This window comes from Bifidobacterium ramosum, from assembly GCF_009299505.1.
Classification (GTDB): Bacteria; Actinomycetota; Actinomycetes; order Actinomycetales; family Bifidobacteriaceae; genus Bifidobacterium; species Bifidobacterium ramosum.
Genome location: NZ_WBSM01000003.1, coordinates 230,687 through 288,357 on the forward strand (window position 1 = coordinate 230,687; position 57,671 = coordinate 288,357).

37 protein-coding genes (2 of these 37 running past the window's edge) are annotated in these 57,671 nt (G+C 63.6%); 13 read left to right on the top strand and 24 right to left on the bottom strand.

Annotation, left to right across the window (positions count from 1 at the left end; genetic code table 11):
• The 5 genes from DSM100688_RS05050 to DSM100688_RS05070 all read right to left on the bottom strand — a co-directional run.
• On the bottom strand, positions 1-514 hold the 5' portion of the coding sequence (locus DSM100688_RS05050; RefSeq protein ID WP_152358053.1) for a carbohydrate ABC transporter permease. Its footprint begins 446 nt before the window's first position; 514 of the gene's 960 nt are visible here — the first part of the coding sequence; it begins with the start codon at positions 512-514; its stop codon lies beyond the left edge, outside the window.
• The gene (locus DSM100688_RS05055; protein ID WP_152358054.1) at positions 511-1,452 is read right to left on the bottom strand and encodes a carbohydrate ABC transporter permease; all 942 of its coding nucleotides are present in this window, start codon (positions 1,450-1,452) and stop codon (positions 511-513) included. The genes DSM100688_RS05050 and DSM100688_RS05055 overlap by 4 nt, the downstream gene beginning before the upstream one ends.
• Before the next feature lie 406 nt (positions 1,453-1,858).
• On the bottom strand, positions 1,859-2,887 hold the full coding sequence (locus DSM100688_RS05060) for a glycerophosphodiester phosphodiesterase family protein (protein WP_152358055.1): 1,029 nt from the start codon (positions 2,885-2,887) through the stop codon (positions 1,859-1,861).
• A 560-nt stretch (positions 2,888-3,447) separates the two neighbouring features.
• On the bottom strand, positions 3,448-4,863 hold the full coding sequence (locus DSM100688_RS05065) for an MFS transporter (protein ID WP_152358056.1): 1,416 nt from the start codon (positions 4,861-4,863) through the stop codon (positions 3,448-3,450).
• Positions 4,864-4,998: 135 nt separating this feature from the next.
• Positions 4,999-7,002 (bottom strand): glycoside hydrolase family 127 protein, encoded by a 2,004-nt coding sequence (locus DSM100688_RS05070; RefSeq protein ID WP_152358057.1) that lies wholly within the window; start codon positions 7,000-7,002, stop codon positions 4,999-5,001.
• Between the two features lie 178 nt (positions 7,003-7,180).
• Between DSM100688_RS05070 and DSM100688_RS05075 the strand changes: the two genes are divergently transcribed.
• From DSM100688_RS05075 to DSM100688_RS05085, 3 genes are all read left to right on the top strand, one after another.
• The gene (locus DSM100688_RS05075) at positions 7,181-8,380 is read left to right on the top strand and encodes a LacI family DNA-binding transcriptional regulator (protein WP_240811838.1); all 1,200 of its coding nucleotides are present in this window, start codon (positions 7,181-7,183) and stop codon (positions 8,378-8,380) included.
• Between the two features lie 345 nt (positions 8,381-8,725).
• The gene (locus DSM100688_RS05080) at positions 8,726-9,682 is read left to right on the top strand and encodes a drug/metabolite transporter permease (protein WP_152358104.1); all 957 of its coding nucleotides are present in this window, start codon (positions 8,726-8,728) and stop codon (positions 9,680-9,682) included.
• 273 nt (positions 9,683-9,955) lie between these two features.
• Positions 9,956-11,320, top strand: a complete 1,365-nt coding sequence (locus tag DSM100688_RS05085; RefSeq protein WP_152358059.1) for an ATP-binding protein — start codon at positions 9,956-9,958, stop codon at positions 11,318-11,320.
• 41 nt (positions 11,321-11,361) lie between these two features.
• Here DSM100688_RS05085 and DSM100688_RS05090 read toward each other — a convergent pair whose 3' ends face one another.
• The 3 genes from DSM100688_RS05090 to DSM100688_RS05100 form a co-directional block, all read right to left on the bottom strand.
• Complete coding sequence (locus DSM100688_RS05090) at positions 11,362-13,050, bottom strand: ABC1 kinase family protein (protein ID WP_152358060.1); 1,689 nt, start codon at positions 13,048-13,050, stop codon at positions 11,362-11,364.
• 4 nt (positions 13,051-13,054) lie between these two features.
• Positions 13,055-13,285 (bottom strand): phasin family protein, encoded by a 231-nt coding sequence (locus DSM100688_RS05095; protein ID WP_152358061.1) that lies wholly within the window; start codon positions 13,283-13,285, stop codon positions 13,055-13,057.
• A gap of 395 nt (positions 13,286-13,680) precedes the next feature.
• Positions 13,681-14,355, bottom strand: a complete 675-nt coding sequence (locus tag DSM100688_RS05100; RefSeq protein ID WP_152358062.1) for an HAD family hydrolase — start codon at positions 14,353-14,355, stop codon at positions 13,681-13,683.
• A 668-nt stretch (positions 14,356-15,023) separates the two neighbouring features.
• Between DSM100688_RS05100 and dnaK the strand changes: the two genes are divergently transcribed.
• From dnaK to DSM100688_RS05120, 4 genes are all read left to right on the top strand, one after another.
• Positions 15,024-16,913: a molecular chaperone DnaK gene (dnaK, locus tag DSM100688_RS05105; RefSeq protein ID WP_152358063.1), complete on the top strand. Its 1,890-nt coding sequence runs from the start codon at positions 15,024-15,026 to the stop codon at positions 16,911-16,913.
• 11 nt (positions 16,914-16,924) lie between these two features.
• On the top strand, positions 16,925-17,647 hold the full coding sequence (gene grpE, locus DSM100688_RS05110; protein WP_152358064.1) for a nucleotide exchange factor GrpE: 723 nt from the start codon (positions 16,925-16,927) through the stop codon (positions 17,645-17,647).
• Between the two features lie 213 nt (positions 17,648-17,860).
• Positions 17,861-18,892, top strand: a complete 1,032-nt coding sequence (locus DSM100688_RS05115; RefSeq protein ID WP_152358065.1) for a DnaJ C-terminal domain-containing protein — start codon at positions 17,861-17,863, stop codon at positions 18,890-18,892.
• 116 nt (positions 18,893-19,008) lie between these two features.
• On the top strand, positions 19,009-19,575 hold the full coding sequence (locus DSM100688_RS05120; protein WP_152358066.1) for a heat shock protein transcriptional repressor HspR: 567 nt from the start codon (positions 19,009-19,011) through the stop codon (positions 19,573-19,575).
• Positions 19,576-19,729: 154 nt separating this feature from the next.
• Here the strand turns inward: DSM100688_RS05120 and phoA are convergent, their stop codons facing one another.
• From phoA to DSM100688_RS05145, 5 genes are all read right to left on the bottom strand, one after another.
• Positions 19,730-21,928, bottom strand: coding sequence for an alkaline phosphatase (gene phoA / locus DSM100688_RS05125; protein WP_152358067.1), 2,199 nt, complete (start codon positions 21,926-21,928; stop codon positions 19,730-19,732).
• A 581-nt stretch (positions 21,929-22,509) separates the two neighbouring features.
• On the bottom strand, positions 22,510-25,056 hold the full coding sequence (locus tag DSM100688_RS05130; RefSeq protein ID WP_152358068.1) for a glycoside hydrolase family 31 protein: 2,547 nt from the start codon (positions 25,054-25,056) through the stop codon (positions 22,510-22,512).
• 109 nt (positions 25,057-25,165) lie between these two features.
• The gene (locus DSM100688_RS05135; RefSeq protein WP_152358069.1) at positions 25,166-25,990 is read right to left on the bottom strand and encodes a carbohydrate ABC transporter permease; all 825 of its coding nucleotides are present in this window, start codon (positions 25,988-25,990) and stop codon (positions 25,166-25,168) included.
• Complete coding sequence (locus DSM100688_RS05140) at positions 25,987-26,874, bottom strand: carbohydrate ABC transporter permease (protein ID WP_152358070.1); 888 nt, start codon at positions 26,872-26,874, stop codon at positions 25,987-25,989. The genes DSM100688_RS05135 and DSM100688_RS05140 overlap by 4 nt, the downstream gene beginning before the upstream one ends.
• Before the next feature lie 195 nt (positions 26,875-27,069).
• A complete protein-coding gene (locus tag DSM100688_RS05145) occupies positions 27,070-28,458 on the bottom strand; it encodes an extracellular solute-binding protein (RefSeq protein ID WP_152358071.1) in 1,389 nt (462 codons plus the stop codon).
• 360 nt (positions 28,459-28,818) lie between these two features.
• Between DSM100688_RS05145 and DSM100688_RS05150 the strand changes: the two genes are divergently transcribed.
• Positions 28,819-29,823, top strand: coding sequence for a LacI family DNA-binding transcriptional regulator (locus tag DSM100688_RS05150; protein ID WP_152358072.1), 1,005 nt, complete (start codon positions 28,819-28,821; stop codon positions 29,821-29,823).
• A gap of 466 nt (positions 29,824-30,289) precedes the next feature.
• On the opposite strand, the gene pulA (DSM100688_RS05160) is transcribed toward DSM100688_RS05150, so the two are convergent.
• On the bottom strand, positions 30,290-36,007 hold the full coding sequence (gene pulA, locus DSM100688_RS05160) for a type I pullulanase (protein WP_239519343.1): 5,718 nt from the start codon (positions 36,005-36,007) through the stop codon (positions 30,290-30,292).
• Positions 36,008-36,356: 349 nt separating this feature from the next.
• Here pulA (DSM100688_RS05160) and DSM100688_RS05165 point away from each other — a divergent pair, with 349 nt between their 5' ends.
• Complete coding sequence (locus DSM100688_RS05165) at positions 36,357-37,385, top strand: LacI family DNA-binding transcriptional regulator (protein ID WP_152358073.1); 1,029 nt, start codon at positions 36,357-36,359, stop codon at positions 37,383-37,385.
• A 348-nt stretch (positions 37,386-37,733) separates the two neighbouring features.
• Here DSM100688_RS05165 and DSM100688_RS05170 read toward each other — a convergent pair whose 3' ends face one another.
• The 6 genes from DSM100688_RS05170 to DSM100688_RS05195 all read right to left on the bottom strand — a co-directional run bounded on the left by DSM100688_RS05170 (position 37,734) and on the right by DSM100688_RS05195 (position 46,000).
• On the bottom strand, positions 37,734-38,504 hold the full coding sequence (locus DSM100688_RS05170) for a TraX family protein (protein WP_152358074.1): 771 nt from the start codon (positions 38,502-38,504) through the stop codon (positions 37,734-37,736).
• Positions 38,505-38,602: 98 nt separating this feature from the next.
• Positions 38,603-39,487: an HAD family hydrolase gene (locus tag DSM100688_RS05175; RefSeq protein WP_163146827.1), complete on the bottom strand. Its 885-nt coding sequence runs from the start codon at positions 39,485-39,487 to the stop codon at positions 38,603-38,605.
• A 77-nt stretch (positions 39,488-39,564) separates the two neighbouring features.
• On the bottom strand, positions 39,565-41,592 hold the full coding sequence (pulA, locus tag DSM100688_RS05180) for a type I pullulanase (protein WP_239519342.1): 2,028 nt from the start codon (positions 41,590-41,592) through the stop codon (positions 39,565-39,567).
• A 416-nt stretch (positions 41,593-42,008) separates the two neighbouring features.
• Positions 42,009-42,905 carry a sugar ABC transporter permease gene (locus DSM100688_RS05185; RefSeq protein ID WP_152358076.1) on the bottom strand — a complete coding sequence of 299 codons (897 nt, stop codon included), beginning with the start codon at positions 42,903-42,905 and terminating at the stop codon, positions 42,009-42,011.
• Positions 42,902-44,281, bottom strand: coding sequence for an ABC transporter permease subunit (locus DSM100688_RS05190; protein WP_152358106.1), 1,380 nt, complete (start codon positions 44,279-44,281; stop codon positions 42,902-42,904). The genes DSM100688_RS05185 and DSM100688_RS05190 overlap by 4 nt, the downstream gene beginning before the upstream one ends.
• Before the next feature lie 378 nt (positions 44,282-44,659).
• A complete protein-coding gene (locus DSM100688_RS05195; RefSeq protein WP_152358077.1) occupies positions 44,660-46,000 on the bottom strand; it encodes an extracellular solute-binding protein in 1,341 nt (446 codons plus the stop codon).
• Positions 46,001-46,272: 272 nt separating this feature from the next.
• Here DSM100688_RS05195 and DSM100688_RS05200 point away from each other — a divergent pair, with 272 nt between their 5' ends.
• The gene (locus DSM100688_RS05200; RefSeq protein WP_152358078.1) at positions 46,273-48,120 is read left to right on the top strand and encodes an alpha-amylase family glycosyl hydrolase; all 1,848 of its coding nucleotides are present in this window, start codon (positions 46,273-46,275) and stop codon (positions 48,118-48,120) included.
• 330 nt (positions 48,121-48,450) lie between these two features.
• Positions 48,451-50,673 carry a 4-alpha-glucanotransferase gene (gene malQ, locus DSM100688_RS05205; RefSeq protein ID WP_152358079.1) on the top strand — a complete coding sequence of 741 codons (2,223 nt, stop codon included), beginning with the start codon at positions 48,451-48,453 and terminating at the stop codon, positions 50,671-50,673.
• Positions 50,674-50,979: 306 nt separating this feature from the next.
• Here malQ and DSM100688_RS05210 read toward each other — a convergent pair whose 3' ends face one another.
• Positions 50,980-51,576, bottom strand: a complete 597-nt coding sequence (locus DSM100688_RS05210; protein WP_152358080.1) for a DUF624 domain-containing protein — start codon at positions 51,574-51,576, stop codon at positions 50,980-50,982.
• A gap of 263 nt (positions 51,577-51,839) precedes the next feature.
• On the opposite strand from DSM100688_RS05210, the gene DSM100688_RS05215 reads away from it, so the two are divergent.
• A complete protein-coding gene (locus tag DSM100688_RS05215) occupies positions 51,840-53,678 on the top strand; it encodes a glycoside hydrolase family 13 protein (RefSeq protein WP_152358081.1) in 1,839 nt (612 codons plus the stop codon).
• Between the two features lie 328 nt (positions 53,679-54,006).
• Here the strand turns inward: DSM100688_RS05215 and DSM100688_RS05220 are convergent, their stop codons facing one another.
• Both DSM100688_RS05220 and DSM100688_RS05225 read right to left on the bottom strand, forming a co-directional pair.
• The gene (locus tag DSM100688_RS05220) at positions 54,007-54,846 is read right to left on the bottom strand and encodes a carbohydrate ABC transporter permease (protein ID WP_152358082.1); all 840 of its coding nucleotides are present in this window, start codon (positions 54,844-54,846) and stop codon (positions 54,007-54,009) included.
• Positions 54,846-55,700, bottom strand: coding sequence for a carbohydrate ABC transporter permease (locus DSM100688_RS05225; protein ID WP_152358083.1), 855 nt, complete (start codon positions 55,698-55,700; stop codon positions 54,846-54,848). Before DSM100688_RS05225 ends, DSM100688_RS05220 begins: the two co-directional genes overlap by 1 nt.
• A 405-nt stretch (positions 55,701-56,105) precedes the next feature.
• Here DSM100688_RS05225 and DSM100688_RS05230 point away from each other — a divergent pair, with 405 nt between their 5' ends.
• Complete coding sequence (locus tag DSM100688_RS05230) at positions 56,106-57,113, top strand: LacI family DNA-binding transcriptional regulator (protein ID WP_152358084.1); 1,008 nt, start codon at positions 56,106-56,108, stop codon at positions 57,111-57,113.
• A 483-nt stretch (positions 57,114-57,596) separates the two neighbouring features.
• On the opposite strand, the gene DSM100688_RS05235 is transcribed toward DSM100688_RS05230, so the two are convergent.
• A protein-coding gene (locus DSM100688_RS05235; RefSeq protein WP_152358085.1) for an ABC transporter substrate-binding protein crosses the window boundary here: on the bottom strand, positions 57,597-57,671 show its final stretch. 1,254 nt of this gene lie beyond the right edge of the window; only the last 75 of its 1,329 coding nucleotides appear in the window; its start codon lies off the right edge, out of view; the stop codon is at positions 57,597-57,599.

Consider the following 57,671-nt stretch of genomic DNA (forward strand, 5'->3'; position numbering starts at 1 on the left):
AGTTCGGAATGATCACGGACTCGCCTGGGATCATCATCGTGCCGAGGAACAGCGTGAACCAGACGTTCGCGCCGCGCACCTTGAGCACCACGAGCGCATACGCAACGAGCGTGGATGTGATGACCTGCGCGACGGTGATGATCAGCGTCGAACCGAACGAGTTGACGTACTGGCGGAACAGCGGGATGATCTGCGCGGCGGTCGCGAGGTTGCCCCACGTGATGCCGTGCTTCGGCCAGATCGCCGGCGGATACGCGGCGATGTCCTGCTGCTGCATGAGCGTGCCGGCGAACGAGTAGTACACCGGGAAGATGACGATGAGGCCGAGCAGCACGAGCACGACGAAACCGACGATCTTCGATGCGACGTACTTGGCGTGCGAGAAGTTCGCGGCAAATCCGCTGACTTTCTCGGCCTGTTCGGCGCGGGCTTCCTTCGCGTGTTCCGTGGCCTGCTGGATGGCCTTGACGGCCTTCGGCTTGGCGGGGATGGTGGTGGTTGTCGCGACGCTCATTGGTTATCGACCTTCTTTCCCACGGTGGTGAACTGGATGAGCGTGATGATCGCGACCACCACGATCAGCACGATCGCCTCCGCGGATGCGTATCCAAAGTTGGAGCTGTTGTTGGCGAAGCCGTGCATGTAGATGTCGTACACGAGCGTCGTGGTGGACGAATCCGGGCCGCCCTTGGTGAGCACGTGGATCTGGCCGAAGCTCTCGAGCGACTGGATGGTGTCGGTGATGATGAGGAAGAACACCTGCGACATGATCATCGGGATCATGATGAACCATTGCAGGCGGAATCCGGACGCGCCGTCGAGACGCGCCGCCTCCACGACCTCGTCCGGCACCGAACCGAGGCCGGCGAGCAGGACGAGCACGTTGTAGCCGATGTTCATCCACACGGTCGTCATGGCGATGGCCGGCAGCGCGAATTGCGAGCTGGTGAGCCAGCCGATCGGCTGGCCGCCGAACTTCTGCACGATCGCGTTGAACAGGCCCGTGGCCGGGTTGAAGAACGCGGAGAAGATGATGGACGCGGCCGACACCGAATAGGCGAACGGCAGCGCGAACACCGTGCGGAACACGCGGTTGACGGTGGATTCCTTGTTGAGCATCAGCGCGATGACCAGCGACAGCACGATGGTGGGCACCACGGTGTACACGGCGAACAGCAGCGTGTTGAGCATGATCTTGCCGAACTCGGGGTCGGTGAACACGCGTTGGAAGTTGCGCAGGCCGACGAACTGGCTTTGCCGGCCGAGGATGTCAGTGCCGGATGCGGACAGGATGAACGTGCGGATCAGCGGATAGACGACAAAGCAGACGAACACGGCGACCGCGGGCAGCAGGTACAGCAGCGACGTCCAGGAATGGATGTCGAACGGCTTCTTCCCGGCCGGACGCACTCCGCCCGGCGTGGTGCCGGGATGCGCGATGGCAGCAGACATAATTAAGACCTTTCGAACGATCGTCGACCCGGTCTCACGTCGCTCGCATCGGTTCGGCCTGTGTACGGACCGTGTGCGCCGCGCGGAAAAGGAAGACGATTCGAATGGACGCCTTGATATGGCTTCCACGTACCGTCTTAACAAGTCCGTATGGGCGGAGCGGGCCACGTCACCCGCTGTTCATCCTGATTTCATGCGCATACCATGCGCAGTTACCCACACGCCGACGATTTGCGTTTCCCGAACGACACGCTAGAGCGCGGCCGCATCATCCATCGCGCACCCACGAAACAGTAGTGGCGGAAAACGCTCGCTGAGAGATCTCTCAGCGAGCGTTTTCCGCCACTACTGCGTTACGCGACGATCGTCGCGCGACCGCGCACACTCGGCGCTCGGAACTCGGCGCTCAGCGCTCCGGCACGAACGCCTCAAAAATATGCCGGTCGAACCAGTCGTCGCACTGCGCAAGCTCGTCGCTGCTGCGCACGGTCCACGACACGGCCGTCGCACCCATCGCACGCGCAAGCCGCACCTGCGGGCTGTTGCCGCCCGACCAGTCGTACGCCACGAAATCCGGGCGCGACAGGAAGTCGAACACCAGCAGGCCGGCGGCCCACTCGGCCACACCGCCCTTGCCGTCGACCTTCGCCGGCCACGACAGCTGCCCGCGGCACACCTCCGGGCGGTGCTCCTTGTACCACTCCACGGCGCGCGGATTGAACGATTCGATCACATACGGACCGTCATACGCCTGCAACAACGCGTCGCCCTTCTCCATGAGCTCTTCCTCACGCGGGCCGAACACGGCGTTGTCGTCGAACTTGTACTCCACGATCAGCGGCACGCGGCCGGCCACCACGCGCAGCACGTCCGAGAACAGCGGCACATGCTGGAAATAGCCGGTCGGCGCGGTGCCACGATCATCCGATTCGGGACGCGGCGACGCGACCGCAGTGCCCGGCGCGTCGTTGCCGAACAGCGGGATGCGGGTCAGCTCGTCGTACGTCAGATCGGCCACGCGGCGCGGATCGCCGGCCACACGCTTGAGATCGGGGTCATGCACGACGATGACCTGTCCGTCCTTCGTCAGCTGCAGGTCGAGCTCGATGCCGTACCCGGCCTCGGCGGCCGCGGCGAATGCGGCAAGGGAGTTCTCCGGCGCGATCGACGTGGTGACGGTCGGATCGCCGTAGCCGGCCTTCATGGCCATACGGCGCGCGCGGGCGACGTACTCGCCGCTTTCGATCGCGTACTGTTCGGTCAAGCCGGAGCCGGCGTCGTGCAGGCCGCGGTGCGCGTACCACGCGTGCGGCACGGCCGGCACGTAGTTGTGCTGCTTGTCGGTGAACGAACGCGGCTTGATGGCCCACGCCGCAGCGCCGGCGGCCACTGCACCGCCGATCAGAACATTGCGAAGGAACGTATTGGATGACATGGTTTTCCTCCCTTGGGTCACCCGTATGCTGACGGTTCGAGCCTAGCCCACGGCATGGCCGGGCACAACCGCAGGCCGTAACTCAACATCATCGCGTCCCTCATGTTGAGTTACGGCCTCCGAGACGCCCGAATAAGGCCGTAACTCAACATCAACGACGGTTTCGTGTTGAGTTACGGTCGTTTTCAGGCCCGGCGACGACCGTAACTCAACATGAGGGACGCGATGATGTTGGGTTACAGCCTGCGACTGCGGTCTGCGGTTACGGCTCGCGGGACAAACCGTGCGTCCGCGCATCCGTGCGACCATGCGTCCACATAGCCGTATGTACGACGAAAGCCGTGTGGATGCGGCGGGGCGTAACGCCACATACACACGGCTTTCGGCTACGGTTCGCGGACAGCCGCATGACGAGGCGCGGCGGTCCGGCAGGACGCGGGATGGTTCCGTACGGGTGACGCCCCGGCGCGCTGTGGCTCGGGTCACGCCCCGCACGGAATCGATGGTTCAGTTATGGTTCGGTGATTCGGTGATCAGTGATCGGTGATTCGACCAGCGGATCACTCGCCGGCCTCGGCAAGCGCCTTCGCGTGACGCTCGGCCAGCTCGGCCTTGATCTGCGGCTCCATCTTCTCGTACTTGCGGTAGAAGCACATGATCACGCCGACGATGACGTAGACGATGACCGGCAGCCAGATGAAGCAGAAGCTGATCGCGTCCTGAGCGGCCTGAGACTGCACGTCCTTGGTCGCGTCGTAGCCGGCGGCGCCCATGATCTCGAGCGGCAGGAACGCGCCGAAGCCGGAGCCGACCTGGATGCAGAACGCGGAGCCGACGGCGGTCAGGAAGCCGGCGGCGTGCACGCCGGTCTTCCACTCGCCATAGTCGACGGTGTCGGCGAGCATGCCGAACGGCATGCCGATGGCGATGGCCGCGCCGAAGACGCCGATGGTCCAGAAGATGACGAGCAGCGGGACGTTGGTGCCGGCGAGCGGCATGAGGGCCTGGCCGACGCCGCCGATGACGAGGCCGATGATCATGGTCAGGGTCTTGTTCTTGGTCTTGTTGGCGATGATCGGCATGGCGATGGTGCCGAGCAGGCCGAGGACCTGCACGCCGTTGAACAGCGAGGTCAGGTTGCGGTTGTCGAGCACGTACTGCGCGTAGTAGGTGGACACGCCGTTACGGGTGGACTGGGCGACCCAGTAGATCACGAACGCGACGACGAGGATGATCCACGGCCAGTTGCCCTTGGCGGCCTTGAAGGAGTCCTTCAGCGGGATCGGCTTGTTGAGTTCGGGGTGGTAGTTGCGCTCGTTGAGGTTCTTGAAGGAGAACAGGAGCAGCGCGATGGCGATGACGCCCCAGATCGCGGTGACGATCATGAAGCCGGCCTTGTCGCCGCCGCCGACCATGGCGCCGAAGACGCCGACCAGCGGGATGGTGAAGGACGAGGTGATGAAGGAGCCGATCTGGCCGCCGGCCATGCGGAAGGAGTTGGCGTTGTTGCGCTCGGTCGGGTCGGAGGTGAGGTTCGGCAGGATGGCGGTGATCGGGGTCTGGATGCCGGTGTAGACGGCGCCGGCGGCCAGAATGTAGGTGATCAGCGCGTACGCGAACTTCGGGGCGCCCTCAGGCAGGCTCGGCGCGGTGAACGCGATCCACACGGTGACCGCGAACGGCACGCACAGCCACAGGAACCACGGGCGGGACTGGCCCCACTTGGTGTTGGTGTGGTCGACGATGGAGCCCCACACGATGGCGGAGATCGCGTCGGCGAAGCGGGCGACGAGCAGGATGGTCGCCGCGCCCAGCGCACCGGCCGCCGGGATGTGGAAGACGTTGGTGTAGAAGTACATGATGTACGACGAGATCGTCACGTACAGCAGGTTGCCAGCCATATCGGTGAAGGAGTAGGCGATCTTCTCCTTCGTGGAAAGCTTCACTGCGGAAGCGTCCTGAGTTGCAGCACTCATGATTGTTGTTCCTTCTTCGGTGATTGGTGAAAATTACAAATCTTCGTGGCTCCCCCTGTCAGAGGAGCCGTCCGCGCGGTTTTGCCCTGGCTCCCCCTACTAGGGGGAGCTGTCCGCAAAGCGGACTGAGGGGGTCTAGAAGTCCGAATCGAACCAGACCTGCATCTGGCCGATCTCGCGATTGGCCCACGCGTAGTACGGGATGAGCTTGAGGTCGTAGGACTTCTCCCCGACCGGGTGCTCCTCGACGTCCGCGTACAGCGGGAAGTCGTCGCCGTCGTGCGTGCGCTTGGTGGCCGGGATCGTAATGACCTCCACACCGTCGAGCTCGCCGAAGTGGTATTCGGCCTTCGCACGGTCGGCATCGTGGCTGCCGATGTGGTAGTTCCACAGCGGCGCCGTGTTGTCGGTCTCCTCGGCGCAGAACACGATCGGTCCGCGCATCACGGCGATCTTGCCGATGTCGTGGCGCACGAGCGTCTTCGAGCGCATGAACTTGACGGCCATGTCGAGGTCGAGCGTAATCGTCGTCGTCTCGCCGGCGGCCGCGGCGACCGTCACGAATCCGTCGACAACCGGCAGGCGGCGCGCGTCCTCGCCGTTCACGGTCATCTCATGCTTGGATGCGGACCACGACGGGATGCGCACGAGGAACTTCACCGGCTCCGCGCCTTCCGGCACGTTCACCGTGAACTCGATGTGGCCGTCCCACGGGAAGTTGGACTTCTGCGAGACCTTCACGCCGTCGAAGAACTCGGCGTCGTTCGCGATGAACTGGTGGGCGATGATCTCGCGGCGGTCCTCGTGCACGGTGTACAGGTAGCGGTCCACGGACGCGATGAGTCGCGCGATGTTGGCCGGGCAGCAGGCGCAGCCGAACCACTCGGCGCGGTGCATGAGCACGTGGTAGCGGTCGGGGTTGTGTTCGGTGGCCTGCGGGTCGGCCTCGAGCGCGTTCACGTAGTAGAAGTGCTTGCCGTCGAGCGCGATGCCGGCGATGGAACCGTTGAACAGCTCCTTCTCGAGCACGTCAGCATACTCGCCGCGCGTCTCGAGTTCGAGCATCTGGCGCGCGAGGAAGCTCATGGCGACGGATGCGCAGGTCTCGCCGTACATGGTGTCGCTTGGCAGGTCGTAGTCGTAGGTGAACGCCTCGCCGACGTGCGTCGAGCCGACGCCGCCGGTGATGTACATGCGCTTGGTGACGATGTTGTGCCACAGGCGCTTGGCGGTCTCCTCGAGCTCCTTGTCGCCGGTCAGGCGGGCGACGTGGGCGACACCGGTGAGCATGTAGCCGACGCGCACGGCGTGGCCTTCGGCGGTCTGCTGCTGGCGGATCGGACGCGCGGTCTGCGTGTATTCGTGCGTCCAGCCGCGCATCTGCGGGAAGATGTCGGTCGAGCCGTCGCCGATCTTCTCGTTCTGCTTGTCGTAGAAGCTCGGGTCCTTGCCGCGCACGTCGATGAAGAACTGCGCGAGCTTGAGGTACTTGTCCTCGTGGGTGACCTCGAACAGGCGGGCGAGCGCGAGCTCGATCTCCGGGTGGCCGTCGGCGCCGGGGATCTTGCCGTCGGTTTCGCCGAAGTTCGCGTCGAGGCAGTCGGCCATCTTCTTGGCGACGTCGAGGGCCTGCTCGTTGCCGGTGACCTCGTAGTACGCGACGGCGGCCTCGATGTAGTGGCCCATCACGTACATTTCGTGGCTCTGCTGGATCTGGGTGAAGCGGTTGCGCTTGGCGAACGCGCCCGACTTGATGATGTACGGGGTGTCGAGGTAGCCGTCCGGGCGCTGGGCGCGGGCGATAAGGTCGACGAGCTTGTCGCACAGTTCCTTGAGCTGGTCGTCGGGCTCGTACGCGAGCGAGTACGCGGCTTCCTCGAGCCACTTGTACACGTCGGAATCCTGGAAGACGAAGCCCTTGAACTCGCCCTTCTCGTCACCGGCGGCGATGCGCAGGTTGCGCACGGCGCGGCTGTAGTGGTAGTCGATGTCCTGCTTGGCACCGGACGGGTCACGCGGGATGTCGATCTTCTGTTCGTCGTTGATGACCGCCCACTGGTAGGGGATCACTTCCTTGGCAACGTTCTCACGATACCGCTTCCAGAACGGCGAAGTGACCGTGACATGTTGCGTAGTCATGGTGCGTCCTTTCGACACTGTAGGTACTGCTTTACTGCTGTTGTTTCCGGCCGTCGGAGAGGTCCGCTGCCATGCGGTGGCGCCCTCTCGGCTGTTGTCGATGACGATAGTAAGTGAGCGTTAACCATCGAGTCCGCAGGTCTTGCGAATGCGAAAATTTTCGCATACTCTATCGCTTGTGAACGTCCCTTCCCTCGTCGCGCGGACCGCGGCCGCCGACCAGCCATCACCAGCCGTCAGCCATGCCGACGATGCGTCATCACCGACCGCCGCCGCGCCACATGCCGCACAGCACCGCACCACCAAGCAGTCACGCCGCCGCCCCACCCTTGCCGACGTCGCGCGCCTTGCGAACGTATCCATCGCCACCGCATCGAAGGCACTCAACCACACCGATCGCATATCCGCCGCCACGCAACGCGCGGTCATCGCTGCCGCCGAACAGCTCGGCTATCGCAAGTCGACCGAGTCGGCCTCCGCGTCGCCGCCGCACCGCCGCCAACGCTCCGGACTCGTCGGCCTCATCACCTCCGACTACAACGGCCGGTTCGCGCTGCCGATGCTCACCGGCGCGGAAACCACGCTCGGAGCCTCCAATCACGCCGCGCTGCTCATGAGCTCGCACGGCCGACCCGCGCTCGAACGCAGCCACATCGACCGGCTCGCGGCGCACGGCGTGGACGGACTGATCGTCGTCGGCAACACGACCAACTCGCGTCCGCCGCTCGATCCGAAGACCACGATGGGACTGCCGGTGATCTACGCGTACGATCCGTCGCGCGATCCGGCCGACTGTTCGATCATCTGCGACAACGTTGGCGCCGGCGCGCAGGCGATCGAGTACCTGCTCAGCCTGGGTCGGCGGTATATCGCGATCATCGCCGGGCCGGAGGATTTCCAGGCCGCGAAGGACCGTGCGCGCGGGGCGTGGCAGACGTTCACGCTGTATGATTTCCGACCCGTGGCGGTGCTGTTCGACGCGTGGAGCGAGGAGTGGGGCGAGCGGGCGGCGCAGCTGCTGATCGAGCAGCATCCGCATCTCGACGCGATCTATGCCCTAAGCGACGAGATCGCGCGCGGGGCGGTGCGCGGGCTGATGGCGGCCGGCAGACGCGTCCCGCAGGACGTGGCCGTGGTCGGGCACGACAACTGGTTCGTGTTCGCGGCGAACGCGCACCCGACACTGACCACGTTCGACAACAACATCCCGATGCTCGGCAAAACGGCCGCACGGTATCTGCTCGACGCGCTGGCCGGGCGACCGCATCACGGCGTATTCACCGTGGAATGCCCGATGGTCGTGCGCGAATCCACCGATCCCACGCGCCGCACCCAGCTCGAAAGCACCGGCCGCATCTTCGACCGCCAAGGCGGCTGACGTCTCCGCGCCCCGCGCACGCCCTCCCCTTCCCACGTGGCAGAAAACGCTCGCGGAGGCCCGCCTCAGCGAGCGAAAACCGCCACTCACCCTCCGTCGTGGCAGAAAACACTCACTGATGCATCGGCCAGCGAGCGAAAACCGCCACGATCCGCATACAATGACTCCGGTACCCCGCATCCCGCCCACAAGGACGTCACCATGACATCACGCCCATCATCCGTCGACCCACAATCGTCCGGCACCGGCCGGCAACCGGCCGCCGCCACTCACAAGCCGTCCGCCGGCCATGTCATCTCGTCGCGCGCGACGACGGTCGGCCTGTGCGCGATCCTGCTGTGGAGCATGATGACCGGCCTCGTGCGCGTGGTCGCCGACGCGTTCGGCGCGACGCTCGGCTCGGCGCTGATCTACACGGTCGGCGTCGTGCTGCTCATGATCTTTCACCGTCCCGCGCCCCTGCGCGAATATCCGCGACGGTATCTGCTGATCGGCGGACTGCTGTTCGTGTTCTACGAATCGTCGATTTCGCTGTCGATCGGCCTGGCCAGCACGGCCGCGTCGTCGGTCGAAGTGAGTCTGGTGAATTACCTGTGGCCGACGATGATGGTGCTGCTGACGGCCGCCGTGTTTCCGACCGTGCGGCGACGCAGCGTTGCGACGGATCGCCGCGACATCACCGCGACTGCCAACGATGGCAGCATCGTCAACGACAGCAACGACAGCACACGTACCGCCAGCGCACGACCCAGCCGACTGCGTTCCGTCCTGCGCGTGCTGCCCGGCGCGATCGTGGCGACCGCCGGCGTGGTGCTGGCGGTCGGCGGCAACAGCGGACTGGACTGGGGATTGGCCGCGCAGCATATCGCCGCGAACCCGCTGCCGTACCTGCTCGCGTTCGCCGGCGCGTCCGCGTGGTCGGTGTACGCGGTGTTCACGCCCGCACTGGCGGACGGCAAGGACGGCACATCCGTGTTCTTCCCGTTCGTGGCGGCGGCGTTGTGGATCATCCACTTCGCGTCGGGCGAAGGATGGCCGGACACCGTCCCGTCGATCTGGGGATGGCTGGCCGTGCTCGGCGCGGCGGCGGCGATTGCGGGCGGCTACGCATGCTGGGGGCACGGCATCCTGCACGGCAGCATGCGCACGTTGGCAATGGCGAGCTACGCCGCGCCGGTCCTGTCCACCGCCGCGAGCGCGGTCCTGCTCGGCCTCGCGCTGTCGCTGCCGTTCTGGTGCGGCGCGCTCCTCGTCGCCGCCGGATCCATCCTCAACTGGTGGATCTCCTCCCGCCGTCGATAACCCAACCCCTCGCGTGGCAGAAAACACTCGCTGACGCACCCGTCAGCGAGTGAAAACCGCCACTCACTCGACCTCGTGGCGGAAAACGCTCGCTCAGCGGCCGCTCAGCGAGCGTTTTCCGCCACACAACAGGCAACCAACCACCTCACTCGCCACTTGCCATACTTCATAAAAGCTGCATGAGATTGCATGCCATACTTCATAAAATGATTACGAAGTTAATATATAATATTCATAACTATTTTATGAAGTTACAGCAGGAGGCGAGATCATATGACCACACACCATCGTCCTGACTACCCGTCACTTGTCCGGGAAATGCGCGAATACCACTTCCCGACCCCCATTCGCCGAACTCCAATCATTGACGATCTGCCGGCACCAGCCATGTTCAACCTCGTCCACATCCTCACCGGCATGCGTCGATGTGGCAAGACGTTTCATCTGTTTCAGCTCATCAACGATCTACTGGATTCCGGCGTCCCACGCGATCGTATCTTCTATTTCAACTTCGCCGACGAACGTCTGCAACCGATGCCGGACGACGCACTCGACCAAGTCATCACCGAATTCTGGAGGCAATGCCCCGAATCACGGACAGACGGCACCTATCTATTTCTTGACGAAGTCCAGGAGGCCGAACACTGGCAGGGTTTCTGCCAACGGCTCTCCGAGCACGAAACCGTGACCTTGGTCATCACCGGTTCATCGTCCAAATTATCGAGCGAAGAGATATCGACCAATTTCCGAGGCCGCTCATATTCGCACGAAGTGCTTCCCCTGTCCTTCCGCGAATATTGCGACTTCCATCATATTGACGCACCGGACGCGAATTCCGACTCGTTCTCGCCACAAACCGTCACCGAGATGGAGTCCGCATTCGACCGCTATCTCATCGACGGCGGGTTCCCCGGCGTTCAGTCGTTGCCTCCAGCCGGTCGCATCGACATGCTGCAAAGTTACATGCGTGACGTCGTCGCACGTGACGTAGCAGAACGGCTAGGCCGCGGCGATATCATACTGGCAAACCAAATCGCCCTGTTCGCGCTACGCAACACCGGATGTGAGATGTCCGTTAGCAAACTCACCGCGCAACTCGAGCAGGTCGGATACAAACTGTACTGGAACAAGGCGAGACGCATCCTTGATCTGCTTGAGCAGGCGTTTCTGTGCTATGAGGTCAACGAATACACCACGTCACTCAAACCGGACAGCACCGCAGTACCGAAGATCTACGCGGAGGATCCCGGCCTAGTGTATGCGGTATCGCGAGCCAACCAGCAGGACATCGGCAAACGGCTAGAGACAGCCGTATATCTTGAGCTGCGTCGACGCCAGTCCGGCCACCGCACCGATTTCATCACTTCACTGACGCTGCCCACCTCCAAACAGGAAAAAGTAGATTTCCTTATCGGCGACGCACTTGGCGCGGAACCGTATAGCGCCATGCAAGTCACCGTAAATATGGACAGTTCCAAGACCCGTGCACGAGAAATCACTGCGCTTGAGCGGTCTATGAAACGCATGCCGGGCATCGAAAGCACCATCATCTCTCTACGCGAAAGCGGCATCGAGCACACCGACAACGGCCCCATCCGCGTCATTCCCGCATGGCAATGGGCGTTACGTCAGCAGTAACGCCGCAAACAGCGCATGCAACGCCGCGACGTGCGCCCCACTCACCGCTTTTTGCGGCGCTTGAAGTTGATGTCGAACACGATCCACACGGACAGCACGAACGCGACAACGTACCCCATGAATCCGACCACCGGAATGCCGAAGATGATCGGCTTCATGCCGGCGTAATACACGATCGACGACCCGACGAACAGACCGACCACGATCAACGCCATCGTGAGCCGGTTCACCATGTCGGAAAGCTTGTTCATCGGCTCCTCGGCGCCGATCAGCTCCATGTTGACGCGCAGCTGCCCGCGCGTGAGCATGCGCGCCGCGGTCTTCGACTCGGACAGCGCGCTGAGCAGCCCGTGCAGCGCCTGATGCCCTTCGACGCCGAGCGATTCGAGCTCGTCGCGAGCCGCCTGTTTCGGCGATTTGCTGGTCGCGATGTGCTTCGAAATGATCTCGATCATGTTCACGTCGGGAATGAACTCGTCAAGCAGCCCTTCGAGCGTCACGAGCGCGCGCCCGACCGTCGTAACCGTGCTCGGCACTTCGATCCCGTGCCGCTGCGCAAGCTGCGTAAGCGCGGTGATGAACGCGGCGATGTCGAGTTCGGACAAGTCGACCGTGCCGTATTCGGCGACGATCGTGTCGAGGTCGGCGAGCAGCGCGGGATAGTCCTCGGGATTGTTGGCCGATCCGGCGAACCGCAGCAGCCCGTCCGCAAGCGCGGGCGTGTCCTGTTTGGCGACGGCGAAGATCATCTGTTTCATGACCTGCCGCGTCTTCATGTTGAGCCGGCCGGTCATGCCGAGGTCGAGGAGGACGATCTGCCCGCCGGAGATCATGATGTTGCCGGGGTGCGGGTCGGCGTGGAAGAAGCCGTCGTCGAGGACCTGCGTGGCATAGTTGTCGACGAGTTTGGTGCCGATTTCCTTGAGATCGTAACCGGCGGCGATGAGTTTGTCGGGGCGGGAAACGGAGATGCCCTCGACGTAGTCCATGACGACAACGTGTTCAGTGCACAGGTCCATGTACGGCTTGGGGCAGTCCATGTACTTGTACGGCTCGCAGAATCGTTTGAATTCGGCGAGATTGCGCGCCTCGACGAGGAAGTCGGTTTCCGATTCGAACGTGTCCCAGAGTTCTTCGACGACGCCGCCGAGGTCGACGACCTGTGCGGTGGAGACGACTTTGGTGGCGACTTTGGCGATCGATCGCATGATCGACACGTCCTGCGCCATGGTTTCGCGCACGCCGGGACGCTGGACTTTGACGGCGACGTCTTCGCCGGTGATGAGCGTGGCGCGGTGGACCTGCGCGAGCGAGGCGGATCCGAGCGGCGTCGCGTCGATGTGGTCGAAGATCTCTTCGACCGGACGGCCGTATTCGTGCGACAGCGTCTCCAGTACCATCTCGTATGGCATCGGGTCGGCGTCGGCGCGCAGTTTGGCGAGTTCGTCACAGAATGATTGCGGCAGCATCTCCGATCGCATCGACAGGATCTGTCCGACCTTGACGAACGTCGGGCCGAGCGCTTCGAACATCAGGCGCATTTTGACCGGAGTCAGGCCGTGCGCGACGTCGAATTGGCGTGCGATGCCGGCGATCTGCGCGAGACGTTTGATCTTGCCGCGGCGGGTCAGATGGTAGCGCTCGGAAAAGGCGTCACGACGCGGGCCGAACAGGTCGAGGGTCTCCCCCGGCCATTCGGCCTGCGCGTTCGTGGTGGTGCCGTCTGCCAATGGGCTACTCGGCCTTGGTCTCGGTGGATTCGTCCTTCTTGGCGGACTCCTCCTTGACCTCGGCGGCCTTGCGCTTGAGTTCGGTGTTCAGGGCCTTGCCCTGCTCCACCGTCAGTTCGCCCTTCTTGACGAGATCGTCGACGATCTCCTGGCTCTTTTCCACCGTGGTGGCAAGAGCGCCGACGCCTGCGAGAAACACCTTGCGCAGGCCGTCACCGAAATCGAAATCAGCCATGATACGCCTCCTTGTCGCGCTGTATGGTCACGTTCCAGCCTACTCCACTTTTGTTCGCGGACGCACGATGTTCTTTACGGACGTATCGCTTCGGTCCAACATACTGTCTCCCACTCTCCCTCTCCAACGGACATACAGCCGATTGGGGCAGGCAAATCGGCCGTATGTCCGTTGAGGGGATCTTGCCACATCACCAACAACGAGAACACGGCCTATACCGCTAACGGACATACGGCCGATTCCCGGTACGCAATCGGCTGCATGCCCGCTGAGGGGGCCTCGCCACATCACCAATAACGAGAACGAGTCCTATATTACAAACGGACATACAGCCGATTCTGGTGCGTAATCGGCTGTATGTCCGTCATTAGGGGAAAGGAATGGTGCGTTGCGGCTTACGCGGCGACGCGCTGGCGCACGTAGCCGTCGAGCGTATCGGCGGTGACGCCGGCGTACGACGTGATCGACGCGAACTGCGGGCCCTGCGACGTGTCGGTCTGGATGTATCCCGTCTGCGCGATCGTGGTCGCACCGGACGCGGCGGCGGACGTGAGCCCGCTCATCGAATCCTCGAGCGCCACGCAATATTGCATGTCTTCGGGCGCGATGTCCAGTAGTTTGCCGGCCGCCAGGTACGGTGCCGGCGACGGCTTCTTCTCGACGTCGTCATCACCGCAGACGAATCCGGCGAACGCGCCTTCCGGCGCCTGATCGACCAGGTTCTGCGCAAGGTGACGCGGCGACGTCGTGACCAGCACGGACGGAATGCCCGCCGCGACCAGCGACTTGAGCACGTCGGTCACGCCGTCGATCCACGGCATGTGTTCGGCCTCGGCCTTCGCCACGTAGTCGATCATGCCCTTGCCGATCTCTTCGACCGACAGCTGGCAGCCATGCTCGACCATGCGCTGCGCGACCTGCGGCACCGGCGTACCGGAGCCTTGCCACGCCAGTTCCTTGTCCCAGTATCCGCCGTGCGCGGCGGCGATCGTCAGTTCGCTGTCGTGCCAGTACGGCTCGGAGTCGATCAGCGTGCCATCCATATCCCAGAACACGGCCTTGAGCATCATCGCGGGTCCGCCTTTCTTTATTGTTGTGTCCGCTGCGGTGTTATCGGTTCTATCTCATCAAAACTCGAGGACGAACGCCACCGCGACCATGTCGTTTTCGTCCACGCCCGTTGCGGTATCATCCCCAACCCCTCTCCCCTTAACGGACAACCAGCCGATAAGACCGCGAAATCGGCTGTATGTCCGTTAGGGGAATAGGACACAGACGTCAGAAACCGTCCCTTCGGACTCATCCCCCACTCCTTCCAACCTCCTAACCTCCCAACCTCCCTAACGGACATACAGCCGATTTCCACCTCACAATCGGCTGTATGTCCGTTGAGAAGACAGTGGATGACGACCCACCGCCCCGCCCCCTCCTCATCATCCTCTCGCCTTTCCCTTCAACGGACAACCAGCCGATTTCGCGGCCCAATCGGCTGGTTGTCCGTTGGGGAGGAGGCAAGGAGAAGCGGGGAGAAAACACGTCGCGAAAAAATTATGAAGAAGCGGGAATAAAAGTTTGCAAACAAAAGTTGAGTGGTGTAGGCTCAAGTTTTGGAAAACAAAACAGAGCGTCATCCTCGAGACGAGGGTGCCGGGCCGGCGACCGTGACCGATCGCAGACCCGATCATCCGAAACTTGAGCAAGTAACGTACAACGAACACACTCAACAAAGGAGCACATTATGGGACGTGCAGTAGGTATTGATCTGGGTACTACGAACTCCTGCATCGCTACGCTGGAAGGCGGCGAGCCGACCGTCATCGTCAACGCGGAAGGCGCGCGCACCACGCCGTCCGTCGTGGCGTTCAGCAAGTCCGGCGAGATCCTCGTCGGCGAGGTCGCGAAGCGTCAGGCCGTGACGAACGTCGACCGCACCATCTCCTCCGTCAAGCGCCACATGGGCACCGACTGGACCACCGAGATCGACGGCAAGAAGTGGACGCCGCAGGAGATCTCCGCACAGATCCTGATGAAGCTGAAGCGCGACGCCGAAGCCTACCTGGGCGAGCCGGTCACCGACGCGGTGATCACCTGCCCGGCGTACTTCAACGACGCCCAGCGTCAGGCCACCAAGGACGCCGGCAAGATCGCCGGCCTGAACGTGTTGCGCATCATCAACGAGCCGACCGCCGCCGCACTGGCGTACGGCCTCGAAAAGGGCAAGGAAGACGAGCGCATCCTGGTCTTCGATCTGGGTGGCGGCACCTTCGATGTGTCGCTGCTGGAGATCGGCAAGGACGAGGACGGCTTCTCCACCATTCAGGTGCAGGCCACCAACGGCGACAACCACCTGGGCGGCGACGACTGGGATCAGAAGATCATCGACTGGCTGGTCGGCGAAGTCAAGAACAAGTACGGCGTTGACCTGAGCAAGGACAAGATCGCGCTGCAGCGTCTGAAGGAAGCCGCCGAGCAGGCGAAGAAGGAACTGTCTTCGTCCACCTCGACCTCCATCAACATGCAGTACCTCGCCATGACCCCTGACGGCACCCCGGTGCACCTCGACGAGACGCTCACCCGCGCCCACTTCGAGGAAATGACCTCCGACCTGCTCGGCCGCTGCCGCACGCCGTTCAACAACGTGCTGCGCGACGCCGGCATCTCCGTGAGCGACATCGACCATGTGGTGCTCGTCGGCGGTTCGACCCGTATGCCGGCCGTCAAGGAGCTCGTCAAGGAGCTCACCGGCGGCAAGGAAGCGAACCAGTCCGTGAACCCGGATGAGGTCGTGGCCGTCGGTGCCGCCGTGCAGTCCGGCGTCATCAAGGGCGACCGCAAGGACGTCCTGCTGATCGACGTGACCCCGCTGTCGCTGGGCATCGAGACCAAGGGCGGCATCATGACCAAGCTCATCGACCGCAACACCGCCATCCCGACCAAGAGGAGCGAGGTCTTCTCGACCGCCGAGGACAACCAGCCGTCCGTGCTGATCCAGGTCTATCAGGGCGAGCGCGAGTTCGCCCGCGACAACAAGCCGCTGGGCACCTTCGAGCTGACCGGCATCGCGCCGGCTCCGCGTGGCGTCCCGCAGATCGAGGTCACCTTCGACATCGACGCCAACGGCATCGTGCACGTGTCCGCCAAGGACAAGGGCACCGGCAAGGAGCAGTCGATGACCATCACCGGCGGCTCGGGCCTGCCGAAGGACGAGATCGACCGCATGGTCAAGGAGGCCGAAGCCCACGAGGCCGAGGACAAGAAGCGCAAGGAGGAAGCCGAGACCCGCAACCAGGCCGAGGCCTTCGCCTACCAGACCGAGAAGCTCGTCAACGACAACAAGGACAAGATCTCCGATGAGATCGCCAAGGAGGTCACCGACAAGGTCAACGCCCTGAAGGAGGCCCTGAAGGGTGAGGACATCGAGAAGATCAAGACCGCGCAGAGCGAGCTTATGACCGCCGCGCAGAAGATCGGCGAGGCCCTGTACTCGCAGCAGGCCGCGGCCGGTGCCGCCGGCGCTGCTGGTGCGGGTGCGGCCGGTGCCGGCGCGTCGGGCGCTGCCTCGAACGGTGGCGACGACGACGTGGTGGACGCTGAAGTCGTGGATGACGACGACAAGGACAACAAGTAAGGTTCCGTCCGATGGCTGAGTTCAACAAGGACGATTACCTGAACGACCTGCCGGACGTGGACGACGTGGCTGCTGGTGCGGCTGCGTCGGCCGCGGCCGGCTCGGCCGACTCTACGACGGGTGATGCGGCGAAGGCCAAGCAGCCGTCCCAGGCCCAGGATTCTTCGGCTTCGTCTTCGTCTTCGGCCGAGGGTGCGGGAAGCGCGGCGGAGAGCAAGACCGCCGAGAATGAGACGCCGGCCGGGGCATCCGAAGCGTCTAAGGACGCCGACGCCGCCAAGTCCGGCGACGACACCCTCACGCCGCTTGGCAAGGCCAAGAAGGAGGCCGCCGACTATCTCGAGGCCCTGCAGCGTGAACGCGCGGAGTTCATCAACTACCGCAACCGCACGCAGAAGGAGCAGGAGCGCTTCCGTCAGCACGGCATCATCGACGTGCTGACCGCGCTGCTGCCGGCCCTCGACGACATCGACCGCATCCGCGAGCACAGCGAGATGGACGATTCGTTCAAGGCCGTGGCCGCGAAGATCGACAAGGCGTTCGAGAAGTTCGGCGTCGAGAAGTTCGGCGAGAAGGGCGAGGAGTTCGACCCCACCAAGCACGAGGCGATCCTGCACAAGCCGGACGATGCGGCCGAGAAGGACACCGTCGACACCGTGGTGGAAGCCGGCTATCGCATCGGCGATCGCGTCATCCGCGCCGCCCGCGTGGTCGTCGCCTCCCCCAAGAACTGATTTCCCCAAAAATGGTTTGTGGAAGTCGGTCATTGACTAACGCCAATCCGACTTTCCACAGACACAAGGTGCGCGAATAACGAGCGTGGGATGGCGATGTGTGTTGCCCGACCGTATGACTTGGCCGAGCGGCCCGGAGCGTGTCGGGCAACATACATCGCCGTCCCACGCGGTCGCCGCATCTCTTATTCCATACGTAGAAAGGAGACATGAATGGCTGAGAATGAATGGCTGAGCAAAGACTTCTACAAAGTCCTTGGTGTCTCCAAGGACGCCAGCGAGGCCGACATCACCAAGGCCTATCGCAAGCTGGCCCGCAAATACCATCCTGATCTGAACAAGACCAAGGAGGCCGAGGAGAAGTTCAAGGACATCTCCGAGGCATACGACGTACTCAACAACAAGGAAACCCGCCAAAAGTACGATGCGATTCGCCAGTTCGGCATGGGCGGCGCGCGTTTCGCCGGCGGCGCCGGTAATGGCGGATTCGACGCGTCCGGTTTCTCCGACGTCTTCGGCTCGATGTTCGGCAACGGCAACGGCGGCAACATCCGCTTCTCCACGAGCGGCGGCGGCCCGACCAATCTCAACGACATCTTCTCGATGTTCGGCGGGGCGGCAGGGCCCGGCGCCGGCGGTCGCGGCGGCTTCGGTCAGCAGGGCAGCCCGTATGGCCAGTATGCGCAGTACGAGTCCGCACCTGAACCGGAGAACGGCGAGGACCGCACCTCGAAGATCAAGCTGACGTTCCGTCAGGCCGTGAAGGGCGCCACCGTGTCGCTGAGCGTCGACGGCAAGAAGTTCAAGACGCATATCCCGGCCGGCGTGAAGGATGGGCAGAAGATCCGTCTCGGCGGCAAGGGCAAGCCCGGTCGCAACGGCGGCAAGCCGGGCGATCTGTACCTGCACGTGAGCGTTGCGGCCGATCCGAAGTTCACGATGAGCGGCCATGATCTGGTGACCGATCTTCCGGTGACCGTCGGCGAGGCCGTGACCGGCGCGAAGGTCGAGCTCAAGGACATCGACGGTAATCCGGTGACGTTCAAGGTGCCGGCCGGTTCGTCCAGCGGCACGGAAGTGCATGTCGCCGGCAAGGGCGTGAAGAACGGCAATGCGTTCGGCGATCTGATCGGACGCGTGCAGATTCACGTGCCGGCCAAGCCGGGTCTTGGCGTGAAGCATGCGGCGAAGGAGTTCGACAAGGCGTCGGGTGACTTCGCGGCCGAGCTGGCCGCGCAGCGGTGATTTCGGCTGGTCTTTCGTGACCGGAGGCGTCCGCTTCCGGTCACGTTTTTCGTTGCGTATCGATTGGCGACCGTCGCGGACGACGGCCGCCTTTGTAGTACAGGAGATGAGTGCAGATGGCGAGAATCGCGCAGGAAGTCAGGCGTGCCTATGCCGCGTGTGCGGCGGCGCTCGTTTCCGCCCGGGCCGATCTCGATGCGGTGGATTCGCTCGGTTTGAACGTGGAGCTGCCGGTGTTCAGCGTCGGTCAGGCGGCGGAGATCGCGGGGATTCACCCGCAGACGCTGCGTCAGTATGACCGTCTGGGACTGGTGGTCGCCAAACGTACCGAGGGCGGCGCGCGACGGTATACGCTGCGCGATATCGACCGACTGGTACAGGCTCAGCATTTGAGTCAGGATGAGGGCATCAATCTGGCCGGCGTGACGCGCATCCTCTCGTTGCAGGAGGAGAATCGTCAGTTGCGTCGCCAGAACCGGCATCTTCGCCAGCGGCTCGAGGGCGGCAGCGTGTTCGAGGCCGGCATCGACGGCGAGGTCGTCGAGGTGCGGCAGGCGCAGGCCAAGTCCAAGTACTACCGTGTGTGGCGGCGCGGCAGCGGCAAGCCGTTGCAGATCACCGCCGGCCGTCATGACGACGACACCGAACTCGTCCCCGCCGAGCTCGTCCTCCTCGGCGACTAGCACGGCCCATCTCCGGCTCCCCTCTCTGAGGGGAGCTGTCAGCGCAGCTGCTGAGGGGCGCAATCCGACCAGTCAAAGCACAAACATCCAAACGCACATTGGGCCGCACCCCACCGGGGTACGGCCCAATGCCTATCTCAGCACGTCACTAATTTCAGCGACGACCCTTGGAGAACGTGATGCACAGCGCACCGGCGACCAGCGCGAGCGCGAGCAGCACCGCACCGAGCACGGTCGCACCGGTCTTGCCGAGCGGCGCGGCCGGGTTCTTGACGCTGTTCTGCGCGACGGTCTGCGAACCCTGCTGGTTGGCGCCGCTCTGACCGTTCGTGCCGTTGCCGTTCTGCTGGCCCGGCTGCTGGTCGGACGACTGCTTCGCGCCGGCGAAGTCGACGGCCACGGCCTTGCCGGACTGGCGACCGGTGACGGTGAGCGTGTAGTTCGCGCCCTCGGCCGGCTTGAAGTCGGACGGCAGCGTGATCTCGGTGGTCTGCGCGGTGGCGACACGCACGCCGGCGACCGGCGTCTTGTTGGTGTCGTTGTCGGCGGACTGGGCCACGACCTTGCCGCTGGCCTTGTCGGTCAGCTTGTAGGAGAGCACCGCGTCGCCGTTGAAACCGGTGGCGTCGGCGGTGTACTTACCGTCGGCGGACTTCTTCACGGCCACCTTGGCGCCGTCGGACAGCGCGTCCTGCGTGGTCTTGTCGGCGGCGAGGCCGAGCGCGTTGGCGATGGTGTAGAAGTTGTCGGTCTGGTCGGTCAAGCCGTCCACGCGGGAGGCACCCGGGCCGGAGGCGGCGATACGCAGCTGCGTGCCGGTGTGGCTCATGTTGCCCTGTGCGCCGGCGAACTTCTCGGCGGTGTTGGCGTCGCCGTCCTCACCCTGCGTGTACTCGTCGTTGTCGATCGGGTTGCCGTCGGCGTCCTGGTAGACCGGCTCGTCGGAGGTGCCGTAGGAGATGACGGTCTTGGAGCCGTCGTGGTTCTTGAGCACGGTGCTCAGCGCGTAGTACGGCTGGGCTTCGACGATCTGCGACGTGTGCGCGTGGTCGGCGGTCACGATGACGAGCGTGTTGTTCAGGTCGACCTTGGCGAGCGCAGCCTGGATGGCCTTGTCGAGGTCGTCGGTTTCGCCGATCTGGCCGCAGGCGTTCGCGTTGTGGTCCTGCTTATCGATGGACGCGCCTTCGACCTGCAGGAAGTAGCCGTTCTTGGCGCCGTTCGCGTTCTTGCTCAGCAGGTCGATGGCCTTGTCGGTGAAATCGGCGAGCGAGGCGCCCTGGTTGCCGAGCCACTTGTCGTTCGGCGTGCAGACGGTCGGGTTGGCGTCCTTGTCGGCGCTGTACTTGGTGGCGACGGACGGGTTGAATTCGGTCGGCAGGTTGCCGTCGCCGAGCAGGGCGAGCACCGGCTTGCCCTGGTTGGCTTCGCTCAGGGCCTTGAAGCCGGCGACGTCACCGGACTGGACGGTCTGGAAACCGCGGTCCTTGGCCTGCTCCCACAGGGTCTTGCCGTCGAGGCCGAACTGGTTGAAGTACTTGGAGCCGCCGCCGATGGTGACGTCGGCGCGGGTGTCGAGCAGCTGCTCGGAGATGGAGCCGATGCCGCCGTTCTCCTTGAGCTGGTTAGCGAGGCAGTTCTTGGTCTGGTTGCCGTCGGTGGCCGGGTCGATCTTGCCGTCGCCGTTGGTGTCGGTCTTGCCGTCCCACTTGCCTTGCGGACCGTAGCAGGCGCGCTCGGTGGAGTGCGATTCGAGGACGGCCGGGGTGGCGTCCTGGATTTCGGCGGTGGTCACGTTGCCGGTGGCCTTGCCGGCGGCCTTGGCGAGTTCGATGAGGTTGAGCTGCGGGTTACCCTTGACGTCGACGTCGACCGCGTTGTTGTAGGTCTTGGTGCCGGTGGACCAGCCGGAGCCGGAGGCGGACGAGTCGGTGACGGGCGTGATCACGCCGGCGGTGGTGCTGCCGGCGAGCTGGCCCTTCTTGTCCTTAGCCATGAGCGAGTCGCCGGAGTTGTTGCCGAGCGAGAAGGTGGTGTACTGGCCGACGCCGGTTTCGGGGGCGGATCCGGCCTGACCGATCTTGTCGATGCCGTCGAAGGAGCCGTTCACGCCGTGCAGGTAGTTACGAGCGACGGTGATTTCGGAGTCGCCCATGCCGTCGCCGATGAAGAGGATGACGTTCTTGGCCTTGGCGTTGCCGTAGACGCCGGCGATGCGCTGCGCGCCGCCGTGCTCGGACAGTGCTTCGACGCCTTTGCCGTCTGCGGCGAAGGCCGGTGCGGTCAGCGCGCCGAGCGCGGCCACGGAGGTCAGCGCGGCGATGGCGCCTTTCGCGACTTGCTTCATGTTCATATGGATCTTCTTCCATTCATGGCGTACGTCGCGTCATTGTCATGCCGGTATGACGTACACCAGAACCTTCCCCCGAAATCGAACTTCGTTTCCCCATCCGGTTCCGTTGGAGAACCCCATAACGGTAGTTCCATGTCCGACGCTATGCCGCGAAAGCAACGCCCGGTCGACCACAACACGAACCCCGTCTGAACTCCTCATGTCATGTTGTATTCACCGTCCCCCTTTCCCTAGCGGACATACAGCCGTTTTTGACGGCGGAATCGGCTGGTTGTCCGCTGGGGATATGCGATACATCGCTGAGCCGTGCAATAGGAATATTGCGCCTCCTCCCTGCGGACATGCAGCCGATCCCGCCGTCAAAAACGGCTGTATGTCCGTTGAGGGGAAGCGCTGCATCCCCATGCACGCCCGCACGTACGAAGCGTCACATCACACATCGCGCGACACATACCAAACATCAAAAAACGGACATACAGCCGATTCACCTATCTGAATCGGCTGTATGTCCGTTGAAGTGAGATGAGGTCAGCGGGACGGAACGACTGTCCACTCACGACTGACTGCTCACGACTGTCCCTCTAGCTGCGCAGCAGGATCTCCGCGAGCGCGCCGGCCACGGCATCGGGCATTTCGGTCACCCAGAAGTCGTTGTCGTAGCGCGGGCCGCGGTTCATGGTGCGGATCGCGTCGAGCGCGCCCACGCCGAGCTCCTGCACGGCGTTCAAGGCCAGTTCCTTGGTGCGGTACAGCATCTGCGTATGCAGCAGCAGCTCCATCACGTCCGCTTCGATCGGATTGTCGGCGATGCGCAGACCGTCGGCGATCTCGATACGCAGGCCCTCGGTCGAAGCAATGCCCGCAACGCTGACGGACAGGCTCAGCGTGGCCTCGTCGTACGTCACCGACACGGCGGCAGCGTCAACGGACTGGCCGCCGGCCAGCACGCGCACATCGGCGTCGGCGACCGGCGCGACGCCACGGAACACGACCGTCCAGTCGCGCTTGTCCGGCACCGCCGTCACGTCGCCGGCGACCGGAGCCACCGCAAAGACGCTCGCCCCAGCACCAGCGGCACCAGCGCCACCCCACGTGAACGTCATCGACGTATCCGCGGTGCGCCCGGCCTTGGCCGCCGCGAGCGTGCCGTTGTCCTCGCGCAGCGTGAACGCACCGTCGGCCCCCGGGAACACGAGTACGCGCAGCGCACGCGGATTGTCCACCGCATTCACCGCGTCGCCAGCACCGGCCCCCGCGACCTCCTGCAGCGGCACGATGCCGCCGGCCTTGGCGAACACCGGCATCCGGTCGATCGCACGCCACGCCTCCAGCCGTCGTCCACGCCCGGAAACACCCCGTGAAACATACCGGCGACCGTCGAAGAAGTCGAACCACTCTCCGTCCGGCAGCCACACCTCGGCCCGTCCGCGCTGCACCGCGCGGTCGTTCGGCGACACCACCGGCGCGACGATCAGCTCGGTGCCGAACCGGAACTCGTCCGGCACCTCATACGCGTCGGCGATGTCCGGCGACTGCCAGTACATCGGCTCGACCAGCGGCCGCCCGTCGCGCGCCGCGCGGTAGTCCATCGTGTACAAGTACGGCAGCATCGCATGACGCAGCCGCAGCACGTCGGTCATGGCGTCGCAGATCTCCGCACGGAAGTTCCACGGTTCCTTACCCACGAACGGTGAGCTGGACGAATGCAGGCGGTTGATCGGGCTGAACGCGCCGAGCTGGTACCAACGGGCCTCCAGCTCCTCGTCGCGGTAGCCGAACATGTGGCCGCCGATGTCGTGGCTCCACCAGCCGTAGCCGATGTTCGACGCGGTCGCGGTGAACTGCGGCTGGAACGCGAGCGACTCCCATGTCACAATCGTGTCGCCGGAGAAGCCGACCGGGTAGCGGTGCGAGCCTGGCCCGGCGTAACGCGAGAACGTGAGCGGCCAGCGCCCGTCGCGCCCGGAGTCGAGGTAGTGCATGTGGTTGAGCATCCACAGCGGATCAAGACCCTTCTGCCTCGTCACGCCGCCCTGCTGCCAGTCGAGCCACCAGAAGTCGACGCCGTCGTCTTCCATGCGGTGATGCATGTCGAAGTACGCGTCCACGAACTGCGGGTTGGTCAGGTCGAATTCGACGGCCTCTTCGGTGGCCGGGTCGATGCCGACGCGCGACGCCACTTCGGGGTAGGCGTCCTCGAACGCACGCACGCCGTCGCGCGGGTGCACGTTGAGGGTCGTGTGCAGTCCGCGTGCGTGCAGGTCGCGCAGGAACTGCGGCGGGTCGGGAAACAGCGTGCGGTTCCACGAGTAGCCGGTCCAGCCGGAGCCGTACTTCGGGTCGACGTCGTCCACGCGGTGCCAGTCCATGTCGATCACGGACGTGGTGAACGGCAGTCCGGCGCGCTTGAACCGGTCCATGAGCGCGAGGTAGCCGTCCTGCGTGTAGCGGTAGTAGCGGCTCCACCAGTTGCTGAGCGCCCAGCGCGGCAGCAGCGGGGTCGGGCCGGTGAGGCGGTAGAAGTCGTGCACGGCTTCGATGTAGCGGTGGCCGTAGCCGAAGAAGTACAGGTCGGTTTCGGCGGTGTCGCGCGGGGTGACCCAGCTGCCGAACGGGTTGTGCTTGCCGTTGATCTCGTCGGCTTCGACGATGATGTTGGAGGCGGAGTCGTCGATCACGGCCCAGCCGTCGCGTGAGATCACGCCGTCGTCGAGCGGGATCGCGCCGTTCGCCTCGTCGAGCGTGCGCGCGGTGCCTTTGAGGTTGCCGCGCTGTTCGTCGCCGTAGTGCCACGTGTTGAACTGCGTGTCGGACACGCCTTTGACGACGACGCTGAGGCCTTCCTTGCTGAACGGCTGCTTGTCGTAGGTGATGTACAGTGCGGCCGTGTCGATGATGATGCGGCCGTCGCGTTCGGTGACGGTGTACTGTACCGGCTCGCCGAAGTCACGGTTGAGCACGGTCTGCGTGGGACGGTTTTCGAAGTCGCCGCTATCGGACCATTCGAAGCGTACGAGCGAGTCGGTGAGCAGGCCGATGCGCCAGCGGTCGCCGACGATCGTGCTGTCGGCGCGCATGGCCGGCGCCGCGTCGACCTTGAAGTCCTGCGGATTGGGCGACGTTGCCATAGTGGATACCCCTTCGTATGAATATGTGTTGTCGTAGTGAGTTGCCGTATCGTATACTGCGGCTCCCCTTGCCGAACGAATCGGCAGGGGGAGCCGCAGCATGGGTTGGTTACTTGCCGGAGCCGGTCGCGATGCCGGCGATGAACTGCTTCTGGAAGATCATGTAGACCACGATCACCGGGATGATCGCCAGCGAGGTCGCCGCGAACAGGCCGCCGTAGTCGGTGCCGTACTGGCCGTTGAAGGCCTTCAGACCGACGGCGAGCAGCTGCTTGTTCTCGTCGGTGATCATGAGGAACGGCCACAGGTAGTCTTCCCAGTTCCACAGGAACGTGAAGATGGCGAGCGCCGCGATGGTGTTGTGGCTCATCGGCAGGATGATGCTGTGGAAGATGCGCGTGTCGGACGCGCCGTCCAGCTTGGCCGCTTCAATCAGCTCGTCGGAGATGCCTCCGATGGACTGGCGGAACAGGAAGATGCCGAAGGCGCTGATGAGGCCGGGCACCACGAGCGAGGTGTACGTATCCTGCAGACCCCAGTTGGTGAACATCTCGTACTGCGGGATGATGGTCACGGCCCACGGGATCATCATGGTGCTCATGACGACGCCGAACAGGAGGTCGCGGCCACGGAAGTGCATCTTGGAGAACACGAAGCCAAGCACGGCGCTGGTGTAGATCGCGATGATGGTCTTGAGCGCGGCGACGAACAGCGAGTTGGCGAACAGCCGCATGAAGTTGAACTTCTCCTGGATGTTCACGTAGTTCTCGATGGTGGACGGCGTCGGGAACAGGCCGCCGGTCACCTTGACGATTTCGCTGTTCGGGGCGAACGACGAGATCAGCATCCAGATGAACGGGACGATGGTGATGAAGGCGATGACGAAAAGGAGCGCGGTGAGGATCCAACCGGCGATGTTGCGTTTCGTGTTCATGACAGATCCGTATCTCCCGAAACCTTGAACATGATGAGCGTGAGCACGCCGGTGAAGAGGAACAGCACGACGGCCTGCGCGGAGGCGACACCGAAGTTGTACTTCTGGAACGCCTGGTCGAAGATGAGGTAGCTGATGGTGTACGTGGAGGTGCCCGGGCCACCCTCGGTCATGACGAGGAACTGGACGTAGGCCTGCAGGTAGCTGATCAGCGAGGTGATGACGATGAACAGGGTGCTGGACTTGAGCAGCGGCAGGGTGATCTTGAAGAAGGTCTGCACGCCGTTCGCGCCGTCGATGGACGCCGCTTCGTACACGTCGCGCGGCAGGTTCATGATGCCGGCGAGGTAGAGAACGGTAGCGTAGCCGAAGTCCTTCCAGATCGTCATGATGATGATCGCGGGCATGGCCCACTTGGTGTCGTGCAGCCAGTTGATGTTGAGGCCGGTGACGCGGTCGATCATGCCGAACTGCGGGTCGAACATCCACATCCACACGAACGAGACGGCGACGAGCGGGGTGATGGTCGGCATGTAGAACAGGCCGCGCAGCGAGTCCTTGCACTTGACGATCTTGGAGCTGAGCAGCAGCGCGAGGGCGAGGCCGAGCACGATGCGGAAGAAGGTGGAGACGCCGGCGAAGATCGCGGTGTTCAGCATCGAGGTCCAGAACAGCTTGTCGGTAAGGATCTGGGCGAAGTTCGCGAGTCCGACCCACTCGTAGGTGCCGACCAGCGGGTTCCAGTCGTGGAGGCTGCCGGCGAACGCCTTGAAGATCGGGTAGGCGAGGAAGACGGCGAAGTAGACGACGAGGAAGGTGACCGCGATGTTGCGGAGAGAGAAGATCTTGCTGAGGACGGATCCGGAGCTCTTGGTGTTCTTCATCGGATCTCACCTCGCTTGGCTGGTGCCATGAACGGGTTCATGTCAATCTCCTAAAGTCTTGCGGCCGCATCCGTGCGGCTCGCAGAGCGTTGTTGCGAAAAGAAAGGCCGCGGCAAGGCGGGAAAGGGGAACGTCTTGCCGCGGCCTGTGGGGGTGGCCGGCGCAGGCCGGCCGGGGAGGAAGGGAAGAAACGGTTTACTTGTGCTCGTCGTAGTAGGCGTACTTGCTTTCCATCGACTTGAAGTTGGAGCTCTTCATGTCGGTGTCCATCTGGTTCTGAGCCGTCTTGAGCGCTTCCGCGATGCTCATGCCGTTCTGGAACACGTTCTCGAAAGCGGTCTTGCCACTGGTCTCGACGGTTGCCGGAGCCGGGCCGGGCCAGATCAGGCGGTCGACGCGCGGCTGGATGGCAGCCATGACCGGCTGGGCGAGGATGTCCTTGTCTTCCTGCAGGGAGGACTTGGCCGGGAAGGAGTTGAGGTACTTGACTGCATCGCGGATGTAGTCATCGTTGGCGAGGATGAACTTGATGAAGTCCTGCGCGACGGCCTGCTGCTCCTTGGTCTGGTTGCCGTTGACGCCCGGGGTGGACTCACCGTTGTAGCGGTCGTAGGCGAACGGGGTGTCCTTGGTGAAGGTCGGGGTGGCGAAGATGCCGTACTCGATATCCGGGTACTTCTCCTTCAGAGTGCCTTCCATGTGACCCCACGCGTAGATCATCGCGGACTGGCCGTTGCCGAAGCTCTGGGTGTAGTCGTTGCCGAAGTCGTTGGAGCCGACCTTGTACTTGTCGTACAGATCCTTGAGGAACTGCATGTTCTCGGCGGTGACGTCGTTATCGTAGTTGGCCTTGGTGCCGTCCTCGCTGAAGAGCAGCTCGCCCTTCTGGTAGTTGAGGCCCTGGTAGATGGCGGAGTAGGCGTCGCCGTTGAAGTTGAAGCCGGCCTGGGTCATCTTGCCGCCGTCGGTCTTGGTGAGCTTCTGCGCGACCTTGATGAACTCGTCCCACGTGGTCGGGATGTCGGCGTCGGTCAGGCCAGCCTCGGCCCACAGCTTCTTGTTGTAGTAGATGTTGCCGGTGTTGATCACGGAGTCGATGTACTTGACCTTGCCGTTCTCGTCCTCGTGCACGGAGGCGGTGGTGTAGTCGGCTTCCAGATCGGCCTTGTCGATGTCGTAGTCGGCGGCGTACGGGCGGATCAGCGCATCGTAGGAGTTGTGGATGTTGAAGATGGCCGGGCCGTTCTTGCCCTTGAGCGCCAGCGGCAGCTTGGTCCAGTAGTCGTCCCAGGAAACGTTGACGGTCTTGATCTTGACGTTCGGATAGATCTTCTGATAGGCGTCGATCATGTCGTAGACCGGATCGGAGCCCTTGCTGCCCCAGCTCCAGTATTCGAGGTTGATCGGCTTGCCGTCGTTGACGAGGTGGTTCGGATCGTACTTGATGGTCTGACCCATCACGTCAAGGCCCTTGTCGGCCTTGGTATCGGTGGTGCCGGTCGCAGTATTGCTACCGCCGCAAGCAGCCAGAGAGAAAATGCTCACGGTTGCAATAGCAGCTGCAAACGCTTTCTTGATGTTCATGTTTCTCCTTACTTCCTTGTAATCCCTCGCAATTTCTTGCGGACATGAAACAGAATAAACCCATCGAACCCGTTCGGCAAATCGACGAAAACCTGTATGCAACCCGTTACATTTGCAACCCGTTACATTGCAAGCATTGTGCACGCTAACATAGCAATTTCCCTCGGCGTGTCGCCACTGTAAACCGTTACATTCATTTCGTGCATACGCTTGCATGGCGTAGAATGTCATAACAGCAGACCGATCTTGCACGGCATGCGCAGTCCGCGGCATGCATGAGGTGGCGGCAAGATTGCATATCACCAATGCATAGGTGCATACGTATGCGCAAGCGTGCTCATCGCAGAAAGGAGTGCCGTCATGAAGGCCAACATCGACGACGTCGCGCGACGGGCCGGCGTATCGACCGCAACCGTGTCCCGCACGTTCTCCAAGCCCGATCTGGTCTCCGACAAAACCCGCGCCAAGGTCATGGAAGCCGCGGACCAGCTCGGCTTCTCCGTCTCCCGCACCGCTGGCGTGCTGCGCTCCGGCCGCTCCTACCGCGTCGCGCTGCTGGTCGGCAGCGGCAAGATCGAATGGTTCACCGCCGGCCTGATCGAGGGACTGAACGCGGTGCTGCGCGACGCCGGCTACGATCTGGTCATCTATCCGATCGACACCGAGGACGCCCGTCACAAGTTCTTCGAGGAGCTGCCGCTGTCCGGCAACGCCGACGCGGTCATCATCTCGTCGTTCGCGGCCAGCCCCGAGGAAATCGACCGGTTGCACCACGCCATCCGCATCCCGATCGTCGGCATCAACATCACCGGCGACAACTTCACCGCCTCCACCAGCATCGACGACCGGCTCGGCATCAAGCTCATCGTGAAGCATCTCACGCAGCTCGGCCACCGCAATCTGCTGTACATGTACGAGGACTTCACTACCCGGCTCGGATTCAGCTCGCAGAACCGCATCGCCGGCTTCCGCGACGCCTGCGCACAGCAGGGGCTGCACGGCCAGGTCGTCTCCATCCAGCCGGGCGGCAACATGCTCGACGCAATGGCGTCGGCGCTGTACTCGTCCGACGTGCCGATCACCGCGGTCTGCTTCCATCAGGATTCGCAGGCGATCCCGCTGCTGTACAACCTGCATAAGTACGGGCTGACGGTGCCGCACGACCTGTCGATCACTGGGTTTGACGACAGCACGTTCTCCGCGGATATCGGATTGACGACCGTGCGGCAGGATCCGTACGCGATGGCCGCGGCGGCCGCGCGCAAGACGCTGGATCTGATCGAGGGACGACCTCTGGATCATCCGCACGAGATCTTCCCCGTCCAGCTCGTCGTCCGCGACACCACCGCCTCCCCCAGCCGCTAAAGCCCCATAGCCGGTATAAGAAAAAGCCCTTTACCCCTTACCAGCGGACCATCCACAGTCCGCGCCTCCTCACCCCGTAATCCTCTCCGACGGACATACAGCCGATTTCCCTACCTAAAACGGCTGTATGTCCGTTAAGGGGGTGCGCCGTAAAAAAGGCGGCGCGGGTTCAGTCGAAGGCAACACGCGGGAACGGACCTCACCCCCCCCTAACGGACATACAGCCGTTTTTGGTGGCCGAATCGGCTGGTTGTCCGTTAAGGGGAGGCGCAATATCGCTGATGCACGGCTCAGCGCCATGCCGCACAACCACTACGGACAACCAGCCGATTCGGCCACCAAAAACGGCTGTATGTCCGCTGGAGGGGATGGCGCCGCGTGACCGTCACAAAAAGGCCGGGGCGTTCCTCTGGTTGGAAACGCCCCGGCCGCGATAACACACAGTCAGGAAAGGCTAGTCACTCGTTCAGTCGCCCACCTCCTTGCTCTTGGAGCACAGGAACGACACCGCGCCGAAGACGAGCAGCAGCACCGTCACGGCGATCACGCCCACAACGGAGACACCGGTCTTGGCCATGTCCTCGCTCTTCTTGTCGGCGTTCGTCGCCGCGTCCTTGTCGTCGGACGAGCCGTTGCCGGCGTTGTCGTTCGACGGCTGGTTGTTCGATGGCTTGTCGGCATCGCCGTTACCGGTGTCGGACGGTTGATCGGCATCATCCTTGCCGCCGGTATCGCCCGGCTTGGCATTGTCGGACGGCTTGTCAGTATCGTCGCCGTCGGACGGCGTGGACGGCTTGTTGTCGGACGGCTTGTCGCCGTCGTCGGTATCGTCCTTGCCATCGTTATCACCCGGCTTATTCGTGTCGTCACCGTCGGACGGCTTCTGCTCGTCGTCGCCGGTGCCCGGCTTGTCGGTATCGTCACCGTCACTGGGCTTATCGGTGTCGTCACTGTCGTCACCGTCACCCGGCTTATCCGTGTCGTCGTCGGTGTCGTCTTTGCCGGTATCAGGGTCGGTCGGCTTGGTATCGCCACCGTCGCCTGGCTTGTCGACATCGTCACTACCGTCGGACGGCTTGTCACCGTCGTCGGTATCGTCCTTGCCGTCGTTATCACCCGGCTTATCGGTGTCGCCACCAGCGCCCGGTTTATCGGTGTCGTCACTGTCGTCGCCGTCACCCGGCTGGTCAGGATCGGTCGGCTTATCGGTGTCGTCGCCGTCACCGCCACCCGGCTGATCGGGATCCGGCGTAGGCGTCGGCTCAGGATCCGGGTCCGGCGTGGGGTTAGGGTCGGGAGTCGGTTCCGGATCGGGGTCCGGCGTAGGCTCGGGATCCGGCGTCGGATCGACCGGCGTATCCCCGCCATCGTCCTTCACGACCTTCTTGACCACGGTCGCCGACAGCGCGCCCACGGTGAGCTTGCCGTCCGCGCCGACCGTCACCGCGTCGCCGCCGTCCAGCGTCACCTTGCCGTCCGCCGCAAGCGTCGTGTACGCACCGGCGGCCACGCCCGGCACGGCAGCCGCCGCATCGTTCGCGTTGAACGCCACCACGTACGTGTCATCGCCGTCGATCAAGCGGTACGCGACCACGCCACCGTCCTGCGCGAGCACGGTCATCTGCTTCGCGATGTCGTCGTACGAGCTCAGGTGCAGCGCGGCGATCGACTGACGCAGCGCGATGAGCCCGCGCACGTAGTCGATCGAGCCGGACTGTTCGACCACGCGGTTCCAGTCGATCGCGTTGACCGCGTCGCCCGCGTTGTAGCTGTTGCCGTTGCCGCCCTTGGTGCGCAGGAACTCCTGGCCGAACTGCATGTCGGTGATGCCCTGCGACAGGAAGATCAGCGAGTCGGCGAGCTTGGCGCGCGCCAACCGCACGTCCTCGGAATCCGAAGGCGCGCTCTTGACGAGCTTGTCGTACAGCGTGAGGTTGTCGTGGATCTCGACGTACTGCACCACCTGGTCGGCGCCCGCATATCCGGTGTCCGCGGATCCGTTGTTGCAATGGCCGCTATCGTTCGCACCGTCGCGATCGTTGTCACAACCGAGCACGTTGGTCGCGATGAGGTTCTCAACCCCGCTCTTGCCGGTCACGAAGCCGGTGTCCTCGTCGGAGAACACGCTGCCCTTGATCGCGTCGCGCAGCGAGTCGTTGAAGAACGCCACGCCCGGCACCTTGGAGGCGTTGGGCTGAGTGGTCTCCTGGTCGCCGATCGCGTCGGTCATGTCCCAGCCTTCGCCGATGACGAGGATGCTCGGGTCGATCTTGTCGAGCGCCTCGCGCACCGCCTTCATCGTGGTCTGGTCGATGAGTCCCATGAGGTCGAAGCGGAAGCCGTCGACGTTGTACTGCTTCGCCCAGTACGTCACCGAGTCGACGATGTACTTGCGGGCCATCGCGCGTTCGGACGCCACGTCGTTGCCGCAGCCGGAGCTGTTGGTCAGGTTGCCGTTCGCGTCGTAGCGGAAGTAGTAGCCGGGGACGGTCTTGTTGAAGGCGTGCTCGCTCGCGTTGTAGACGTGGTTGTACACGACGTCCATCACGACGCGCAGGCCGTTCTTGTGCAGGCCTTTGACCATCTGCTTGAGTTCGGTCACGCGCGCGGCGGGGTCGGTCGGGTCGGAGGAGTACGAGCCTTCCGGCACGTTGTAGTTCTCCGGATCGTAGCCCCAGTTCTGCGCGCCGGCCGCGTTGTACGACAGGTCGCCGGTCTCGTCGACGGAACCGTAGTCGTAGACGGGCATGATCTGCACGTGGGTCACGCCGAGCGACTTGAGGTAGTCGATGCCGGTGGACGCAGCGCCGGCCTTGCCGTCGACGGTGGTGCCTTCCTCAACGAAGCCGAGGTACTTGCCGCGGTTAGCTTCCGAGACGCCGGACGTCGGCGAGATCGTCATGTCGCGCACGTTCGCTTCGGTGACGATCGCGTCGGTCGGCTTGCTGAACGACGGCATGCGGTCGCCCGCGTCGCCCTGTTCGTCGTCGGAGAGCACAACGGAGCGTTCGCCGTTGGCGACGGCCGCGATGGCGTACGGGTCGGCAGACGTGTTGACGGTACCGTCGGCGAACGTGAGTTCGTAGTCGTACGCGTAGTCCTTGAGGTCGCCGTCGATGACGAACGTCCAGACGCCGCGGTCGCCGGCAACGGTCTCGTTCTTGCGGATGTTGACCACGTCGGCGTCGGGGTCGGTGGAGTCGTAGGCGCGCAGCGTGACCTGCGTGGCGGTCGGCGCCCACAGTTTGAACGTGGTCTTCTCGGCGGTGTAGGTCGCGCCGAGGTCGTCGCCGTCGTAGGCGTATTTCTGGTCGAAGGCGTCGCTGCGAACGATGTCACCGAGTGCGACCGTTTGCGTCCCGTAGTCATCGATGGTCACGGTGTACGGCTTGGTCACGTTCAGCTCCTCGGCGGTCGTGATGACGACGGTGTTGCCGTCGGCCTTCACGTCCTTGACCGTAGCCCCGTCGACCGACACCTTGGAGGCGAGGTCGTCGGCGGAGATCGGCTTGTTGAGCTTGGCCGTGATGGTCGTGAAGTCGGTCATCGACGCGGCGATGATCGTGCCGGCCGCGTTGTACAGCGTGCCGTTGGTGTATACGTTGGCATCGCCTTGCACGAGCCAGATTTCGGCGGATGCAGTGCCGTCGGCACGCACGACGATCGCGGACTGCGGGATGGTGCGGTCCGTGTCGGGATCCTTGGCCTCCCAGCCGTCGCCGCCGTAACGCACGATGAACTGCGGTTTGCTCATGGCGCTGCCTTTCAGTGTGTACTTGGCGACCAGACCGTAGTCGTCGTGGCCGGTGAACGGGAACGCGGCGCCGTTCACGCCGTCGGCCCAGCTCCAGATGTCCCATGCCTTCATGCCGTCTTCGCTGGCGTAGTCGTCGGCGAGACGATGGTAGTGGATGGTGACGTCGATCGCGTCGGCGGCCTTCTGGTAGCCCTCCGGAGCCGCGGTGAGCGTCGTGTCGGGCTGCGATCCGTCGACCCAGATCTCGGCCGTGCCGGTCGAGCCGTCGATGAGCCGGTCGCCGCCGACCTTGTCCCAGCCTTCGGTGGTGACGATCACGCCGATCTTGTCGGCCTCGTACGCGCCGTCGACGGTCGTCTCGAACACCTTGCCGTAGGAGTCCTCGCCGGTGAACGCGTGCCAGCCGGCCGCAAGCGCGTTGCCGTCCTTGTCGGTGCCCCACATGTACACGCCACGGTCGGCGACGGTGTCGCCCTCCGCCGGCTTGTAGTGCACGATCACCGTGGTCTTCGGCTGGTACTGCTGCACGTCGGCGGGCACGCCGGCGCTGGCCTCGTGGTCCGCGACCGCCGTCCAGTGGCCCTGCGCGGTGTAGTTGCCGCCGCCGTTCGGGTTGTCCCAGCTACCGTTGTCATCGGTGAATACGTATTCAAACGACTGGCCCTTCGGGTCCACGGTGTACTTGACCCAGCCATTGCCCGCGTCCTCCATGAGCTCGTGGCCCTGCTCGGCCCAGTTGTTGATGCCGTAATGGATGTACGCCTGCGTCCAGCCTTCGGGGAGCTTGTAGTAGATCGTGCGGCTCGTGTCGGTCGTGGCCCGCTTGGCCGCGTCGTTGACGGTGAGATCGGGATCGGTCGGGTCGGACTTGGCGGTGCCGGTCCAGCTGTCCTTGGTCGCGCCCGCGTAGATCGCGATGGCGGAGTTCGCGCCGACCGTCGCGTCGAACGTGCCGTCGTCCTTCACGGTCACGGTCTGCGAGCAGTCGCCGGTCGCGTACACGTTGCAGTATTCGCCGGCCGGCAGCGACGTGGCGAACGTTTGCGTCGAATCGTCGGCGCTGTTGTTGAGCGCGAGGTAGCCGACGTTGCCGCGGCCGAAGCCGAGCACGTTGCTGTCGTACGCCTTCCAGTCGGTCACGTCGGCGCCCGCGACGGCGTTGTGGAAGCTGATCATGCCGCGGATCGCGGTCCAGCGTTCGGTGCACTGCCAGGTGCCGGAGGTCATCGAGCCGTCGGTCGGGCAGGTCTTGTCCGGCACGGACGTGTCGGTCGCGCCGGGCGCGCCGGCGTCGTTGTTGTCGAAGTAGTAGCCGGAGTAGAGGTGCGGCTGTCCGTAGTTGTACGCGAGCATGAACGCGTTCGCGAGCAAATACTTCGAGCCCTTCTTGTACGTGATCGCGGACGAGTTGCGTTCGGTGTCCCAGTTGGTGACCCACACAGCGGCCTGGTCGGAGTCGAGCCAGCCGGCACCGCCGATCTTGCCGAGGCCCTTGGCCTCGCTGGTGATGTCGCCGGCGAACGCGGCGGACAGGTGCGCGTTGTAGTTGAATTCGGAGACCTTGCCGTTGCCGACGTAGTTGCTCGGCTGGATGGCGGCGGCCTCGCTGGCGTTGCCGATGACCTCCTGTTCGAAGAAGATGCTGTCGGCGTCGCGGCCGGACTTTTCGGCGAGCTTGGCCTTGATGGCGGCCACGTCGGCGGCGGCGATGTGCTTGACCGCGTCGACGCGGAAGCCGTACACGCCGAGCTGGAGCAGCCGGTTCATGTAGTCGGCGAGCTTGTCCTGCACGTATTCCTGGCTGGTGTCGAGGTCCTGCAGGCCGGTCAGGCGGCAGTTCTGGACTTCGTCGGCGTTGGTGTAGTCGCCGATGTTCTTGGTGCAGTCGTGGAAGTTCTCTGTGGTGTACGGGATTGCGGGGAAGTCGCCGTCGGCGTCGAACGTGCTGCCGGCGACGCCGGTGCCGGTGCCGCGGTCGACGCCCGTGGTGTGGTTGATGACCGCGTCGGCGATGACCTGGACGCCGGCGGCGTTGCACACCTTGATCATGTTCTTGAGTTCGGCTTCAGTGCCCAGTTTGGAGTCGAACTTGTAGCTCACCGGCTGGTACGAGGTCCACCATTCGGTGCCTTGGATGGTTTCCAGCGGCGGGGAGATCTGCACGTAGCCCACCCCTTCGGGGCCGTATGTGGTGGTGCAGTCCGCGGCAACGGAGTTCCAGTTGGTCTGGAACGCGATGGCGATTACGTCGCCCGTTCCGGCGGATGCCGATTGCGCCGCCTGTTGTGTTGTCGACCCGGCGGAGCCGGTCTGGCCGGTGGGGTCCGCGTAGGCGGGCGCCGCGGTCAGGGTCGTCGCGCCCATTGCCACGGCGATGCCGATGCCGGCAGCGCGTTTGGCGAACGAGCTGAATTGTCGTACGACCATATGTTTCCCTTTCATGCTCATCCTTGAGTTATGCCGGACGGGCCCCGCCATCGGGAAGCGATCTTCCGTGATCGCGCGGCCCCTTCCGAATGACAACGTTTGCTTCAACGTCGGCAATACAGCGAAACCAATGGGCGAATTGAGGTTCAAGAATACTGCATACGTTCGCAAAACAATGTCCCTCACAGCATACCATAAAACCGCAGTAACAACTCCTCCGCCGCTCGCCAACGTTTGCAGAATGTGATACAAATAAGAAAACGACTTCTTTCGCGATGCAGCCTGACGTGCGCAGATGGTCGAGCACCCCGACGGATCGCAAGCAGTACGGACGCAACCAGGAGGGCATATGGGCAAGGCAGACATTCACGACGTGGCCAAGGCGGCCGACGTTTCCATCTCGACGGTGTCGCGCGCGTTCACGCGCCCTGAGCTCGTGTCGGCGAAGACGCGGCGCAAGGTGCTCGAGATCGCCGACAAGCTCGACTTCAACATCTCCCGATCCGCCACCGCGCTCAAGTCCGGGCAGACGTACCGCGTCGCGATGCTCATGAACGAGGAGATCACCAGCTGGTTCAACACGCAGGTGTTCGCCGGCATCGAATCGCTCATGCATCCGGCCGGCTACGACATCTCACTGTTCCAGCACATCGACACCGCGCAGAACCGTCATGAGTTCTTCAGCGAACTGCCGATCCGCCGCAACGTCGACGCCGTGTTCGTCGCGTCGTTCGCCATCGACCCGCACGAGGTCGAACAGCTGCAGCGTCTGCGCGTGCCGGTCATCGGCATTAACACGCCGTCGTCGGACGGCTTCGACGCCACCATCAGCATCGACGACGAAAAAGGCATGTACAAGGCCACGCAGCACCTCATCAACCTCGGCCACAAGCACATCGTCTACCCGTGCTCCGAGGCGGCCGAGACGATGGACTCCTCGATCGACTCGCGTGCGCGCGGCTTCATCCGCGCCTGCGAGGACGCGCAGGGCAAGCACGACATCAACTGGCAGGTGCTGTCGGTGCCGCGCGGCCCGGCATTCGCCGACTCCGCACTGTCCGCGCTGCTCAACCTCGACGAGTTCCCGGACGCGATCTGCTGCCAGATGGATATGATGGCCATCCCGCTGGTGCTCAAGCTGGAGCGGTACGGCCACCGCACGCCGCGCGATTATTCGATCATCGGCTTCGATGACAGCCCGTACGCCGACACGATCAACCTGACCACCATGCGGCAGGACCCGTACGCGATGGGTCGCATCGCCGCCACCAAGGCGCTCAAGCTCATCAACGGCGAACAGCTCATCACCCCGTACGAGGTGGTCGAGGCCCAGCTCATCCCGCGCAGCACCGACGTCCCCTACGGCGACGTCATCTGACAGCCCGCTCCTCCCCCTGGCGCTTCATCCTCTTAACGGACATACAGCCGTTTTTCAGGCGGAATCGGCTGTATGTCCGCAGTGAGTATGTGGCATGGCGCCGAATCGTGCATCAGCGCAGTGGCGCCTTCCTTCAACGGACATACAGCCGATTCCGCCTGAAAAACGGCTGTATGTCCGCAAGGGAACGCGGTATCCGAGCGATGAAGCGCCCTCACCAGCCACATGCTCGCAAAGGGAACGCGGTATCCGAGCAGAGTCGCGCCCTCACCAGCCGCATGCCCGCAAAAGAGACGCGGCATCCCCGATAAGAGTCACGCCCTCGTCAGCTCGCCGGCGACATACCCGCTACACCGCCAGCGCACCGGCCAGCAGCATCGCCGGATACAGCGCGTAGAACACCCACTTCGCCCACGCCTGCCGATAGCCCAGCTCGTCGCGCCGGTAGTGCAGGAACGCCACGCCGACGCCCGGCGTAATGCACATCACCGCACCGAGCAGTCCGGCCGTGAACATCATCGTGTTCTCGTGGCCGCCGAGGAAATAGAACACCAGCACGAACGCGAGCGCCAGCACACCCGTGTACATCACCCGCTGGCTCACGCCGATCTGCAGCATCACGTTCCACAGCACGCCCGCCACGATCAGCGCCACGGTCATCAGCCACCGCACGAATCCCGCGTAATGCCGCGCGATCCAGTCGATCGCGACCAGCACCACGTACGCGAAAAACAGCCCCCACACCGGATTATGCGTGTGCGCATCGAACCAGCGCCCGGTCATGATCCTGTCGTACGACGGCCCGGCCAGCATCGCGACCACGAACAGCCGACCCGCATATTGCATACGATTGCGCGTATGCTTCCACCCGTTGTAGACCAGCCACGAGTAGATCGGCACCGCGCACCACGACACGATCTCGCATACGACGGCCACGGTGAGCGCGGTCATGTTGTCGGCGGACGGCGTGCCGAACAGCGCGGGCACGAGCGTCATGCCGGCGACGGACAACGCCATGAACACCGCTCCGATCACCTTGAGCCGGAAGACGCTCAGGCCGCCGCGTCGTTTGGTTTCGCCGGACTCGCGCCGGATCTTCGCCATCTCGATGTCGTTCATGAACAGTCCTCTCTCGGCCGCGCCGCGGGCCGAGTCAATCGCGGCGCGTGCCAGTCAGTCGTCGTGATGGTTCCCGGCAGCGGAAGATCGCAGCTCTCTCATGGTTGCTGCAGCCCAAGGAACCGTAGGATTCCAGCATAATCGGCGCCTGCGAACGATCGCACCGCATGCTCGCTGACAGCCGGATCGTCGGCCGGGGAGATCGCGGTGCGCAGGTAGATGCCGTCGATGCCGGCCGAGCGCGCGCCGAGGATGTCGGACCGCTCGTCGTTACCGATCATCACGACCTGCGACGGCTGCAGTCCTTCGCGTTCCATCGCGCGGCGGAACAGTTCGGGCGACGGCTTGCGCACGCCCTCCTCGCTGGAGATGACGATGCGGTCGAACGCATCGGCGAGTCCCAGCAGGTCAAGTTCCGGCCGCGTGTAGCAGGCCTGCGCGTTGCTGACGAGCACGACGCGCAGGCCGCGCGACCGTAACGTATGCAACAGTTCGATAGCGCCGGCATACGTGTGCAGCAGCTGCGTACTGGCCCGACGGAACGTCCATGCGAGCGTGTGCGCGACTGCCAACGTGCGCGACGATGCCATCGTGTGCGTTGGCGGCAACGGCGATGCGATCGTTGTCGTCGATGACGACGGTTGCGACGGCGGCGCAGTATCCGAAGACAACGCAACGTCCGAAGACGACGTGACGCTCAACGCTACCGGCGACGATACCGGATCATCCAGCAGTGCCGCATACGCCGGCAGCAGGTCCGGTTCCGCCCACTCGCCGTGCGCGGCGGTCGCGGCCACACGGATCGGCGCGGCCGCCGCATCGAACGCCTGTCGTAAGGCCCCGAGATCGTCGTCGAAACGACCGTCGCCACGCGCCTCTCGCAACGCATCGCTCAACGCGCGCCACGCCGTGTCACACGACTCGTCGGTGCGAATGTCCACCAGCGTGCCGTACAGGTCGAAGAACACCGCATCGTATCGCATATCACTCCCCTGCATACGTATTCACCGCGACTCGCCGCGCCGCAACGCGTCGCGCCGCATCACAACGCATCACGAGCTCACCGCTCACACAGAATCCGCCACACCGTAAACGTGTGCGGCGGCAACGCCAGCCGCCGGTCGTGCGCATGGTGCGTGGCGTAGTTGTCCTCGGAACTGTAGATGCACGTCCACTCGTCGGGCGTGATCTTCGACACCGCATCGTACGGCGCGGGCATCTCGAGATCCTCGGCGCTCTGGTAGCGCACGTCGCCGGTCGGGTTGATCGCGAGGCAGTCGTCGCCGACGCGCACCACCACGACCTCGTCGTCACGCTGCACGATCATGCGCGGCCCGCCGAAATACGCCGGGTTCTCGCGCCGCAGCCGAATCAGCGACGTGTAGTAATCGACCATCGGGCGGAACCGCTGCGCCCGCCGCCAGTCGAGCTGATTGAGCGACGCCGGACTGCAGTACGAGTCGGACACGCCGTGCTTGGTGCGCACGAACTCCTCGCCGCCCAGCATGAACGGCACGCCGGCGGCGGTGAACACGATGCCCGCGGCGAGACGGTTGGCCAGCAGCAGGTCCTCGCATCCTTCGCCGGCCTCGTAGTCGGCCTGCGTGGGCATGCGGCGGCGCACCGCGCACATCTTGTCCCACAGCGTCAGGTCGTCGTGCGCGGACACGTACTGGATGACCTGCCCGACGCTCGCCCGTTCGTTCACGGTGCCGCGCCATGCGTCGGTCGCGTGGCGGATGTCGTCAGCGTAGTCGGCGCACGCGCCGGTCAGGTAGCCGGGCACCCACTGGTAGAAGATGTGGCCGCGGATCGCGTCGCGCGTGGAGTCGCAGAACGCGCCGATGCGCGGGTCGAGGTAGGCCAGCCCGCGCTTGTCGGCGAGGATGGTGCCGGGTTCGAGCGCGGTGGTGCGCGCGGCCCATGGTTCGCCGTGCATGAGGATGTTCACGCCGTCCGGCAACGCGTCGAGCGCGTGGCGGATCGCGTTCATCGTGGTCACGTCGATGAGTCCCATGAGGTCGAAGCGGAAGCCGTCAACGTGGTATTCGCGCGCCCAGTACAGCACCGAGTCGACGATGTACTTGCGCATCATCGGATGTTCGGTGGCGATGTCGTTGGTGCATGCGGAGCCGTCGGCGAACGTGCCGTCGGCGTTGCGGCGCAGCGCGTAGCCGGGGATCATGCGTTCGAACCAGTTGTCGGTGGAGTACATATGGTTGTAGACCACGTCCATGATGACCTTGATGCCGGCCGCGTGCAGCGCCTGGATCATGCGCTTGCATTCGGTGATGCGCGTCGCGCCGTCGAACGGGTCGGTGCTGTACGAGCCTTCCGGCACGTTGTAGTTGAGCGGATCGTAGCCCCAGTTGTAGCCGCGGTTCGGGTCGTCGCGCGGCAGTGATTCGTCGATGGACCCGTAGTCGTAGAACGGCATGAGCTGCACGGCGGTGACGCCCATGTGCTTGAGATACGCCACGCAGGTGGGGAATTCACCCGCGCCGTCGACGCTGGTGTCGTCGTGCGTGAACGCGAGGTAGGTGCCGCGATGCTCGGCGGGGATGCCGCTGTGCGGGTCGTTGCTGAAGTCGCCGATGTGCGTTTCCCAGATGACGAGGTTGCTGATGGGGATCTGCGGGCGGCGGTCGTCTGCCCAGCCGTCGGGGTCGGTGCGGTGCAGGTCGACGACCATGCTGCGGCGGCCGTTGACGCCGGCCGCACGCGCCCACGGGTCGGCGGTGCGGTTGACGGTGCCGCCCGGAAAACGGACGAGATAGTCGTAGTACGTGCCGTGGGATGCGTCGTCGCAGTGGACGAGCCATGTGCCGGCCGTATCGGATGTCAGTTCGTAGGTGGCGATCGGATCGTTCGACGAGGCCTCCGACTCGTCGGCCGATCCGGTGGCGAACAGGCGCAGCGTGACGCCGCTGGCGCTCGGCGCCCACACACGGAACGTCGTGCCGTGTGCGGTGACGGTCGCGCCGAGGTCGTCGCCGGTGTACACGGGATAGGTCGGGCACGGCATGGCCGGGTCGGCCAGGGTGCCTCGTAATGCCGCGGGCGCGGGGATGGTGTTCTCCTTCACCATGATTCCTTTCGTCGTTGCGGATATGCGGATATTTACGAACAACGACGGCTTCCTGTGGCCGTGCTGCTGTCGCACGATCACAGGAAGCCGCTGGTGCGTTGGATGGTTGATGGATGGATACGGGGTGGGGATGGAGCCGGTGCCCTCTGCTCCCCTCAGTCTCACCGCGTTCGACAGCTCCCCTCAGCGAAGGGAGCCCAACGGACCTGCCCTTTTTCATGGCTCCCCTCGCTGAGGGGAGCTGTCAGCGAAGCTGACTGAGGGGAGCGACGCGGCCAGCCCTGCGATTACGGACTCGCCTACGGCTCAGTCCTGCAACAGCGGACCTCGCTACGCTCGGGCTCAATCCTGCCTTCGCTCGCCTATCGGCTCGCTCAGGCTGAGCCTACGGACAGTCCACTGGACTGTCCGTAAGCTCAGCCCTTCACCGAACCGCTCATCGACTCCTGGTAGAAGCGCTGCATCACGATGAACAGAATCGCGATCGGGATCGAGACGAGCACCGCGCCGGCCGCGAACTTCGCGAACCAGTTGTTGATGTACTCCTTCTGCAGCATCAGCCACAGGCCGAGCGAGACGGTGTAGTTGGTCTGCGTGCGGCAGATGACCTTCGCCATCACGAAGTCGAGCCACGGGGTCAGGAAGCCGATGATGGCCTGGTAGACGATCATGGGCTTGCAGATCGGGATGATGATCTTGTAGAACACCTGCAAACGAGTGCAGCCGTCGAGCATCGCGGCCTCGTCGAGCGAGGTCGGGATCGTGTCCATGAAGCCCTTCATCACGTAGAAGCCCGCGCCGGTGCCGGCCGAATACACGAGAATCAGCGCGATGATCGACGTGTTGCCCTCGGTCAGGCCCATCGCCTTGAGGATGAAGTAGATGGCAGTCACGGCCATGATGCCCGGGAACATGCCGAGGATCAGCACCACGTTCATGAACGTCTTGCGCGTGCGGAAGCGCAGACGGCTCATGCAGTACGCCACGGAGAGCACGAAGAAGATCGAGATCACGCACACGAAGCACGCGACGATCAGCGTGTTCATATACATGCGCGGGAAGTTCATGACCGTGCGGTCGGTGAACAGTTCGATGTAGTTGTCGAGCGTGTACGCCTTCGGGAAGAAGGAGCTCTGCGACGGCGACTTGTCCTGGTTGAAGCTTTCCGCGAACACCCACACGACCGGGATGATCCAGATGACTGCCATCACCGCAAGGAACAGGTGGGCCAGCACGTCGCCGAGAATGCGGCGCTTGCGCGCGTCATGGAGCAGGCTGTGCGATTGCGCCTTCTGAATGCTGTGGTTACTCACCGGAATCCCTCCTCATTCTTGTAGGAACCGGAGCTGCGGTAGGTGATGAGCGACACCACCGCGAGCACGATGAAGGTCATGATGCCGATCACGGCACCGAGGTTGTAGTCGCCCTTGTCGACCGTCAGCTTGTACAGCCAGGTGATGAGCAGGTCGGTCTTGCCGGCGGACGCGCCGACCGGCACCGGGTCGCCGGCCGTGAGCAGGTAGATCACGTTGAAGTTGTTCACGTTGCCGGTGAACGTCGTGATCAGGTACGGCGTAAGCACGAAGAAGATGTACGGCATGGTGATCTTGACGAAGATCTGCCACCAGTTCGCGCCGTCGATGCGCGCGGCCTCGTACAGATCGGCCGGAATGTTCTGCAGGATGCCGGTGATCTGCATGATCGTGTACGGGATGCCGATCCACAGGTTGATCACGATGACCGTGACGCGCGCCCACGTCGCGTCGGTCAGGAACGGCAGCGGCGCGTCGATCAGGCCGGCGGATTCGAGCATGCGGTTGATGATGCCCTGCTGGCGCAGCATGGTGCGCATGACCAGCAGCGAGACGAACTGCGGCACGGCGATCGACATGGAGAACACCGCGCGCCAGAAGCCCTTGAAGCGGGTGGTCTTGCGGTTGATGATCATCGCGAAGAACATGCCGAAGAAGAAGTTGAGGAAGGTGGCGAAGAACGCCCACACGAGCGTCCAGATGAGCACCTGCACGAACAGCTGCGCGTTGACGGTGGCGCCGGCGCCGCCCGAGAACACCTGCTTGAACGTGTCGAGGCCGACCCAGTCGAACAGGACGACGTTGCTGTGGTCGTAGTTCGTGAACGCCATCGAGATCATGAAGATCAGCGGCAGCACGGTGAAGACGAGGATGCCGAGCGTCGGCAGGAACATGAGCAGTTCGTGCGCCTTGGCGTCCTTGAGGGTGGCGATGTCGTCCATCAGGGACGGCACCTTGCCGTCGTTGGCTTTGGCGAGGCATTCGGCCTTGTATGCGCAGCGCAGCGAGAGCGTCCACAGGTAGACGAACGCGATGATCGCGACGATCGAGCACACGCCGTACAGCAGGATGATGACCGAGTTGTCGCCGGCGGTGTACTCCCAGTAGCCGTCGACGAGGACCTTGCCCTGCTTCTGCGTGCCCAGGCTCGGCAGTTTGCTCAGATAGCCCGCGCCGCTGGTGACCATGAACGCGATGAACGCGATCTCGCCGGCCAGCAGGAGCAGGCCCTTGACGATTTGCTTGTGCGCGAGGTTGCCCAGACCGAACACGACCGCAGACAGCTTGGTCAGCACGTCGCCCTGGGTCAGCGCGGCCTTCACCGAATACGGCGAAGGAGCCACGTAGTCGGCGCCCATGCGCTTGCGCCGCCTCATCTCACGCGGGGAAAGGGTTGCCGTTGTCATGAAACCCTACCGCCTCTCTCCTTGTAGTGGTTGCATTTGCGTGCTCATCCCCCTTCGTCATGCCCCGTGAAACCGATAAAGCCCGGGTGCCGAACCATATTCAGCGCCCGGACTCTGTCGGCAATGGAGGAGAAGGAGGAGAGGTAAGTTTTGGATGAAACCGCTGTGTTGGTTGAGGCTGCGGAGCGGTTGCGCGGTTTCGTGACATCCGCTCCGCAGTGGCGTACCTTATCGGACCCTCAAGAGTTGGTTCCCCTCGGCTGGGAGGGGATGTTCAGTTATGTGTTGTTTGGATGATTGCCGCCGGACCGGAGTCTGTGTTGCGTGTGGGACCGGCGGCGATCACGATCATTTGGTCTTCGTCATCGCGGCGAGCAGCTTGGCGAAGTCGGCGGCCTTCTGGGCGGCGTTGTCGACGGTGGTTTCCTTGTTCACGATGGAAGCGCCGTAGGCCTTGGCCGGATCCCACCAGTCATTCATGGCCGCGATGGACGGCTGCAGGATGGAGGTGTTGGCGATGGTGTTGATCTGGGCCTGGGCGGCCGGGTCCTTGGCGATGGAGCCGAAGTCGGAGCCGTTGCCCTCGTAGTCGGCGAGGGAGTTGTCGGACGGCACCACGCCGCGCAGATCCCAGTGGAGCTTCTGGGCGTCGGCGGAGCCAAGGAAGGCGGCGAACTGGGAAGCGACCTTGGTGTTCTTGGCGTTCGGGTTGTAGGCCGCGGCCTTGGAACCGGCGAAGGCGTCCATCTGGTACTCCTGGCCATCCACGGTGAACTTCGGCAGCTGCGCGGCGGCGTAGTGGTCGAAGTCGGCCTTGCCGTCCCCATCCTTGTCGGGGGCGAGGATGTCCTTGACGGCGGAGGCGTTCCACGTGCCGGAGAAGTAGGCGTGGACCTTGCCGGCCTTCAGGTTGTCGAGGCCGGAGGTGTCGTCGTCGTTGATGAAGTTGGCGTTGTTGGCCATGTTGACGAGGTACTTGGTCGTGGCGGTGAGCTTGTCGACGTCGACGGTGACTCCCTTGGAGGGGTCGGTCGGGTTGGAGTTGTCGCCGAAGAAGGTCAGGTCGGCGGACTTGGTGAACCACGAGGCCATGTTCCAGCCGTTGGTCATCGGGAAGGAGACGGCGGCCTTGGAAAGCATAGTGCCCCAGTTCTTGACATCGTCCGCGGAGAAGACGGAGGAGTCGTAGTACATGAACCAGGTGTTGGCGGTGTACGGCACGCCGTAGAGCTTGCCGTCGGTTCCGGTCACGGAGTCGACGAGGACCTGGGAGTTCTGCTCCTTGACCTGCTTGGCCTCGTTTTCGCCTAGCTCGCCGATGGCGCCGGCCTTGACCAGCGTGCCCAGCTGATCGTTCGCGAACATGTAGACGTCGGCGGCGGCGGCCGGATCGGCGGTCACGGTCTTGGACGCGTCGGCTTCGGAGACGACGTCGTTCTTCCACGTGATCTTGTAGTCCGGGTGGGCTTCCTCGAACTTCTTCTCGACCTGGGCCAGCCAGGACTCGGAGCCGTCCTTGCCCTTGGCCTGGTCTTCCTGCGGGGCCCAGACGCTCAGGGTGACCTCGGTGGTGCCGGAGGTCTTGTTTTCGCCGCCGGCGTTGTTGGTGGTGCCGCCGCACGCGGCGAGCGGCAGCAGCATGGAGGCGGCAGCGGTGAGGCCGAGAGCCTTCTTCCAGTTGATCTTCATCGATCGTCCTTTCTTTTGGTTACTTGACATGCTCAAGTTGACGTTTCCCTCTGGATGCACACGTTGGAGTTCGTTTGCAAACCCCGAAGTTGCATACGTTCACATCAGCGTGATAATCACTGTTGACGCTTGCTTATTCAACTTCTTTGCTGTGCATCAGTGGTTCACACTATAGCACACGTTTGCATACGTTTGCAATTCTTGCGGCGAGGTATTATTGCAAACGATAGTCAATCGGCGACCAAACCCCAGCAAAATCAAGGATCCAGCCCATGTCCACATCGCGACACACCCCAAACGTGGCCCCTACTCCCCCGTCATCCACCCCTACGAACCCATCGACAGCCGGCGAGCGCGACCGCAGCTGGCTTGATACGGCCGTATGCTATGAAATCTATCCGCAATCGTTCGCAGACTCGAACGGCGACGGTATCGGCGACATCCCGGGCATCATCAGCCGTCTTGATTACGTTCGCAGTCTCGGCTGCAACACGCTGTGGCTCAACCCGCTGTTCGACTCCCCCTTCAAGGACGCCGGCTACGACGTACGCGACTACACGCGCGTCGCCGACCGCTACGGCACCAACGACGACCTGATCGACCTGTTCGCCGCCGCCCACGCGCGCGGCATGCACGTCCTGCTCGACCTCGTCCCCGGCCACACCAGCGAAGAACACGAATGGTTCCGCGCCTCCGCCCAGCCCGATCCCGCCGACCGCGGCGACCTGTCCGAACGCTACATCTGGACCGACTCGTGGATCGCCGGCGGCGACGGCCTGCCGTTCATCGGCGGCGAAACCCCACGCGACGGCACCTACATCATCAACTTCTTCAAATGCCAGCCCGCGCTCAACTACGGCTTCGCGCACCCGCAACGGGCATGGCAGCGGCCGGCGCTCGGCCCCGACGCCCTCGCCACCTGCGACGCGATGGTCGACGTCATGCGGTTCTGGCTGTCGCGCGGCGCGGACGGCTTCCGTGTCGACATGGCCGACAGCCTTGTCAAACAGGACGACGACGGCAAGCCGTACACCATCCGCACCTGGCAGTACATGTTCTCGAAGATCCGCCCCGAATTCCCGGGCGCCGCGTTTGTCTCCGAATGGGGGCGGCCGGTCGAGTCCATGCAGGCCGGCTTCGACATGGACTTCTACCTCGACTGGCGCTGGGACGGCAATCCGAACGGCTACAACATGCTGCTGCGCAACACCGATACGCCGCTCGAGCACGACGGCGATCTCAGCTATTTCAACGCCGACTCGGGCGCTTCGATCAAGCCGTTCCTCGACCAGTACCTGCCGCAGCTGCGCGACTGCGAGCGCGCGGGCGGCTTGTTCGACCTGATCACCTGCAACCACGACACGCGCCGGCTCGCGCCGCGACTGACCGAACGGGAATGCAAGATCGCGTTCGGCATGCTGCTGACGATGCCGGGATGCCCGTTCATCTACTACGGCGACGAGATCGGGATGCGGTACCGGGAACTGCCGACGAAGGAGGGCGGGTACACGCGCACCGGCAGCCGCACGCCGATGCAGTGGGACGGCGGCGTGGCCAACCTTGGGTTTTCCACGGCACCGGCCGGAGACCTGTATCTGCCGGTCGAGTCGGCGGATGGAGCCGAGTGCGACGGCGTTCCTACGGTCGCGTCGGAATCCGCGCGCGGGGATTCGCTGTACCACTGGGTGAAGTCGCTGCTGGCACTGCGCGCCGATGCGCCGGCACTACGATCCGACGCCGGCTTCGAACCGGTCGCCGCCCCCGAGGACGGCCGCGCCTTCGCCTACCTGCGCACGGCCGCCGCCACAGCGACGCGCGCCGACGGAGCCGCAACATCCGCTGCGCCATGCGGCGGCAACCTCGGCGCAGCGGCGCACCGCAGTGCCGAGGCAGCAGCAGCGTCTGCGCAATCTGGCAAGTCCATGCTCATCGCCATGAACCCGGGCCGAGCCACCGAGACGATCACCGTTCCCGCTCAACTCGGCGATTCCCCCACCATCATCCGCTCCCTCGGCGATCCCGTTCTGGCCGGCCCGTCGGACATCATCCCGAACGGTCCGACCGCCACCGCCCCGCGCACCCTCATCCTCCCGCCCCAGTCCTTCGCCATCCTCGCCTAGCCACCCCCCCTCAACGGACATACAGCCGATTTGGGTGGGCGAAACGGCTGTATGTCCGTGAGGGGTGAGGTTGACGGCGTTCAGAACGCGGCTGAACGTTGATTCCCGTCCCTTTAACGGACATACAGCCGTTTTGCCCACCCAAATCGGCTGTATGTCCGCCAGACCACCTCACAACACCACGATATTGCAAACGATGTCAATACGCGGTAAGGTCGATATGCCAGCATCGCGCACACCTCGTGCACGCCATGCGCACCATCGCGTCGCACCGTCGCGGCATCACGGCGACACCATCCCCCACATGAGCCAGAGCAAGGGAGAACCCTCATGAGCACCACACCGGAACCACACCAGCCAACCGCGGAACAACCCGCAACAAACGCTGTAAAATCAACGATCCAAACCGAAAGCGCAGCCCGCCTCTCCCGTCCGCTCATCCAACTCGCCAAGGCCGGCGGCGTGGCCACGTCGTACATCGACCAGCTCGGCACCTACGTCGAAATCGACGACGACGTGCTGGTCGACGTGCTCGGCGCACTCGGCATCGACGCCACCAGCAACCACGCCATCACCGAGTCACTCGCCCGTCTCGAGGCCGAATCCAGCAAACGTTTGCTTTCCGAATCAACGATCGTCGCACCGCTCGGCAAACCGACCACCATCACCCTGCACTGCGCGCACGGCGAGGAGCCGACCGCATCCATCGCGCTCGAAAACGGCCGCACGCTACGCAGCGAACTCGCCGACATCCTGCCCGACGTCAACTCGTCCGACTGGTTCCTGCTGCTGCCCGACAACCTACCGATGGGCTACCACACGCTGCACGTCGAAGCCGGCGAGCGCCAGGCCGACGCCACGCTCATGGTCGCCCCCGAACGCATCGCCCTGCCGGACGCCGTCGCCGCACGGCCGCGCTGGGGCTGGATGGCACAGCTGTACGCCGAACGGTCCGCCGCATCGTGGGGCGTGGGCGACTACGGCGATCTGAAACAACTCGCCGCCGACGCCGGCGCGAAGTCCGGCGCCGACTTCCTCCTCATCAACCCGATCCACGCCACCGCGCCGATCCCACCGCTCGAGCCGTCGCCGTATCTGCCGGAATCGCGGCGTTTCCTGAACGTCACGTACATCCGACCGCAGGACATCCCCGAATACGCGGAGCTGCCGGCCGACGCACGCGAGCGCGTGGACGCGTTGCACGCGTCGGTCGCCGCACGCAACGACAGCCCGGAGCCGTTGGATCTCAACGCATCCTGGGAGGCGAAACGCATCGCGCTGCGCATCATCTTCGACCAGCCGCGCAGCAACCTGCGTGAGGCCGCGTTCGACCGGTTCAAGCGCGAGGCCGGCCCGGATCTCGACGCGTTCGCCGCATGGTGTCTGGCGTTCGAGGTGTGGGGCGCGCCGTGGGAGCCGAATTCGTGGTTCGAACGGTATGATCGCGCGTCGCCCGAGGTGGCCGATCTGGTGCGGAATCATGCCGACCTGTTCGAGTTCAACCGTTGGCTGCAGTGGATCGCCGACGAGCAGGTCGCGGCCGCACAGACCGCCGCGAAGGAGTCTGGCATGGCGCTCGGTCTCATGCAGGACATGGCCGTGGGCGTGCACGCACTGGGCGCGGACGCGTGGTGGAATCCTGAGCGGTTCGCGATCGGCAGCGTCACCGTCGGCTGCCCGCCGGACTTCTACAACCAGCAGGGGCAGGACTGGGGCCAACCGCCGTTCAATCCGCGCTATCTGGAGCGCACCGGCTACCGCGTGTACCGCGAGATGGTGCATTCGGCGTTCGCGCACGCCGGCGCGGTGCGCATCGACCATATCCTCGGCCTGTTCCGGTTGTGGTGGATTCCGCGCGGCAAGGGCGCGAAGGGCGGCGCATACGTGATGTACAACCACGAGGCGATGCTCGCCGTGCTGTCGATCGAGGCGACGCGCGCGAACGGTATGGTGATCGGCGAGGACCTTGGCACGGTGCCCGATTACGTGCGGACGGTACTCGCCGATCACGGTGTGCTCGGTACCGACGTGGAATGGTTTTCGCGCGTGGATAATTCGCCGAACGCTGGCGATCCGTACGCGCCGCCGAGCGACTATCGCCGGCAGTCGATGGCGTCGGTGACCACGCATGATCTGCCGCCGACCGCGGGATATCTCGAGTTTGAGCATGTGAAGTTGCGCGAGGAGCTGGGACTGCTGTCGACGAGCGTCGAGGAGTTTCAGGAGTCGGCGAGCGCGGAACGGCAGGCGATGCTGGATCTGCTGGTGTCTGGTGGATGGCTGGATGCCGCGGCAGCGGCCGATGTGCCGGCGCATGAGCAGGAGGTCGTCGAGGCGATGCATCGGATGCTGACGAAGACGCCGTCGGTGCTGCGTCAGGCGACGCTGATGGATGGCGTCGGCCAGCATCGCGCGGTGAATCAGCCCGGCACGTCGACGGAGTATCCGAACTGGCGCATTCCATTGACGGACGCCGCCGGTCATGTCGTCCACACCGACGAGATCTTCGTCAATCCCCGTGTCCTCTCCCTGGCCGCCGTCATGAACGCCTAAACCACTGCCTCCGGGCGCATTCGTTCCCTTCCTCTCAACGGACATACAGCCGAAAACATACCCGGAATCGACTGGATGTCCGTTGGGAGTGTGGGCATTGTCCCCGTGCAGCAGGATTGTCCGGCGCCCTGAAGCCCTTCCTCTTAACGGACATACAGCCGAAAAGGGCGTTGAAAACGGCTGTATGTCCGTTGAAGGATGGAGCTGTAACACGCCAGAGCCGTCCACAGGGAATGCCCCGCTCACACCTACGGACATACAGCCGTTTTCGGCACCCTTTTCGGCTGTATGTCCGTTAAGAGGCTGTCACCGGTACCGTCGCAACGCGCGTTCCATGATCGGCACGTGCAGCATCAGCACGGCCCCATACCCCAGAATCAGCAGCAGCGGCGCACCGCCCGGCAGATAGATCACCGACGCGACCACCAGCACCACGAACACCACGTCGATCACGACGACCGCCAACGTACTGACCACGTTCGTCACACCGAATACGTACGCATTCGCCAACGTATGCAACACGTCGTTCTCGAACCGCGCCTGCAACACGAACACCCACTCGAACCCGATCACCCACAGAATCGTCAGCCCGAACTTCGGCACCAGCAGCGGCGTGATCTGCAACACGACCCACGCATACGCCAGCCCCGCACCGACCGCCAGAAACGGCAGCCACAGCAGCGTCGCGGCGACAACGTTGTCACGAAACGCACGGAAATAGTTCGCCGTCACATGCCCCTCGCCATCCAGCGAACGACGTGCGGCGTCGTACCCAGCCGTCACGGACGCGCCGATCGTCACCAGCGGAATGCTGGTCACGACCATCAGCACATTGATCCAAATCGCATCGACGACATCCGCCATGCCGCGCATCAGCCACGAATCCGGAGAGAGCATATTCATCGCATCCCAGCTTTCCCGCCGCCCATCCGACGCGCGGCGTCACTGCGCCCATTGTATCGGCAATCCGCACGCCATCCCGCACCGAACCACCGCACCGAACCACCGCGCATTCACCACGCCACCACCCGTCGTCATCGACCCATAATGATATCGTTTTCATAAAACCGCAGTAAATAAATGACGTCACCAACATCACCGTTGATGCAACCGGTTGCAACCCCCCCGGCCAACCGCAGCGTCACCCATGGAGAAAGGACCCAAGCATGACGGCGAACAACCTCCGCGACGACTGGTGGAAGCAGGCGGTCGTCTACCAGATCTACCCGCGCAGCTTCAAGGACGTGAACGGCGACGGCCTCGGCGACATCGCCGGCGTCACCGAGAAGATGGACTATCTCAAGGACCTCGGCGTGGACGCGATCTGGCTCAGCCCGTTCTACCCGTCCGACCTCGCCGACGGCGGCTACGACGTGATCGACTACCGCAACGTCGACCCGCGCCTCGGCACCATGGCCGACTTCGACCAGATGGCCAAGGCCGCGCACGAGGCCGGCATCAAGGTCATCGTCGACATCGTGCCGAACCACACCGCCAACAAGCACGTCTTCTTCAAGGAGGCCCTCGCCGCCGCGCCAGGCAGCCCCGAACGCGACCGCTACATCTTCCGCAACGGCCGTGGGCAGAACGGCGAACTGCCGCCGAACGACTGGCAGTCGCTGTTCGGCGGCCCCGCGTGGGAGCAGGTGCCGGACGGCCAGTGGTACCTGCACATCTTCGCCAAGGAGCAGCCGGACGTCAACTGGCAGAACGCCGACATCCACGAGGAGTTCAAGAAGACGCTGCGCTTCTGGTCCGACCACGGCACCGACGGCTTCCGCATCGACGTGGCGCACGGCCTCGCCAAGGACCTCGAGTCCATTCCGCTCGCCGACCAGCCGGCCGACAGCGTGCAGCAGGTGCTCTGCCACGACGGCACGAGCCCGCTGTGGGATCGTGCGGAGGTGCACGACATCTACCGCGAGTGGCGCGAGGTGTTCAACGAGTACGATCCGCCGCGGTTCGCGGTCGGCGAGGCGTGGGTCGTGCCCGAACACCAGCACCTGTACGCGAGCACCGACGAGCTCGGTCAGGTGTTCAACTTCGAGTTCGCGGAGGCCAACTGGATGGCCGACGACTTCCGCACCGCCATTCAGCGCGGTCTCGACGCGGCCGCAGAGACCGGCGATTCGACCACCACGTGGGTGATGAACAACCATGACGTGCCGCGCAGCCCGTCGCGCTACGGCCTGCCGCAGGTCAAGGACACGTCGTACCACCAGCTCGTGCACGACTGGCTGCTGCGCAACGGCGAAAGCTACGTCGAGGACCGCACGCTGGGTGCGCGCCGCGCCCGCGCCGCCGTGATGATGGAGGCCGGCCTGCCCGGTTCGATCTATGTGTATCAGGGCGAGGAACTCGGCCTGCCGGAGGTCGCGGACATTCCGTGGGACCGGCTGGAGGATCCGACGCCGTTCAATACGCTGCGCAACTTCACCGACAAGGGCCGCGACGGCTGCCGCGTGCCGTTGCCGTGGGATTCGACCGATACGCCGGCCGTGGCGAACTGGTCCAAGCAGCTGCCGCACGAGTTCGGCACGGGCGCTTCGTTCGGCTTCTCGCCGGCGACGCGGGCGGACGGTGCCGGCGAGCCTGCGGACGATCCGCACCTGCCGCAGCCGATGTGGTTCAAGGACTATGCGGTGGACGTCGAGTCCGCGGACGACGGGTCGATGCTGAATCTGTATCGTCGCGCGTTGGCGTTGCGTGCGGAACTGCTGACGGCGACCGGCGACACGGAGTCGTTCGACTGGATCGACGCAGGCGATGCGGTGATCGCGTACAGCCGCCCGGCGGCGGTCGACGGCGGTGCGAACGATGGCACGAATGCGAACGATACTGCACACGATGCGGCCGGCGAGCGTACGTTCGTGTCGGTGACGAACTTCGGTACCGATCCGGTGGTGTTGGACGAGTTGGTTGACGGCGGCGAGGTGATCCTGACGTCCGCCCCGCTCGAGGACGGCATGCTGCCGACCGACGCGACGGCCTGGCTGCTGCGGTAAAGTAGCCACCCTCCTCGTTATAACGGACATACAGCCGATTTCAGTATCGAAATCGGCTGTATGTCCGTTAATGTATAGGGCTATTCCGTGATGTATAGGGCCATATGACGACTTCTCGCGCGGCCCTGAGCGCCCATTCCGCAACCCAGGCCAGACCCGGACCTCACCCCTCTTAACGGACATACAGCCGATTTCGATACTGAAATCGGCTGTATGTCCGTTAAGGAAGAAGCCCTTACCGCCCAGGGAAGCGGACTCGCCTACGGCGAACGTTGGCTGCTCGGCGGCGAAGCCGCCTCGCTACAGGTGCCGTAAAGGGCTGACATAGTCAGCCCTTTACGGCACCTGTCATCACACCCTTCACAATGTACTTCTGGCAGATCAGATAGAACGCGATGATCGGCACAATCGCAAGCACCAAGCACGCCATCATCGCGCCCATGTCAACCGAACCGTAGCCGCCCTTGAGATACTGCACGGCGACGGAGATCGTCTTGTACTTGCCCAGATCGAGCGTCAGATACGGCAGCAGGTAGTCGTTCCAGATCCACATAGCCTGCAGGATCGCGACGGACACGATCGACGGCTTCATGATCGGCACGACGATCTGGAAGAAGATGCGCGGCACCGACGCGCCGTCGATCATCGCGGACTCCTCGAGCGAGGCCGGAATGCCCTTGACCACGCCGGTGAAGATGAACACCGCAAGGCCCGCGCCGAAGCCGAGATACACGAAGCACAGCCCCCACGGGGTGTTGAGCTTCAACGTGTCCGCGATCTTCGACAGCGTGAACATGACCATCTGGAACGGCACGATCATATTGAACAGGAACAGCGTATACAGCAGTTTCGCCGCCCAGTTGTTCACGCGCACGATCCACCACGCGCACATCGAGGTGCACAGCAGAATCAGCACCACCGAGCCGACCGTGATGAGCAGCGTCCAGCCGAAGCTGGCGAAGAAGTCGGTCGTCTCAATGCCGCGCGTATAGTTCTCCAGACCGACGAACGCCTTACCCATCGGCAGCGAGAACGCGTTGCGCGAGATGTACGCCTTCTGCTTGAACGAGTTGATGAACACGAGGACGATCGGGAACACCCACGCGATCGAGATGAGCGAGAACAGGACCGTCCATGCGGCGGCGTGCTTGGGTTTCTCGGAGTTCATCAGGCCTCCACCTCCTTGCTCGTGGTGAGCTTGTTCTGGATGAGCGCGACGACGGCGACGAGCACGAAGAACAGCACGGCCTTCGCCTGGCCGACGCCCTCCCAACCGACGCGTCCGTAGAACGTGCGGGTGATGTTCATCGCGAGACCTTCGGAGAGGTTGCTCGGGGCGCCGTTGGTGAGCGCGAGGTTCTGGTCGTACAGTTTGAACCCGTTGGTGACGCACAGGAACGAGCACACGGTGATCGACGGCATCATGAGCGGGATGATGATCTTGAACATGGTCTGCGATCCGCTCGCGCCGTCGACCGCGGCGGCCTCGAGCACGTCGGTCGGCAGCGACTGCATGCCGGCGATGTAGATGATCATCATGTAGCCGATCTGCTGCCAGCTCACGAGGATCACGAGTCCCCAGAAGCCGTAGCTGGCCTTGTAGGTCAGCGAGCGCGCCCAGTGCGCGAGCACGCCGTTGAGCAGCAGCATCCAGATGTAGCCGAGGATGATGCCGCCGATCAGGTTCGGCATGAAGAAGACGGACCGGAAGATGTTCGAGCCTTTGATGGCCTTGGTGAGCATGTACGCGATCGCGAACGCGGCCACGTTGATGATGACGGTCGTGACGACGGTGAGCGCGGTCGAGAAGCCAAGCGCGTGCAGGAACTCCTTGTCTTTGAACGCGCGCGCGTAGTTCTTGAGGCCGACGAATTCGGCGTCGGTGACGGTGGTGAACTTGCAGAAGCTCAGGTACACGCCCATGATGAACGGGACCACGAACCCGATGATGAATGCTGCGAACGTTGGCAACGCGAACAGCGCCCACCATTTGCGTATCGCTTTGCCGGACATGCTGATCATAGTGCGCCCGCTTTCGTGACGTCCGACGGCGCCGTTGCGTCCGGAGACGAGGGTTGTGCTGTTGTCACTGTTACTCCTTGAAATCCGTATGCACGACACCGTGCGCGGGTGGGGGATGGATAGGACAGGGACGGGTTCGCGGCCGCCGTGGCCGACGGAACGTCGTCGTTGTCCACAGGATAACGCCGCACACAACGAATGTCAAACGTTGTCATTTTGACGTGTGTTTCAGTCGTATCTACAACGTACGCAAACAGAGCAAGTCGATCATAAATCGTTGATTTTTCAACGTAATTGACACACATAGTACGCAACTTCGCACTATTGCGAGCGTTTGCAAATACAACCGCATGCAAACGCTTGCCGTTTGCTGTACCATGGAACCATTGGCATAAAGGGGTTGATATGAGCGCATCCATCCAGGACGTCGCGCAGGCCGCGCACGTCTCCATCTCCACGGTCTCCCGTTCGTTCACACGTCCCGACCTCGTCTCCGCAAAGACGCGCGAGAAGGTGCTGCGCATCGCCGACGAACTGAACTTCTCGTTGTCCCGCTCGGCCGCGGCCCTGAAATCAGGCCGTTCGCTGCGCATTGCACTGCTCATGAGCGACCATATCAAACTATGGTTCTCCGCGTCCGTGATCGAAGGCCTGAACCAGGTGCTGCATGCCGAAGGCTACGACATTTCGATCTTCCAGATCTCCAGCATCGAGGAGCGCAAGGAGTTCTTCGACATGCTGCCCGTGCGGCGCAACGCCGACGCGGTAATCGTCGCCTCGTTCGACATCGATAACGACGAGATCGCGCAGCTGGCCACCATCGGCGTGCCGATCGTCGGCATCAACTCGGTGCTCGCCAAGGAGCGCGGCTTCACGGCGGCCGTCAACATCGACGACGTGCAGGGGTCGCGCCTCGCCGCACGGCACCTCATCTCGCTCGGCCATCGCAACATCGCGTACGTGAAAACCAGTCGCGAAGTGTCGCTGCACTTCAGCGTGCAACAGCGATTCGACTCGTTCATGGACAGCTGCCGGGCCGAAGGCGTCGAGCCGCGCGTGCTCGTCGCGAACGAGGACCGCGACCGCATCAGCCACATCGTCACGCAACTGCTCAGCCTCGACGAGATGCCCACGGCCATCGCCTGCCAGGAGGACGGCATCGCGATACCGCTGCTGTTCCAGCTCGAACGCAACGGTCTGTCCGTGCCCGGCGACGTGTCGATCACCGGCTACGACGACAGCTTCTACTCGCACGACGTCGGACTGACGACGATCCGGCAGGATCCGGTCGACATGGCCGAACGCGCCGCACGCATGACGCTCGATCTGATCGACGGACGCACGCCGGACGAGCCGTTCCAGCTGTTTCCGGCGCAGCTGGTCGTGCGTGCCTCCACCGCCCGTCACGCGTAACGCGTATGCCGCACGCAGCGCTGCCACGTACGGCATACGGCCTTCCGCACATCACGCGCGTCTCTTCCTCAGCTCAACGCGTCATTCCCAGTTCAACGTCTCGTTCCGCATGCCCCTCCCTCTAACGGACATACAGCCGATAACCCACCCGGAATCGGCTGTATGTCCGTTATTAATTGCGACATTCCGTCACCAACGCAAACCCAACCATCTCACTTCACCCCTCACCCTCCACCCTCCACCCTTCTCACTTCACACTTCACATCACGCCCGTCTCTCCAACGGACATACAGCCGATTTCACCCCATGAATCGGCTGTATGTCCGTTAGGGAAAAACGCATCCGCACGCACGCACAACAAAAAGTCGGGCACCGCACAAACCACCATGCGGTACCCGACCTATCTGTTGCGTTCCCCCAGTCGCGGCGCTCCGAGAGAAGGAGTGAACTCGCAGCGCCGCCCCGACTCGGGTTCAGGTGAACTCAGTGCGAGTTCTCGTATTCGGAGGCCCAGCCGTCGACGAACGCGGTCTTGACCGCATCCCAGTCGCCGGTGCC

What these genes read in the sequence shown, in the direction of transcription:
- DSM100688_RS05055 (WP_152358054.1), bottom strand. Translation starts at nt 1,452, where the DNA reads ATGTCTGCTGCCATCGCGCATCCCGGCACCACGCCGGGCGGAGTGCGT.
- DSM100688_RS05060 (WP_152358055.1), bottom strand. Translation starts at nt 2,887, where the DNA reads ATGTCATCCAATACGTTCCTTCGCAATGTTCTGATCGGCGGTGCAGTG.
- DSM100688_RS05065 (WP_152358056.1), bottom strand. Translation starts at nt 4,863, where the DNA reads ATGAGTGCTGCAACTCAGGACGCTTCCGCAGTGAAGCTTTCCACGAAG.
- DSM100688_RS05070 (WP_152358057.1), bottom strand. Translation starts at nt 7,002, where the DNA reads ATGACTACGCAACATGTCACGGTCACTTCGCCGTTCTGGAAGCGGTAT.
- DSM100688_RS05080 (WP_152358104.1), top strand. Translation starts at nt 8,726, where the DNA reads ATGATGACCGGCCTCGTGCGCGTGGTCGCCGACGCGTTCGGCGCGACG.
- DSM100688_RS05085 (WP_152358059.1), top strand. Translation starts at nt 9,956, where the DNA reads ATGACCACACACCATCGTCCTGACTACCCGTCACTTGTCCGGGAAATG.
- DSM100688_RS05095 (WP_152358061.1), bottom strand. Translation starts at nt 13,285, where the DNA reads ATGGCTGATTTCGATTTCGGTGACGGCCTGCGCAAGGTGTTTCTCGCA.
- DSM100688_RS05100 (WP_152358062.1), bottom strand. Translation starts at nt 14,355, where the DNA reads ATGATGCTCAAGGCCGTGTTCTGGGATATGGATGGCACGCTGATCGAC.
- dnaK (WP_152358063.1), top strand. Translation starts at nt 15,024, where the DNA reads ATGGGACGTGCAGTAGGTATTGATCTGGGTACTACGAACTCCTGCATC.
- grpE (WP_152358064.1), top strand. Translation starts at nt 16,925, where the DNA reads ATGGCTGAGTTCAACAAGGACGATTACCTGAACGACCTGCCGGACGTG.
- DSM100688_RS05115 (WP_152358065.1), top strand. Translation starts at nt 17,861, where the DNA reads ATGGCTGAGAATGAATGGCTGAGCAAAGACTTCTACAAAGTCCTTGGT.
- DSM100688_RS05120 (WP_152358066.1), top strand. Translation starts at nt 19,009, where the DNA reads ATGGCGAGAATCGCGCAGGAAGTCAGGCGTGCCTATGCCGCGTGTGCG.
- phoA (WP_152358067.1), bottom strand. Translation starts at nt 21,928, where the DNA reads ATGAACATGAAGCAAGTCGCGAAAGGCGCCATCGCCGCGCTGACCTCC.
- DSM100688_RS05130 (WP_152358068.1), bottom strand. Translation starts at nt 25,056, where the DNA reads ATGGCAACGTCGCCCAATCCGCAGGACTTCAAGGTCGACGCGGCGCCG.
- DSM100688_RS05135 (WP_152358069.1), bottom strand. Translation starts at nt 25,990, where the DNA reads ATGAACACGAAACGCAACATCGCCGGTTGGATCCTCACCGCGCTCCTT.
- DSM100688_RS05140 (WP_152358070.1), bottom strand. Translation starts at nt 26,874, where the DNA reads ATGAAGAACACCAAGAGCTCCGGATCCGTCCTCAGCAAGATCTTCTCT.
- DSM100688_RS05145 (WP_152358071.1), bottom strand. Translation starts at nt 28,458, where the DNA reads ATGAACATCAAGAAAGCGTTTGCAGCTGCTATTGCAACCGTGAGCATT.
- DSM100688_RS05150 (WP_152358072.1), top strand. Translation starts at nt 28,819, where the DNA reads ATGAAGGCCAACATCGACGACGTCGCGCGACGGGCCGGCGTATCGACC.
- pulA (WP_239519343.1), bottom strand. Translation starts at nt 36,007, where the DNA reads ATGGTCGTACGACAATTCAGCTCGTTCGCCAAACGCGCTGCCGGCATC.
- DSM100688_RS05165 (WP_152358073.1), top strand. Translation starts at nt 36,357, where the DNA reads ATGGGCAAGGCAGACATTCACGACGTGGCCAAGGCGGCCGACGTTTCC.
- DSM100688_RS05170 (WP_152358074.1), bottom strand. Translation starts at nt 38,504, where the DNA reads ATGAACGACATCGAGATGGCGAAGATCCGGCGCGAGTCCGGCGAAACC.
- DSM100688_RS05175 (WP_163146827.1), bottom strand. Translation starts at nt 39,487, where the DNA reads ATGCGATACGATGCGGTGTTCTTCGACCTGTACGGCACGCTGGTGGAC.
- pulA (WP_239519342.1), bottom strand. Translation starts at nt 41,592, where the DNA reads ATGGTGAAGGAGAACACCATCCCCGCGCCCGCGGCATTACGAGGCACC.
- DSM100688_RS05190 (WP_152358106.1), bottom strand. Translation starts at nt 44,281, where the DNA reads ATGAGGCGGCGCAAGCGCATGGGCGCCGACTACGTGGCTCCTTCGCCG.
- DSM100688_RS05195 (WP_152358077.1), bottom strand. Translation starts at nt 46,000, where the DNA reads ATGAAGATCAACTGGAAGAAGGCTCTCGGCCTCACCGCTGCCGCCTCC.
- DSM100688_RS05200 (WP_152358078.1), top strand. Translation starts at nt 46,273, where the DNA reads ATGTCCACATCGCGACACACCCCAAACGTGGCCCCTACTCCCCCGTCA.
- malQ (WP_152358079.1), top strand. Translation starts at nt 48,451, where the DNA reads ATGAGCACCACACCGGAACCACACCAGCCAACCGCGGAACAACCCGCA.
- DSM100688_RS05210 (WP_152358080.1), bottom strand. Translation starts at nt 51,576, where the DNA reads ATGAATATGCTCTCTCCGGATTCGTGGCTGATGCGCGGCATGGCGGAT.
- DSM100688_RS05215 (WP_152358081.1), top strand. Translation starts at nt 51,840, where the DNA reads ATGACGGCGAACAACCTCCGCGACGACTGGTGGAAGCAGGCGGTCGTC.
- DSM100688_RS05220 (WP_152358082.1), bottom strand. Translation starts at nt 54,846, where the DNA reads ATGAACTCCGAGAAACCCAAGCACGCCGCCGCATGGACGGTCCTGTTC.
- DSM100688_RS05225 (WP_152358083.1), bottom strand. Translation starts at nt 55,700, where the DNA reads ATGATCAGCATGTCCGGCAAAGCGATACGCAAATGGTGGGCGCTGTTC.
- DSM100688_RS05230 (WP_152358084.1), top strand. Translation starts at nt 56,106, where the DNA reads ATGAGCGCATCCATCCAGGACGTCGCGCAGGCCGCGCACGTCTCCATC.